51 protein-coding genes are annotated in these 56,221 nt (G+C 74.2%); 22 read left to right on the top strand and 29 right to left on the bottom strand.

Translation table 11 applies throughout. The features are described from left to right. Positions 1 to 147: 147 nt before the first annotated feature. Positions 148 to 1,383, top strand: a complete 1,236-nt coding sequence (locus tag ACIRPP_RS08680) for an IS701 family transposase (RefSeq protein ID WP_078618375.1) — start codon at positions 148 to 150, stop codon at positions 1,381 to 1,383. Positions 1,384 to 1,531: 148 nt separating this feature from the next. On the opposite strand, the gene ACIRPP_RS08685 is transcribed toward ACIRPP_RS08680, so the two are convergent. Further along, entirely contained in the window at positions 1,532 to 2,125 is a 594-nt protein-coding gene (locus tag ACIRPP_RS08685; RefSeq protein WP_403639195.1) for a DUF2269 family protein, read from the bottom strand. Positions 2,126 to 2,418: 293 nt separating this feature from the next. Between ACIRPP_RS08685 and ACIRPP_RS08690 the strand changes: the two genes are divergently transcribed. The 5 genes from ACIRPP_RS08690 to ACIRPP_RS08710 all read left to right on the top strand — a co-directional run bounded on the left by ACIRPP_RS08690 (position 2,419) and on the right by ACIRPP_RS08710 (position 8,286). After that, a complete protein-coding gene (locus ACIRPP_RS08690; protein WP_403639197.1) occupies positions 2,419 to 3,369 on the top strand; it encodes a hypothetical protein in 951 nt (316 codons plus the stop codon). Positions 3,370 to 3,611: 242 nt separating this feature from the next. Next, positions 3,612 to 4,811, top strand: a complete 1,200-nt coding sequence (locus ACIRPP_RS08695) for a S1 family peptidase (protein WP_403639199.1) — start codon at positions 3,612 to 3,614, stop codon at positions 4,809 to 4,811. 187 nt (positions 4,812 to 4,998) lie between these two features. Further along, positions 4,999 to 6,321 (top strand): lipase family protein, encoded by a 1,323-nt coding sequence (locus tag ACIRPP_RS08700; protein WP_403639201.1) that lies wholly within the window; start codon positions 4,999 to 5,001, stop codon positions 6,319 to 6,321. 351 nt (positions 6,322 to 6,672) lie between these two features. Next, positions 6,673 to 7,716 (top strand): L-glyceraldehyde 3-phosphate reductase, encoded by a 1,044-nt coding sequence (gene mgrA, locus ACIRPP_RS08705; protein WP_192230847.1) that lies wholly within the window; start codon positions 6,673 to 6,675, stop codon positions 7,714 to 7,716. 87 nt (positions 7,717 to 7,803) lie between these two features. Then, on the top strand, positions 7,804 to 8,286 hold the full coding sequence (locus tag ACIRPP_RS08710; RefSeq protein ID WP_403639203.1) for an MSMEG_6728 family protein: 483 nt from the start codon (positions 7,804 to 7,806) through the stop codon (positions 8,284 to 8,286). Between the two features lie 41 nt (positions 8,287 to 8,327). Here the strand turns inward: ACIRPP_RS08710 and ACIRPP_RS08715 are convergent, their stop codons facing one another. Further along, positions 8,328 to 8,915 (bottom strand): rhodanese-like domain-containing protein, encoded by a 588-nt coding sequence (locus ACIRPP_RS08715; protein WP_403639205.1) that lies wholly within the window; start codon positions 8,913 to 8,915, stop codon positions 8,328 to 8,330. Positions 8,916 to 8,996: 81 nt separating this feature from the next. On the opposite strand from ACIRPP_RS08715, the gene ACIRPP_RS08720 reads away from it, so the two are divergent. Further along, positions 8,997 to 9,284, top strand: a complete 288-nt coding sequence (locus ACIRPP_RS08720) for a metal-sensitive transcriptional regulator (RefSeq protein WP_403639206.1) — start codon at positions 8,997 to 8,999, stop codon at positions 9,282 to 9,284. Positions 9,285 to 9,312: 28 nt separating this feature from the next. Here ACIRPP_RS08720 and ACIRPP_RS08725 read toward each other — a convergent pair whose 3' ends face one another. From ACIRPP_RS08725 to ACIRPP_RS08775, 11 genes are all read right to left on the bottom strand, one after another. Next, positions 9,313 to 10,059, bottom strand: coding sequence for a sulfite exporter TauE/SafE family protein (locus ACIRPP_RS08725; RefSeq protein WP_403639208.1), 747 nt, complete (start codon positions 10,057 to 10,059; stop codon positions 9,313 to 9,315). Between the two features lie 212 nt (positions 10,060 to 10,271). Continuing rightward, a complete protein-coding gene (locus tag ACIRPP_RS08730; RefSeq protein ID WP_403639210.1) occupies positions 10,272 to 11,639 on the bottom strand; it encodes a rhodanese-like domain-containing protein in 1,368 nt (455 codons plus the stop codon). Positions 11,640 to 11,854: 215 nt separating this feature from the next. After that, the gene (locus ACIRPP_RS08735; RefSeq protein WP_403639212.1) at positions 11,855 to 13,141 is read right to left on the bottom strand and encodes an ABC transporter substrate-binding protein; all 1,287 of its coding nucleotides are present in this window, start codon (positions 13,139 to 13,141) and stop codon (positions 11,855 to 11,857) included. After that, a complete protein-coding gene (locus ACIRPP_RS08740; protein ID WP_403639214.1) occupies positions 13,138 to 14,286 on the bottom strand; it encodes a branched-chain amino acid ABC transporter permease in 1,149 nt (382 codons plus the stop codon). Before ACIRPP_RS08740 ends, ACIRPP_RS08735 begins: the two co-directional genes overlap by 4 nt. After that, entirely contained in the window at positions 14,279 to 15,175 is an 897-nt protein-coding gene (locus ACIRPP_RS08745; protein ID WP_403639216.1) for a branched-chain amino acid ABC transporter permease, read from the bottom strand. Before ACIRPP_RS08745 ends, ACIRPP_RS08740 begins: the two co-directional genes overlap by 8 nt. Beyond that, the gene (locus tag ACIRPP_RS08750; protein ID WP_403639218.1) at positions 15,172 to 16,038 is read right to left on the bottom strand and encodes an ABC transporter ATP-binding protein; all 867 of its coding nucleotides are present in this window, start codon (positions 16,036 to 16,038) and stop codon (positions 15,172 to 15,174) included. The genes ACIRPP_RS08745 and ACIRPP_RS08750 overlap by 4 nt, the downstream gene beginning before the upstream one ends. Further along, positions 16,035 to 16,835 (bottom strand): ABC transporter ATP-binding protein, encoded by an 801-nt coding sequence (locus ACIRPP_RS08755; protein ID WP_403639220.1) that lies wholly within the window; start codon positions 16,833 to 16,835, stop codon positions 16,035 to 16,037. Before ACIRPP_RS08755 ends, ACIRPP_RS08750 begins: the two co-directional genes overlap by 4 nt. Before the next feature lie 1,040 nt (positions 16,836 to 17,875). After that, positions 17,876 to 19,135 carry a PucR family transcriptional regulator gene (locus ACIRPP_RS08760; RefSeq protein ID WP_403639222.1) on the bottom strand — a complete coding sequence of 420 codons (1,260 nt, stop codon included), beginning with the start codon at positions 19,133 to 19,135 and terminating at the stop codon, positions 17,876 to 17,878. 142 nt (positions 19,136 to 19,277) lie between these two features. After that, a complete protein-coding gene (locus ACIRPP_RS08765; protein WP_403639224.1) occupies positions 19,278 to 22,091 on the bottom strand; it encodes a LuxR C-terminal-related transcriptional regulator in 2,814 nt (937 codons plus the stop codon). 223 nt (positions 22,092 to 22,314) lie between these two features. Then, positions 22,315 to 23,250, bottom strand: a complete 936-nt coding sequence (locus ACIRPP_RS08770) for an alpha/beta hydrolase (RefSeq protein WP_403639226.1) — start codon at positions 23,248 to 23,250, stop codon at positions 22,315 to 22,317. Between the two features lie 497 nt (positions 23,251 to 23,747). Then, on the bottom strand, positions 23,748 to 23,960 hold the full coding sequence (locus ACIRPP_RS08775) for a hypothetical protein (protein WP_203592357.1): 213 nt from the start codon (positions 23,958 to 23,960) through the stop codon (positions 23,748 to 23,750). A gap of 137 nt (positions 23,961 to 24,097) precedes the next feature. On the opposite strand from ACIRPP_RS08775, the gene ACIRPP_RS08780 reads away from it, so the two are divergent. After that, complete coding sequence (locus ACIRPP_RS08780) at positions 24,098 to 24,283, top strand: hypothetical protein (RefSeq protein WP_403639228.1); 186 nt, start codon at positions 24,098 to 24,100, stop codon at positions 24,281 to 24,283. A gap of 70 nt (positions 24,284 to 24,353) precedes the next feature. Here ACIRPP_RS08780 and ACIRPP_RS08785 read toward each other — a convergent pair whose 3' ends face one another. From ACIRPP_RS08785 to ACIRPP_RS08795, 3 genes are all read right to left on the bottom strand, one after another. Then, positions 24,354 to 26,054, bottom strand: a complete 1,701-nt coding sequence (locus tag ACIRPP_RS08785; RefSeq protein ID WP_403639230.1) for a hypothetical protein — start codon at positions 26,052 to 26,054, stop codon at positions 24,354 to 24,356. 104 nt (positions 26,055 to 26,158) lie between these two features. Beyond that, on the bottom strand, positions 26,159 to 26,662 hold the full coding sequence (locus ACIRPP_RS08790; protein WP_403639232.1) for a hypothetical protein: 504 nt from the start codon (positions 26,660 to 26,662) through the stop codon (positions 26,159 to 26,161). Beyond that, positions 26,659 to 29,055 carry a molybdopterin oxidoreductase family protein gene (locus tag ACIRPP_RS08795; protein WP_403639234.1) on the bottom strand — a complete coding sequence of 799 codons (2,397 nt, stop codon included), beginning with the start codon at positions 29,053 to 29,055 and terminating at the stop codon, positions 26,659 to 26,661. The genes ACIRPP_RS08790 and ACIRPP_RS08795 overlap by 4 nt, the downstream gene beginning before the upstream one ends. Before the next feature lie 227 nt (positions 29,056 to 29,282). Between ACIRPP_RS08795 and ACIRPP_RS08800 the strand changes: the two genes are divergently transcribed. Further along, entirely contained in the window at positions 29,283 to 30,104 is an 822-nt protein-coding gene (locus ACIRPP_RS08800) for an SAM-dependent methyltransferase (protein ID WP_403639235.1), read from the top strand. A 127-nt stretch (positions 30,105 to 30,231) separates the two neighbouring features. On the opposite strand, the gene ACIRPP_RS08805 is transcribed toward ACIRPP_RS08800, so the two are convergent. After that, positions 30,232 to 31,152: a helix-turn-helix domain-containing protein gene (locus ACIRPP_RS08805; protein ID WP_403639237.1), complete on the bottom strand. Its 921-nt coding sequence runs from the start codon at positions 31,150 to 31,152 to the stop codon at positions 30,232 to 30,234. A 164-nt stretch (positions 31,153 to 31,316) separates the two neighbouring features. Then, positions 31,317 to 31,547 carry a DUF397 domain-containing protein gene (locus ACIRPP_RS08810; RefSeq protein ID WP_164337438.1) on the bottom strand — a complete coding sequence of 77 codons (231 nt, stop codon included), beginning with the start codon at positions 31,545 to 31,547 and terminating at the stop codon, positions 31,317 to 31,319. Positions 31,548 to 31,734: 187 nt separating this feature from the next. On the opposite strand from ACIRPP_RS08810, the gene ACIRPP_RS08815 reads away from it, so the two are divergent. The 6 genes from ACIRPP_RS08815 (at position 31,735) to ACIRPP_RS08840 (ending at position 38,864) form a co-directional block, all read left to right on the top strand. Further along, complete coding sequence (locus ACIRPP_RS08815) at positions 31,735 to 32,316, top strand: ATP-binding protein (RefSeq protein ID WP_403640069.1); 582 nt, start codon at positions 31,735 to 31,737, stop codon at positions 32,314 to 32,316. A 29-nt stretch (positions 32,317 to 32,345) separates the two neighbouring features. Next, complete coding sequence (locus ACIRPP_RS08820; protein ID WP_203610367.1) at positions 32,346 to 32,891, top strand: hypothetical protein; 546 nt, start codon at positions 32,346 to 32,348, stop codon at positions 32,889 to 32,891. A gap of 307 nt (positions 32,892 to 33,198) precedes the next feature. After that, positions 33,199 to 33,855 (top strand): hypothetical protein, encoded by a 657-nt coding sequence (locus ACIRPP_RS08825; protein WP_403639239.1) that lies wholly within the window; start codon positions 33,199 to 33,201, stop codon positions 33,853 to 33,855. Between the two features lie 147 nt (positions 33,856 to 34,002). After that, positions 34,003 to 36,747 carry a SpoIIE family protein phosphatase gene (locus ACIRPP_RS08830; protein ID WP_403639241.1) on the top strand — a complete coding sequence of 915 codons (2,745 nt, stop codon included), beginning with the start codon at positions 34,003 to 34,005 and terminating at the stop codon, positions 36,745 to 36,747. 124 nt (positions 36,748 to 36,871) lie between these two features. Continuing rightward, the gene (locus tag ACIRPP_RS08835; protein ID WP_403639242.1) at positions 36,872 to 38,236 is read left to right on the top strand and encodes an FAD-dependent oxidoreductase; all 1,365 of its coding nucleotides are present in this window, start codon (positions 36,872 to 36,874) and stop codon (positions 38,234 to 38,236) included. Positions 38,237 to 38,366: 130 nt separating this feature from the next. Continuing rightward, complete coding sequence (locus ACIRPP_RS08840; protein WP_403639243.1) at positions 38,367 to 38,864, top strand: lamin tail domain-containing protein; 498 nt, start codon at positions 38,367 to 38,369, stop codon at positions 38,862 to 38,864. Between the two features lie 47 nt (positions 38,865 to 38,911). On the opposite strand, the gene ACIRPP_RS08845 is transcribed toward ACIRPP_RS08840, so the two are convergent. The 4 genes from ACIRPP_RS08845 to ACIRPP_RS08860 all read right to left on the bottom strand — a co-directional run bounded on the left by ACIRPP_RS08845 (position 38,912) and on the right by ACIRPP_RS08860 (position 45,009). Next, positions 38,912 to 41,287, bottom strand: coding sequence for a glycoside hydrolase family 65 protein (locus ACIRPP_RS08845; RefSeq protein WP_403639245.1), 2,376 nt, complete (start codon positions 41,285 to 41,287; stop codon positions 38,912 to 38,914). Between the two features lie 158 nt (positions 41,288 to 41,445). Next, positions 41,446 to 43,170, bottom strand: coding sequence for a GAF domain-containing protein (locus ACIRPP_RS08850; RefSeq protein ID WP_403639247.1), 1,725 nt, complete (start codon positions 43,168 to 43,170; stop codon positions 41,446 to 41,448). A gap of 108 nt (positions 43,171 to 43,278) precedes the next feature. Then, the gene (locus tag ACIRPP_RS08855; RefSeq protein WP_403639249.1) at positions 43,279 to 43,971 is read right to left on the bottom strand and encodes a response regulator; all 693 of its coding nucleotides are present in this window, start codon (positions 43,969 to 43,971) and stop codon (positions 43,279 to 43,281) included. 363 nt (positions 43,972 to 44,334) lie between these two features. Then, positions 44,335 to 45,009 (bottom strand): helix-turn-helix domain-containing protein, encoded by a 675-nt coding sequence (locus ACIRPP_RS08860; RefSeq protein ID WP_403639251.1) that lies wholly within the window; start codon positions 45,007 to 45,009, stop codon positions 44,335 to 44,337. A gap of 274 nt (positions 45,010 to 45,283) precedes the next feature. On the opposite strand from ACIRPP_RS08860, the gene ACIRPP_RS08865 reads away from it, so the two are divergent. Further along, positions 45,284 to 45,667 carry an STAS domain-containing protein gene (locus ACIRPP_RS08865; protein WP_403639253.1) on the top strand — a complete coding sequence of 128 codons (384 nt, stop codon included), beginning with the start codon at positions 45,284 to 45,286 and terminating at the stop codon, positions 45,665 to 45,667. 452 nt (positions 45,668 to 46,119) lie between these two features. Next, a complete protein-coding gene (locus tag ACIRPP_RS08870; protein WP_403639255.1) occupies positions 46,120 to 47,322 on the top strand; it encodes a globin domain-containing protein in 1,203 nt (400 codons plus the stop codon). A 67-nt stretch (positions 47,323 to 47,389) separates the two neighbouring features. Here ACIRPP_RS08870 and ACIRPP_RS08875 read toward each other — a convergent pair whose 3' ends face one another. The 4 genes from ACIRPP_RS08875 to ACIRPP_RS08890 form a co-directional block, all read right to left on the bottom strand. After that, positions 47,390 to 47,764, bottom strand: a complete 375-nt coding sequence (locus ACIRPP_RS08875; protein WP_164336643.1) for a hypothetical protein — start codon at positions 47,762 to 47,764, stop codon at positions 47,390 to 47,392. A gap of 102 nt (positions 47,765 to 47,866) precedes the next feature. Further along, complete coding sequence (locus tag ACIRPP_RS08880) at positions 47,867 to 48,385, bottom strand: roadblock/LC7 domain-containing protein (protein WP_403639256.1); 519 nt, start codon at positions 48,383 to 48,385, stop codon at positions 47,867 to 47,869. Positions 48,386 to 48,423: 38 nt separating this feature from the next. Next, entirely contained in the window at positions 48,424 to 49,209 is a 786-nt protein-coding gene (locus tag ACIRPP_RS08885; protein ID WP_403639257.1) for a hypothetical protein, read from the bottom strand. Continuing rightward, entirely contained in the window at positions 49,206 to 49,610 is a 405-nt protein-coding gene (locus tag ACIRPP_RS08890; RefSeq protein WP_403639258.1) for a hypothetical protein, read from the bottom strand. The genes ACIRPP_RS08885 and ACIRPP_RS08890 overlap by 4 nt, the downstream gene beginning before the upstream one ends. Positions 49,611 to 50,102: 492 nt before the next feature. On the opposite strand from ACIRPP_RS08890, the gene ACIRPP_RS08895 reads away from it, so the two are divergent. The 4 genes from ACIRPP_RS08895 (at position 50,103) to tgmB (ending at position 53,696) form a co-directional block, all read left to right on the top strand. After that, positions 50,103 to 51,248, top strand: coding sequence for a hypothetical protein (locus ACIRPP_RS08895; protein WP_403639259.1), 1,146 nt, complete (start codon positions 50,103 to 50,105; stop codon positions 51,246 to 51,248). An 806-nt stretch (positions 51,249 to 52,054) separates the two neighbouring features. Continuing rightward, positions 52,055 to 52,381 carry a YkvA family protein gene (locus ACIRPP_RS08900; RefSeq protein WP_403639260.1) on the top strand — a complete coding sequence of 109 codons (327 nt, stop codon included), beginning with the start codon at positions 52,055 to 52,057 and terminating at the stop codon, positions 52,379 to 52,381. 119 nt (positions 52,382 to 52,500) lie between these two features. Continuing rightward, positions 52,501 to 52,692: a putative ATP-grasp-modified RiPP gene (gene tgmA, locus ACIRPP_RS08905; protein ID WP_164336612.1), complete on the top strand. Its 192-nt coding sequence runs from the start codon at positions 52,501 to 52,503 to the stop codon at positions 52,690 to 52,692. A gap of 20 nt (positions 52,693 to 52,712) precedes the next feature. Continuing rightward, the gene (tgmB, locus tag ACIRPP_RS08910; protein ID WP_403639262.1) at positions 52,713 to 53,696 is read left to right on the top strand and encodes an ATP-grasp ribosomal peptide maturase; all 984 of its coding nucleotides are present in this window, start codon (positions 52,713 to 52,715) and stop codon (positions 53,694 to 53,696) included. A 25-nt stretch (positions 53,697 to 53,721) separates the two neighbouring features. Here tgmB and ACIRPP_RS08915 read toward each other — a convergent pair whose 3' ends face one another. Next, positions 53,722 to 53,937 carry a hypothetical protein gene (locus ACIRPP_RS08915; protein ID WP_403639264.1) on the bottom strand — a complete coding sequence of 72 codons (216 nt, stop codon included), beginning with the start codon at positions 53,935 to 53,937 and terminating at the stop codon, positions 53,722 to 53,724. A 160-nt stretch (positions 53,938 to 54,097) separates the two neighbouring features. Then, positions 54,098 to 54,571, bottom strand: a complete 474-nt coding sequence (locus ACIRPP_RS08920; RefSeq protein ID WP_403639266.1) for a hypothetical protein — start codon at positions 54,569 to 54,571, stop codon at positions 54,098 to 54,100. Positions 54,572 to 54,771: 200 nt separating this feature from the next. On the opposite strand from ACIRPP_RS08920, the gene ACIRPP_RS08925 reads away from it, so the two are divergent. Then, the gene (locus tag ACIRPP_RS08925; protein WP_403639268.1) at positions 54,772 to 55,743 is read left to right on the top strand and encodes a GlxA family transcriptional regulator; all 972 of its coding nucleotides are present in this window, start codon (positions 54,772 to 54,774) and stop codon (positions 55,741 to 55,743) included. A gap of 126 nt (positions 55,744 to 55,869) precedes the next feature. On the opposite strand, the gene ACIRPP_RS08930 is transcribed toward ACIRPP_RS08925, so the two are convergent. Further along, entirely contained in the window at positions 55,870 to 56,127 is a 258-nt protein-coding gene (locus ACIRPP_RS08930; protein ID WP_403639270.1) for a DUF5133 domain-containing protein, read from the bottom strand. Between the last annotated feature and the right edge of the window lie 94 nt (positions 56,128 to 56,221).

The following is a 56,221-nucleotide window of genomic DNA, read 5'->3' on the forward strand; positions in this document are numbered from 1 at the left end:
AGCACCCCAGACCCTTCATCTGGACCAAGACCGCCGACGAGATCCTCGACAAAGTCGCCGCCTACTGCCGACGAATCTCCGACTCAGGTCACTAGTAGTGCTTCGTTACGTTGAGTGATCTCGGCTGATCGCGGGCAGCTTCCCGGAATGAGGTTGGGGGAAGTGGAACGGCTCCGGGGCGAGTTATCGGAGTTCGTTGCCGATATGTTCGGGTCGTTTCCGCGGCGGGATCAGCGGCGGTGGGGCGAGTGTTATCTGCGGGGCCTGATGCTCGACGGCCGGCGCAAGTCGATCCAGCCGATGGCCGAGCGTCTGCCGGACGGGAACATGCAGGCCCTGCAGCAGTTCGTGAACCAGTCGCCATGGGATCCGCTGCCGGTCAGGCAGCGGATCGCCGAGCGGCTGTCCGGAGTTGTCAGGCCCGAGGTGTGGGTGATCGACGATGTGTCGTTCCCCAAGTGCGGCAAGGCGTCGGTCGGGGTGGCCCGCCAGTACTGCGGAGCGGTCGGCAAACGGGCGAACTGCCAGGTCGCGGTCAGTGTCCATGCCGCCACCGACACGGCCTCGTGCCCGTTGGAGTGGCAGTTGTATCTGCCGCGTGAGTGGACGGACGAACCGGAGCGATGCCGCAGGGCAGGTGTCCCCGACGACGTGGTGCACCAGGAGAAGTGGCGTCTCGCGCTCGGCCTGCTGGACACACTCGCCCAGTGGCAGTTGAAGGCACCGGTCGTGGTCGCCGACGCCGGCTACGGCGTCAGCACCCCCTTCCGACTCGGCCTCGAGGAGCGAGGGCTGTCCTATGTCCTGGCCCTGACCGGGAAGGAAGTCGCCCACCCGGAGGATGTTGAGCCGTACCAGCCTGCTTACGGCGGACTCGGACCGCCCACCCTTCCCCGCTACCGCACCCCACCGCGAACCGTCTGCGCCCTCGCAGCGGAGGCCGGTGCCGACCGGTTCACCGAGGTGACCTGGAGGCAGGGCAGCAAAGGCACGATGACCTCACGCTTCGCGGTCCTGACGGTCCGGCCCGCGGGCAAGCAGTCCCTGGCCGCAGCGCAGGAGGCGGGTGGCGGCCGCAACCGGTGGGACGGCGTCCTGCCCGTCCAGACACTCCTGGTCGAGTGGCCGGACGGCCAGGACGCTCCGACGGACTACTGGATATCGAACCTGCCCGCCACCACACCGGCCGCTGACCTGGTGCGGTGGGCCAAGATGCGCTGGCGGATCGAGCACGACTACCGCGAGCTCAAGCACGGCCTGGGACTGGACCACTTCGAGGGCCGCACCTGGCGCGGCTGGCACCACCACGTCACCCTCGTCACCGCCGCCCAGGCATTCCTCACCCTCAGGCGGCTCGACCCAAAAGTCCACACACCGGCCTGACTTTCTACCAGGTCCTCGACGTTCTTCAGGACCTGCTGAGGTGCTGGACCGGTACCTGCACCACCTGCGGACGACCTCTAGCCAACCCGCGAAGCCGCCGCAGACAGCCCAGAACCTAACGAAGCACTACTAGGGCCTCTTGTGCGGATCACGCCGGGCCCGCGGGCGTGCGCTCCCGCCCCGCGGGCACGGCGGTGGCGGGCTCCGGCCGGGCGGCCGGGGCCGCCGCCCCGCGGCGGGGGCGGCCCGCCGCGGGGCCCAGCCGGCGACCGCGCCGGGTCCGGCCCCAGGGCTTCAGGACCGAGATCGTGGTCATGAACACGTAGGCGGACAGGGAGACGACCGGCCCGAACAGGACATCGCCCGCGTCGGGCAGCGGCCCTCCGGCGGCCACGGCCGCCACCGCCTCGTTGACCCCCGGCCGCAGCGCGAAGGCCGTCGCGGCCGTGGTGGCCAGGGTCAGCCAGAACTTGGTGACGACCCACCGGTGCCGGGCCAGCCCCCAGGCGGTGCCCAGGGACAGCACCAGGCCGCTGGTGAGGGTCAGCAGCGCGATCGGCAGCAGGAGCAGGTCCGCGAAGAGTTTCATGGCACGCACCGCCGCCTCCACGGTCGCCGCGGATCCGCCGGTGGCGGCGGCGAGACCGAGGGCGAGCAGTCCGAGCGAGAGCCCGAGCCAGCAGGCGGCGGCCACGACATGGACGACGAGGAAGGCCCGGCGTGCGGGTCGGCTGAGGTTCACGCGTCCCACGGTGCCGGGCGCGGGCGGCGCGGGGCGTCCCACGAGGGGAGTAATCGCGCGTACCGAGCCCGGCGTACGTGCGGGGTGGCGGGGTCGTTCCGGGGGCGACAGCGCGTGAGGGCGGGGGCGCGGGGTGGGCGGGGCGCGTGCGCGAGACGGCCCTACACGACGCGCACCGGCGCACGCACCCGGGCGTACCCGGCAGGCGGCACGGCGGTCCGGCGTGGCTACGGTGCGGGGCGGGGCGGTCGGCCGATGTGCGGGCACGTCGCCTTCGGTGGAGTCTGGGTGCCATGGCGCGCACAGGAAGGCGGAGCGGCGCGGCGGCCGACGTGGAGGAGATGCTGGACGAGCTCTATGTGCTGCCGCCGCCCGAGTTCGTGCCCCGGCGCGAGGAGCTGGCCGCCGCGGCGAGGACGGCCGGACGGGCCGAGGACGCCAAGCGGCTGCGGGCGGCGCGGCGGCCGCCGCTCGCCGCGTGGGCCGCGAACCTGCTGCGGCGGTCGCGGCCCGAGGAGTCGGAGCGGTTTTTGGAGCTCGGGCGGGCGCTGCGTGAGGCGTACACCGGTCTGGACGCCGGCGGCATGAAGGAACTGTCCGCGCAGCGGCGCCGCCTCGTCGGGCAGCTGTCCCGGCAGGCCGCCGGGCTCGCCCGGGAGGCCGGGCACCCGCTGTCGGACGCCGTCCAGCGGGACGTCGAGACGACCCTGGACGCGGTCCTCGCCGACCCGGAGGCCGCCGACGCGTGGGCGACGGGCCGGCTGGAGCGGGCGCTGACGCCCCCGTCGGAGTTCCCCTCCGGTGCTCCCCCGGCCGGCGCGGGACGGCCGAAGGCGGCCGGGCCGCCCGCCCGCCGGGCTCCCGACCGCACACGGCAGCGGGACGACCTCGCCGGGCGGCGCAAGGAACGGCAGGAGCGACTGGAGCGGGCGCGGGCCGAGGCCGAGGTAGCCGAGCAGCGGCTCACCGAGCGCCGGGACGAGCGGGCGGAGGCGGAGGCGGCGCTGCGGACGGCACGCGAGCAGCAACGGGCGGCCGAGGAAGAGATGGCGCAGGCGGAGCAGGAGCGGGACCGGGCCGAGGAGCGACTCCGGTCGGCCCGCGAGGAGAAGGAGCAGGCGGAAAGGCTCCGGCAGGAGGCGGAGGACCGGGACCGGTCGGCCGCGGACGCGCTGACCCGGGCCGAGCGGGCGGTGAAGGAGACCGCGCGCGAGGCGAAGCGGCTGTCTCCGCGCAAGCGTTGACCGGCGCTCCGCGCGCAGCACCCCTCCCCTCCGGCCCGTCGATATCCACCACCGGGTGAAGAAGTCACCTGCTGCCGCACCCTGTTGAGGGCGCCCACACCCATCAGCCGCCCCTTTCCTCTGTCGTTGGCATAGACCTGTCACCCCGCCATGGCTATGCTCGGCCACGACTCCACGTGAGAGCGCTCTCAGTTGGCGGTTGTTCCACCCCCACCTTGCTGGAACGACGAAGGGCACCTTCCATGAGACGCACCGGACTCACGCATGTCGGCGTGGCCGCCCTCCTCATGATCGGCAGCTGGACCGCGGCCGGCACCCTGCCCGCCGCGGCGAGCGACACCGGCACCGCCGCCGCGGCCACCACCTCCTCCCCCACCACCTCCTCCCCCACCGGCTCGACATCCGCCTCGGCGGGGCTCCTGGACGCCATGCAGCGCGACTTCGGGCTGACGCGCGCCCAGGCCGAGGCGCGGCTGACGGCAGAGCGCCGGGCCGCCGACGCCGTGCCGGAGGCCCGCGAGGCGGCCGGATCCGCCTACGGCGGCGCCTGGTTCGACGGCCGGAGCCGGAAACTGACCGTCGCCGTCACCGCGGAGGCCGGCGCCTCGACGATCGAGGCGGTCCGGTCCACGGGCGCCGCCGTCCGCACCGTCGAGCACAGCGCGCGGGCGCTGGACGCCGCCAAGTCCCGCATCGACCGGCTGGACGCACCGGCGGGCGTCAGCAGCTGGTCGGTCGACCCGGCCGCCAACACGGTGGTCGTGAACGTCGTGAGCACGCGGAAGTCCGACAACGATGTCCGGAGCTTCGTGGCGAAGGCCCGCGAGGCCGGCCCGGTCACCGTGCGGACCGTCCGCGCGGCGGCGGAGACCTTCGCCGCCGGCACGGTGGGCGGTGACCCGTACTACACGGGCAACGTCCGCTGCTCCATCGGCTTCTCGGTGCACGGGGGCTTCGTCACCGCCGGGCACTGCGGGGGCGCGGGCGCGGCGGTGCGGGGCTGGGACGGCTCGCACATCGGCACCTTCCAGGGCTCCTCGTTCCCCGGCAACGACTACGCGTGGGTGAGCGTGGGCAGCGGCTGGTGGACCGTACCGGTCGTACTCGGCTGGGGCACGGTGCCGGACCAGCTGGTGCGCGGCTCCGCCGAGGCGCCCGTCGGGGCCTCCGTCTGCCGTTCCGGCTCGACGACCCGCTGGCACTGCGGGCGGGTGCTGGCCAAGAACGAGACCGTCAACTACAGCCAAGGGGCGGTGCATCAGATGACGAAGACGAGCGTCTGCGCCGAACCCGGCGACTCGGGCGGGTCGTTCATCAGCGGTGACCAGGCACAGGGCGTGACCTCCGGCGGCTGGGGCAACTGCTCGGGCGGCGGCGAGACCTGGTTCCAGCCGGTCAACGAGATCCTCAACCGTTACGGGCTGACCCTGCACACGGCCTGACCGGACACCGACGACGAACGGGCCCCGCCGGGCGGACCGGCGGGGCCCGTTCCGCACACCCCGGGAGACACGCGGGAGTTACTCAGGAGTAAGTGTTACCGGTCCGTGACTCAATCAAGTGTTACCGTCGGTAAGTAAGCAGTGTTAGTTTCCGGTTCACCTTCTGCAGCAGAGCGAGGAGTGAGCCGTGAGCCGTCTCAGCAGGGTGCTGACCACCGTCGTCGCGACGACCGCCTGTGCCTGTGTGACCGCACCGCCCGCCGCCGCGAGCGAGCCCGTGGTGTCCCGCGGCGTGACCATCCCCGCCTTCTACACGCCTCCGGCCGACCTGCCCGCGGCCGACGGTGCGCTGATCCGGCACGAACCGCTGCGGCTCGGGCTGAGCCTGCCCGGACTGGACGGCCGCCGCCTGCCCGGCACGGCGACCCGGCTGATGTACACCTCCACCGACTCCAGCGGGCAACGGGTCGCGGTGACCGGCGCGTACATCGAGCCCTCGGCCCGCTGGAAGGGCGGCGGACCACGCCCGCTGGTCGTCGTCGGCTCGGGAACCATGGGCCAGGGCGACCAGTGCGCACCGTCGCTGGCTCTGGAGCGGCCCCTGACCCTGACCGGGGAGACGGTGTCGGTCGGGTACGACAATCTCGCCGTCTACCGACTCCTCGCCACCGGCGCCGCCGTCGTCGTGACGGACTACGCGGGCCTGGGGACGACGGACCGGCTGCACACCTACGTGAACCGGCTCGACCAGGGGCACGCCATGCTGGACGCGGCCCGCGCCGCGCGATCGGTCCCGGGGGCGTCCGTCACCGCCGCCTCGCGCGTGGGCCTGTACGGCTACAGCCAGGGCGGCGGGGCCAGCGCCTCCGCGGCCGAGCTGCACGGCACGTACGCCCCCGAACTCCCCCTCGTGGGCACCTACAGCGGCGCTCCTCCGGCCGACCTCACGTCCGTCATGAAGGGCATCGACGGCAGTGCGCTGGCGGCCGCGCTGGGCTGGTCCATCAACGGCTTCGCCCAGGCCGAGCCCGACCTGAAGCAGGTGGTCGACGAGCACATCAACACCAAGGGGCGGGCTGCCCTCGACGACATCGCCACCACCTGCGTCGGGGACGCGATCCTGCGGCACGGATTCACCAAGAGCACCAAGTGGACCCGCAGCGGCGCCTCCATCGCCCGGGTCATCGCCGACGAGCCCCGCGCCCGGGCCGTCCTCGACAAGCAGCGCATCGGCACGCTGAAGCCGACCGGGCCGGTCCGCGTCGTCACCGGTGTGCAGGACGACATCGTGCCGCACGCCCAGGCCCGCCAACTGGCCGTGGACTGGTGCCGCAAGGGCGCCGACGTGATCTACAAGGCCGTCGCCCTGCCCAACCTCGGGGACAAACTGCTCACCAACCACCTGGTGCCGCTGCTCACCGACCAGAGCGACGCGGTGTCCTGGCTGACGGACCGGCTCGAAGGACGCCCGGTGCAGTCGAACTGCCGGACCATGCCCTTCCAGCGCTGAGCGGGCGCACGCGACGAGCCCCGCATCCGGGATCCGGATGCGGGGCTCGGTTCGGAGCGCTGGGCAGGCCTTGCACCTGCATCTCCCCGCAGGAAGCGGGGCGTCTTTCCTTGGACCACCAACGCACGTCCTGGCTCCGGCAGTTCGGCGCCACGACCTGCGTAGAGCTTAGCGGGGACGGCGCGCGTCGTCACATCGGCCCCGTGACCCGCCGGCCGATTCAGAAGCGGAGTCGCTCAATCCCATGGGAAGGACCGGTTGGACTTCGCGGTCGGGCGGGGGCAGGGTTGACGGGGATCTCCACGATCCACCTGGGACAACCGCACCTCGCCTCACCCCGGAGAGCACCCGATGAACCATGTCATCAGCCCCGAGCGCTACGACGGCACCATGCGCTACCGGCGCACCGGCCGCTCCGGACTCGACCTTCCGCTGCTGTCCCTGGGCTACTGGCACAACTTCGGCGACGACCGGCCCTTCGAGACGCAGCGCGCGATCTCCCTGCGCGCCTTCGACCTCGGCATCACCCATCACGACCTGGCGAACAACTACGGCCCGCCCTACGGTGCCGCGGAGATCAACTTCGGCCGGCTGATGAAGCAGGACCTGGCCCCCTACCGGGACGAGCTGGTGATCTCCACCAAGGCCGGCTGGGACATGTGGCCCGGCCCCTACGGGCAGGGCGGCGGTTCCCGCAAGTACCTCCTGGCCTCCCTGGACCAGTCCCTGAAGCGGATGGGGCTGGAGTACGTGGACATCTTCTACTCGCACCGGCTGGACGCCACGACTCCCCTCGAGGAGACCATGGGCGCGCTCGACACCGCGGTCCGCCAGGGCAAGGCGCTGTACGTCGGCATCTCCTCCTACGACGCCGAGCGCACCCGGCAGGCGGCCGCCATCCTCCGCGACCTGGGGACGCCGCTGCTGATCCACCAGCCGTCGTACAACATGCTCAACCGGTGGATCGAGACGGACGGCCTGCTGGACGTGGCGCAGGAGGAGGGCTTCGGCGTCATCGGCTTCACCGCGCTCGCCCAGGGCATGCTGACCGGGCGTTACCTCGACGGCGTGCCGGAGGACTCGCGCGCGGCGGCGGGCACCTCCTTCGACGCCGGGTGGCTCACCGACGACATGCTGCGCCGGCTGCGCGCCCTGAACGACATCGCGGCCCGCCGCGGCCAGACCCTCGCCCAGATGGCCCTGGCCTGGGCCCTGCGGGACCCGCGGGTCACCTCGCTCGTCATCGGCGCCTCCCGCACCGAGCAGCTGGAGCAGAACGTGGCCGCGCTGGAGAACCCCGGCTTCAGCGACGAGGAGCTGGCCGAGATCGACACGTACGCCACCGACGGCGGCGTCGACCTGTGGCGCGAGGCCCGGCTCGGCAACCTCGGCTGATCCGGGTGTGCCCGGCCGCGGGCGGGGAACGCGGGTGCGTGCGCCGCGCGCTTCCGCCGGCGGCGACCCCACCCCTCGGGCGGCCTCATGCAGACCTTCCTGCCGTACCCGGACTTCGACGCGTCGGCGCTGGTGCTTGACCGGCGCCGGCTGGGCAAGCAGCGGGTCGAGGCGCTCCAGGTGCTGCGCGGCCTGACCGTCCCCGGCTACGGCTGGCGCCGCCACCCGGCGGTCCGCATGTGGACCGGGTACGAGGAGGCCCTGGTGCGGTACGGCCTGGAGATCTGCCGGGTGTGGCGGGACCGGGGGCACCAGGACAGCTGCGCCGCCAAGCTGGTGGCGGAGCTCGCCGCCGTCCGTCCGGGCGAGCCGGTGCGGGAGCAGCCGGAGCTGGCCGAGGCCGGGGAGCTGCCGCCCTGGCTGGGGGATCCGGGGCTGCACCGCAGCCACCGCTCGGCCCTGGTGCGCAAGGACCCCGACGTCTACGCGGACGTCTTCCCCGGGGAACCGGACGACCTCCCGTACCTGTGGCCGGCGTCCGACCGCGACCCCGAGGCCGTCACCGGCTGACGGGTGCGGCGGCCCGGGGCCACCGCACCCCCGCCCCCGGGTCAGCGCTCGCGCAGGGCGGTCAGGGTGGCGTCCAGGTCGGCCGGGCGGGGGCGGTTGTGGGGCAGCCTGGCCAGGACGGCGGCCATGCCGCAGGTGTTGGTGACCGCCGAGAAGACCAGTCCGGCGGCGATCGCGGCGGACAGGAACCGGAAGGCGGGGTGCACCAGCAGGTCCAGGACCAGCCCGAGCAGGACCAGGGTGCCCGCGGCGAGGCGGACCTGGCGTTCCATGGCCCACGCGGCGCGGGTGGCGCAGGCGGCCGGCCGGTCCAGCGCGTGCCCCTCCTCGGACCAGGCGGCGGTGCCGCCGGTGAGGGTGGCGGCGGGGATGCCGTCCCCGGCGAGCCGGGCGGCGGCGTCCGCGGATCGCCTGCCGGACGCGCAGACGACCAGGAGGTCACCGCGGCCGGCCGCCTCCCGCAGCGCGGGCAGGGCGCGCCGGAGGTGGTCCAGGGGGATGTTCAGCGCGCCGGGCAGGTGGCCGGAGGCGTACTCGCCGGGCGTGCGGACGTCGATGACGGTGAACTCGTGCAGCCGGGTGCGGGCCTGGTCGGTGCCGAGGGCGACGGGGGTCACGGGGGCGGTCATGGCAGAGCTGGTCCTCACTGGTCGACGGTGTCCCGAAGCGGGACGTACCATACCCCGAGGGGTATGTGTGAAGGAGTGGTTGTGGAGCTGGAACTCGAAGGTGCGAGTCTGAAGGCCGTGCTGAACCGGCTGCGCCGGGCCCAGGGCCAGATCTCCGGGGTCATCCGGATGATCGAGGAGGGGCGCGACTGCGAGGAGGTCGTCATGCAGCTGGCCGCCGCGTCGCGGGCGCTGGACCGGGCGGGCTTCGCGATCATCGCCACGGGCCTCCAGCAGTGCGTGGCCGACATCGAGTCGGGCCGCCGCAACGGGGAGGACGCGCAGGAGATGCGGGCCCGCCTGGAGAAGCTCTTCCTGTCCCTGGCCTGATCCGGGCGGTGTGGTCGTCCGCGGGGCATCACACCACCGCGTCGGTCAGCATCAGCGCGGCGACCGCCAGCAGCAGTACGGCGAACACGCGCCGCAGCACGGTCCCGGAGAGCCGGGCCGCCAGCCGCTTGCCGTCCCAGGCACCGAGGACCGCCGCCGCGACGAAGGGGCCGACGACCGCCCAGTCCAGCGTGTCGACGGTGCCGGCCCGCAGACCGAGCGCGGCGAGGCCGTTGACGGTGAGGACGACCAGGCCGGTGCCCACGGCCACGCGCATGCGCAGGCCGAGCACGCCGGTCAGCGCGGGGACGGCGAGGAAGCCGCCGCCGACCCCGAGCACCCCGGTGACCGCGCCGATCCCGGCGCCCGCGGCGGCGGCCCGGCCCGGCCGTACCGGGGTGTCGTCGTCCGCCGCGGGCCGCCGGCGCAGCATGCGGACCGCGGCGGCACCCGCCACCAGGGCGAACGCCCCGGTGAGCAGGGCGGGCGGCAGGCGCGCGGCGAACGCGCCGCCGAGCAGCGCCGGGCCGGCCCCCGCCGCGGCGAACAGCAGGCCCGTACGCCAGCGGACGTGGCCGTCGCGGGCGTGGGCGGGCAGGGCCGCCGCGGAGGTGAGGACGACGATGACGAGGCTCGCGGTGGTGGCGGCGACCGGGGTGAAGCCGAGCCCGTAGATCAGGGCGGGGACGGCCAGGATGCTGCCACCGCCCCCGAGCGCGCCCAGCGTGATCCCGACGAGGGCGCCCGCGGCCAGGGCGAGAAGAAGCGTACTCACGCGACCGCGCCGCTCCCGTCCCGGCCCAGGGGACGCGGCGGACCCGCCAAGGACAGTCCCGGAGCCGTCACGTGCCGCCCGGCCCGAGGGGTGCGTGCGCCGCCCCGGGGGGCCGGGTATCCGGCCCGGAGCCCGTGCGCCGCGTCCGCGGCCGGGAGGGCCAAGGCACGGGCGTGCCTGCGGAGGGTGGTCATACCGGTGGTGCTCCCCCGTCAGGCGTGCGTGGTCGTGAGGCCGGCGCGTTCCGCGCCGTCGAAGCCGTCGTCGACGGCGACGACGTCCCGTCCGGCCGCGTCCAGCAGGGACGCCGCGATCGCGGCGCGCATGCCGCCCGCGCAGTGCACCCAGACCCGGCCGTCGGGGATCTCGGCGAGCCGTCCGCGCAGGGTGTGCAGCGGGATGTGGACCGACCCCCGGACGTACCCGGCCGCGCGTTCGGCGTCGCGGCGGACGTCGAGGACGACGACCTGTTCGTGCGGGAGCCGTTCGGCGAGGTCGGCGAAGGAGGCGCGCGCGAAGGAGGCGGGCGTCTCGCCGGCGCGCAGCCACCGCGCCGGGCCGCCGGTGGCCGCCGCGGCCGGGCGGTCGATGCCGACCCGGGCCAGTTCCCGCTGAGCGGCGGCGAGCTGGGCGGGCGACTCGGCGAGCAGGGTGACCGGCTTGCCCCAGGGGACCAGCCAGGCCAGGTAGGTGGCGATCTTGCCGTCGGCCTCGAAGTTCAGGGCCCCGGAGACATGCCCCTCGGCGAACGCGACCCGGTTGCGCAGGTCGACCACCCACTCCCCCGCGGCCAGCCGCCGGGCGATCTCGTCGGCGTCGGCCGCGGCGGGCGGGGTCAGGTCGACCGGCGCGGGACCCTCGGCGTTGACCGGCGCCATGTGCGCGTAGTAGGCGGGGACGTCGTCCAGCCCGGCCAGCAGGTCCGCGACGAAGGTGTCCACGTCCCGGGTGAGCGCGTCGTTGGACGCCCGCTCCTTGCCGATCGTGGTCGAGTCCCCCTCGGCCTGGGAGGAGGAGCAGAAGCTGCCGAAGCCGTGGGTCGGCAGCACGGTCGTGTCGTCGGGGAGTCCGGCGGCCAGTCGCCGGACCGAGGCGTGCTGGGCACGGGCGAGCCGCTCCGTCAGGCGGGGCTCGACCAGGTCGGGGCGGCCGACGGTGCCGATCAGCAGGGACCCGCCGGTGAACACGGCGACGTCGGTCTCCCCCTCCCGCAGCACGTAGGCGGTGTGGTGCGGGGTGTGGCCGGGTGTCGCCACCGCGCGCAGCATCAGCCCGGCGGCCTCGTCGACGGTGACCTCGTCGCCGTCGCGCACGGGCGTGCGGGCGAAGGAGACGCGGGCGTCGGCGGGCACCAGGTAGTCGGCGCCGGTGAGGCGGGCGAGGTGGAGGCCGCCCGTGACGTAGTCGTTGTGGACGTGGGTCTCGACGACGAGGCCGATGCGCACGCCGCGCCGGGCCGCCGCGGCGACGACCCGGTCGATGTCGCGCGGCGGGTCCACCACCACGGCCGTGTGCGTGCCGCCGGCCAGATATCCGCGGTTGCCGAGCCCCGTCACCTCGATCGTGTCGACGAAGAACACGTCCTGCTCCTTCCAGTGGGGAAATTACCCCCGGGGGTATTCGGCTCCGACGGTAGCACGTACCCCGGGGGGTATCCCAGCGAGTCCTTCCGGCCCGCCGCCCGGGTCCCCCGTAGCAACGCACGGATGCCCCGGCGGCCCGTGTGACGGGCCTCCGGGGCATCCGGGTGCTGCGGCGTCCGGTGGTCGGACGCTCGGTCGGTCGGTCGGGGCGCCTACTTCGACGCCAGGTAGTCCTCCACGCCGGGCGCCGTGTGCGCGTCCTCCGCGTTCACCACCGAACCGACGGCCTTCGCGTCGGGCTTGAGGACGTAGGTCTCCACGCTCGCCGGGCGGGCCACGTCGGAGAAGTTCTGCGCGGTGCCCAGGCCGGTGTCGGCGTTCGTCTGCGCCCGGTGCGCCTTGACGACGTCCTCACGGCTGAGACCGCCACCCTCGCAGGCCTCCTTGAGGTTGTTGCCCATCAGCTGGGCCGCGTTGTAGCCGGAGAGCACGCCGGAGTCCACCGGGGAGTCCGGGTACTTCTTCTGGTACGACGCCACCATCTTCTGCACGCCCGGCAGTTCGGCGCTCACGGCGGGCGCCGCGCTCACGATGTGCAGCATGGCGGCGAGGGCCGGCGCGGCGGGCGTCTTCATCAGCTGCGGCGCGAAGCCGGGGGCGCTGCTGACCACCGGCACCTTCAGCCCGCGCGAGGCGGCCACCCCGACGAGGGAGGCGGTCTGGGCGGGGCCCGCGCTGATCAGGACCGCCTTCACGCCCTCCTTGCGCAGCGCCGACACCTGCGCCGACAGGTCGGTGTCGGTGGCCTGGATCTTCTGTCCGGCGACCTTCAGCCCGGCCTTCCCGGCCGCCCAGGTGGACCCCTCCAGGGCGTTGGCGCCGTAGTCGCCCTCGAAGTAGACGTGGCCGATGGTGTCGCCCTTCTTCAGCCCCTTCGTGCGGGTGAGGAAGTCGACCGCGGCGATCATGTCGACGTCGTAGGTGGTGCCGAGCACCTGGATGGCGTCCTTGCCGAGCAGGGACGCGGCCCATGCCTGCGGGAAGGTGAGCATCTTGTCGCGCTGGATGTCGTCCAGCAGGGCCGAGACCACCGGGGAACCGATGACCTGGGGCAGGGCGACGACGTCGGGGGCGATGTCGGCGTAGGCGGTGACCGCCTTCTGCACGTCGTAGCCGTGGTCCTTGACGACGATCTCGATCTTGCGCTCGCAGATGCCGCCCTCGGCGTTGACCTCGTCCGCCCACATCTGCTGGGCCTGCACGATGCTCTTGCCGAGGGTGGCGTACGGGCCGGTCAGGTCGGTGAGAGCGCCCAGTCTGATGGTGTCGTCACTGATGCCGGGGCCGGTGCGCACACCGTCGGCCGAGTCGCCGCCCCCCTTGCCGCCGTCCGCCTTGGAGCTGCACCCGGTGGCCGCGAGCAGCAGGGCGAGGGTGCCGGCGAGGACGGTCCCGGTGGTACGGCGCCGGTTGCGGCGGGTGCGGTGCGTGGTGTTCACGGGGTGTGCTCCTTGGGTCGTGCGGCTTCGGCGGACTGCGGGGGCGAAGGGACGGGATCCGGGACGGCCCTGCCGCGGCCGGCCCGGCGGCGCCGGAGGCGTTCCCGGGCCCGGCGGGCCAGGCCGTGGAGGCCGTCGGGCGCGTACAGCAGGACGAGGACGATCGCGGCGCCGTACAGGTAGCGGGCGGCCTCGGTGGGCCCCACGGCGCCCTCGGCCGACCCGGGGGCGGCGACCAGGGGGAGCTGGTCGGCGTACCGGGTCATCAGCAGGGGCAGCGCGGTGACGAACACGGCGCCCGCGGTGGCTCCCGCGACGGAGCCGAGCCCCCCGATGACGATCATGGCGAGGTAGTCGACGGACAGGATGAGCGAGAAGTAGTCGGGGACGACCCGGCGGAAGGCGAGCGCGAGCAGCACCCCCGCGAGCCCGGCGTACATGGACGACACCACGAACGCCGCCGACCGGTGCCGGGCCACGTCGACCCCCATCACCGAGGCCGCGGTCTCGCTGTCGCGCAGCGCGGCGAGGGCACGGCCGGGGCGGCCGCGCAGCAGACCGCGGGCGGTGAACCAGGTCAGCGCGAACAGCGCCAGACCCAGGAACCACAGCCGCTCCTCCGCGCCGAACGGCACGCCGAGCACGACGAGTTCGGGATCACTCTCCGCGAAGGAGAAGCCGCCGACGGTCAGCGGCGGCACGGAACGCCCGTTGAAGCCGCCGGTGACGGAGTCCGCGGTCAGCAGGACGTGGTGGCCGAGGAAGACCAGGGCGAGGGTGGCGATGCCGAGGTAGATGCCCTTCACTCTCGCGGCGACGGGGCTGAACAGCCCGCCCGCCGCGCCGGCCAGCAGCACCGCGAGGACGGCGGCGACGACCGGGGGCAGGCCCGCCCCGGGGTCGCCCGCGAAGTAGGCGTAGCCGTACGCCCCGACGGCGAGGAAGAAGGCGTGGCCCAGGGAGAGCTGGCCGGCGGTCCCGGACAGCAGCGCCAGGCCGATCGCGCCGATGGCCGCGGCCATGGAGAACAGGCCGATGCGCAGCCAGAAGGCGTCCAGGTAGAACGGCGGCAGGCACAGGGCGAGGGCGAGCACCAGGATCCAGGCCCGGCGGCGGGTGAGGGCGGCGTGCAGACGGTCAGACACGGGCCACCCCCTTCGCGCCGAACAGCCCGGTGGGCCGCACCAGAAGCACCAGCAGCATCACGGCGTAGGGGGCGACGTCGCCGAAGCCGTCGCCGAGCATGTGCAGGTCGGACTGGTAGCCGACCACCATCGCCTCGGTCAGGCCGATGAGGAGGCTGCCCGCGAGCGCGCCCGCCGGGGAGGCGAGCCCGCCGAGGATCGCGGCCGGGAACGCGTTCAGCGCGATCTGCCCGGTGGTGCGTTCCAGTCCGGGCGCCGGGAACGCGGCGAGGAACACCGCCGCCAGGGCGGCCAGCGCGCCCGCCAGGCACCAGGCTCCCGCCCGGATCCGGCCGAGCCGCACGCCCATCAGGGCCGCCGCCTCCAGGTCCTCCGCCGCCGCCCGGAGCGACAGGCCCCAGGGGGTGAAGCGGAACAGGGCGAACACCGCGCCGATGACCACGGTCGACACCACGATGGCGGCGAGCCGGCTGTCGGCGACGGTCACCGGTCCGAGTTCGGTCACCGAGGAGCCCCACGGGTCGCCCAGCGTCAGCAGGTCACCGCCGATGCGGCGGGCCAGGTCGGTGAGCAGCACGATGTCGATGCCGATGGTGACGATGGTCTGCACATGCGCGGCGTGGCCGTCCTGGCCGCCGCGTTGCAGCAGGAACCGGTCGACGAGGCCCGCGAGGGCGGCCGTGGCGAGGACCGCCAGGGCCAGCGCTCCGGCGAAGCCGAGGTCGTCGTGCAGGACGGCGATCAGGTAGCCGCCGAACAGCAGCATGGAGCCGTGGGCGAAGTTGAGGACGCCCGAGGCCTTGAAGATGACGACGAAGCCGAGCGCGACCAGCGCGTACACGGCGCCGAGCGCCACTCCGCCGAGGAGGTTGTCCAGGAACCCGGTCATGCCACGTCCTCCCCTGCGGCGTCCGCCGCCGTGTCCGTCGCCGCGTGCGCCGCCCGCTTCGCCGTCGGGTCGTCGGGGGCCGCCTCGGTGCCGAGGTAGGCGCGCAGCACCTCGGGGTCCCGGCGCACCTCGTCCGGGGTGCCGTGGGCGATGGCCCGGCCGAAGTCGAGCACGGTGACGTCGTCGGCCAGGCGCATCACCAGGCCCATGTCGTGCTCCACCAGGACGATGGACAGGCCGAGTTGGGCCCGCAGTTCGGCCACCACCTCGGCGGTGCGGGCGCGTTCGGTGGCGTTCATGCCGGCCACGGGTTCGTCGAGCAGCAGCACTCTGGGCTCCAGACACAGGGCGCGGGCGAGTTCCACCCGCTTGCGGTCGCCGTACGACAGCAGCGCCACCGGGCTGTCGAAGTGCGCTCCCAGACCGGTGAGTTCGGCGATCTCCCGGGCGCGTTCGAGATGCTCGCGCTGCTCGCGCACGGCGCCCGGCAGACGCAGGGCGGTCGCGGCGAAGCCGGCGCGGGACAGGGCGTGGCGGCCCAGCATCAGGTTGTCGGCGACGGTGCCGTGGGTGGTGACGATGTTCTGGAAGGTGCGGGCCACACCGAGCCCGGCGATGCGGTGCGGGGCCAGCCGGGTCAGCTCGGTGCCGCCGAGCGTCACCGTGCCGGCCGCCGGGCGGCACAGGCCGGACAGCACGTTGAAGCAGGTCGACTTGCCGGCCCCGTTGGGGCCGATGAGCGCGTGCACCGAGCCGGGGACGACGGTGAAGGACACCTCGTCGAGAGCGGTCAGCCCGGCGAAGCGCACGGTCACCTCCCGGACGTCGAGCACGGGCGGCGGGGCGGTGGTGCGGTCCTTCACGCGGCCCCCCGGTCCCCGGCGGTCTCGGCCGTCTCGGCCGTCTCGCCCAGGTACAGGCGGCGTACGGCGTCGGTGCGGGCGAGTTCGGCGGCGGGGCCCGACAGGCGGGTCTCGCCGACCTCCAGAACGTGCGCGTGGTCGGCGAGCGAGAGCGCCATGCCGGCGTTCTGCTCGACCAGCAGGACGGCGGTGCCCTGCGCGTTGATCTCGCGGATCACCTCGGCGATCCGGTCGACCATCTGCGGGGCGAGGCCGAGTGAGGGCTCGTCCAGCAGGAGCAGCCGCGGGGCGGCCATCAGGGCGCGGCCGATGGCCAGCATCTGCTGCTCACCGCCGGACAGCAACCCGGCCGCCTGGTGGGTGCGTTCGGCGAGCCGCGGGAACAGCGCGAACACCCGGTCGCGTGCCTCCTGGGTCCGCGCCCGGTCGCGGCGGGTCAGTCCCAGCCCGCCGCTCTTGAGGTTCTCGTCCACCGAGAGACCGGCGAACACCCGGCGTCCCTCCGGGACTTGGACGACTCCGGCCCGTACCGCCGCGACGGGGTCCTTGCCGTCCAGCACCGTCTCGCCGTAGCGGATGCGGCCGCCGGTGACGGCGCCCCGGTGCAGGCGCAGCGTGCCGGACACGGCACGCAGCAGGGTCGTCTTGCCCGCGCCGTTGGCGCCGAGCAGGGCCACCACGGCCCCGTGCGGCACCGTCAGGGACACGGAACGGAGGGCGGACAGGGCGCGCCCGTACGTCACGTCGACGCTCTCGACGTGCAGCGCGGGCCGGTCGTCCGGTGGTGCTTCGGGCATCACGGCTCCTCGGGGCCGTACCGGGGACGGCAACGGCTTTCGTGGGAAGGGGTGCTCACGACAGCACGGGCGCGGGCGGGCGGTACAGCCTTCAGCCCGCGCTCGCTGCGGTGTCCCAACGGGGCCGCTCGGGGGTTGTGCCGGTGCCCATGCCCTCCGGGCGGACAGCGGGGGTGGTGCGGCTGCCGCCGGCCGCAGCGGCGGCGGACACGGGCCCCGACCGGCGCCGGACGCGTCCGGATCAGCGGCGACGCGCACACGGGCAGGGGACCCCGCGCCGCCGGGCGGAGACCCTCGCGACCTACCGGGCCGTGCGGGGCCGCGCACGTCGAGGTCGTGTAGGCACGTGCTCCCCGGGCGGAGCGGCGAGGGGCGGTGCGGCTGCCGCCGGCCGCAGCGGCGGCGGACACGGGTCCCGACCGGCGCCGGACGCGGCCGGATCAACGGCGACCCGGACACGGACACGGAGCCCCGCGCGCCGGGCGAAGACCCTCAACCGCCGCGCCGGGCCGCGCGCACGTCGGGGTCGGGTGTGCCGGTGCCCATGCCCTCCGGGCGGGGCGGGAGCCGGGCTGGCTGCCGTCGGCCGCCACCGGTTCGGGGGCGGAACCCCTTCCGCCGCGTACAGCGGCGACACGAGACCGGGCACCGGAGTGCCCTCGACGGTGCGAACGGATCGGCACGGGCGGCGGCGGTCTCAGGACCGGGCTCGGCGACCGTCGCCGGGTGTCCTCGCCCTCGCGTCCGCCCGGCGCGCGTTGGCCGGTGGCGTCGCGTTCGGGCACGACCGCGAGCGCGGGGGTCCGAGCCGCGGCCCCGCCCAGGCTGCTGCGGTCAGGGGTGCGCCCCCAGTGGGGCTCCTGCGGCGGAGAGCGCGCGGGGCGCACTCCCCCGGTGACCACGCCCCGCCCCCGGGTGCCGGGCGGCGGCCCCGGCACCCGGTGCTCCCGCCCGGCGCACCGGCGTCGCCCCGGCTCCCTCGTCCGGCCGGCGGGCATGCCGCGCCCCCGGTCGTCCCGCCCCGCCCCGTTCCCCCGCCGTCAGCGGGGCAGCAGGCGGTGGGCGGTCAGGGCGAGGGTGACCTCGACCAGGTCGGAGGGGCGGGAGAGGGAGCGTCCCGTCAGCTGCTCGTAGCGGCGCAGGCGGTTGAGGACGGTGTTGCGGTGGCAGTAGAGCAGGCGGCTCGCGCGCTGGGCCGAGCCGTCGCAGGCCAGCCAGGTGGCGAGGGTCTCCAGGAGGACGTCCGCGTCGGCCGGTTCGAGTCCGGCGAGCGGACCGAGCAGCCGGTCGGCGAGCGCGGCCCCCAGTTCGGGCGAGGACGCCACCAGTGCCGCGGGCAGGTGGTCCGTCAGCCGGACCGTGCCGCCGGTCTCCGGGCAGAGGCTCAGCGCGGTGTCGGCGAGTTCGCGCGCCCCGCCGACGGCGGCCAGTCCCTCGACGGCGCTGCTGACGCCGATGCGCAGTCCGGGCCGCTGGGTGTCGGCCGCCACCGGTTCCGGGTCGTCGTCGGCCAGGACGATGCCGTAGTCGACGTCCTGCCCGGGGTGCCAGTGCACGCGCACAGCCGGGGGCAGCAGCGACTGTGCACCCGGACAACCGACGGGCCGGCCGCCCGCCACGGCGACGACCACGTACCGGCCCTGCTCCGGCAGGCCCAGGACCTCCGCCGCCTCGGGCAGGTCGGCGATGCGGCTGCTGCCGTCCAGCAGCGCCGCGGCCAGCAGGCGCACCCTGTTCTCCCGTCGCCAGGCCAGTTGCCGTTCGGTCTGCCGGTAGGCGTCGGCCACGAGCGTGCAGTGCTCGTCGACGAACTCCCACACGTCCGTCGCCACGTGCACCAGCAGCCGTACGTCCTCGGGGGCGGTCCGGGACGTCTCGTCGACCAGGCCCTGCCACACCAGCGAGCCGCCCAGCCGGAAAGCGTGCAGCAGCGCGTCGAGCGGCAGCCCCTGTTCGGCGCGGGCGGCGCCGATCCGCCAGGTGCAGCGGCGCGCCGCGTCGCGGGCGCCGCGGGGGTCGAGCAGGGAGGACACGCTGTGCCGCAGCGATCGGTGCACCTCCTGCCAGGTGCCCACGGCGTCCGCCTCCACCGAGGCCCGGTAGGCGGGCTCCTGCTCCTGCAGCACGGCGACCAGCCGGTCGGTGAGGTGGGGCAGGTCGTCCAGCAGGATGCGGGCGCCCCGATGCAGGACCCGCAGCGCGTCGGCGTCGATCACCGACCGTACGCGTGCGGGCCGCGGGCGCGGGGCGGGCACGGGCCCGGGGCGTGGCAGAGTACGTGGCCGTACGGCGTGGTGCATCGCGTATCTCCCCCAGGGTCGGCTTCCCGGCGGTGCCCGTGCGGCGGTCCTCGTACCGGCGCCCGGCCGGCCGCGGAGCCCATGGGGCGGCCGCCACCTGACTCGTCCTGCCCCGAAGGATGGCATACCGTCCGGTCGGTCCCTAGAGCTGTGCACCGGTCTTTTCCGCCTGTTCGACCAGTCGGACAAGTTCCACCCGGGAACGGACACCGAGCGTCGCGAAGACGTTCCGGAGGTGGTAGTCGACCGTGCGGGTGCTGACCGACAGGCTCAACGCCGCTTCCCGGTTGGTCGCGCCCTCGGCGACCAGCCGGGCGATGCGCAGTTGTTGCGGGGTCAGCCGGGCCAGCTCCCCCGCTGCCGCCGGACGGTTGTCCGCCGCCCCGGCGCCTGCGGGGGCCGCGCCGTTGGCCCGCAGTTCCGCGCCCGTCTGCCGTGCCCACACCCGCGCACCGCAGCGTTCGAACCCCAGCAGTGCCTCGCCCAGCCGGGTCCGCGCCTCGCGCAGCCGGCGGCGGCGCCGCAGCCACATGCCGTGCAGCAGCTCGGTGCGGGCCCGCTCGAAGTCGCCCGCTCCGGCCGTCTCCTCATGGCGGTCCAGGGCGCGCGAGAACAGTTCGTCGGCCGCCTCCGGCGGGGCCAGCAGCGCTCGGCAGCGCAGCAGTTGGGCGGGGGCCTGGGGGTCGGCGCCGCACGCGGCCCACAGGGCGAAGTCCTCCACCACCGGCCGGGCGTGCTCGGGGTGTCCGGCGAGGACGGCGGCCTCCACGTAGCAGGGCACGGCGAGCATCCACACCGCGAAGTGGCCGCGGCGCGGCCCGGGACGCACCAGCGGGCCGAGCCGGTCCGCGGCCTCCCTCGGGCGGCCCGCGCCCAGGTCGGCGCGGGCCGCGGCCCACTGGGCGAGCGTGGCGGCCTGGGACAGGCCGTGCCGCCGGGCGATGGTGAGCGCCGCCGTGACATGGTCGGCCACCGGGTCCCCGTCGATGGACGCGGCGAGGGCCAGCACCGCGTGGTGGTGGGCGGCCGTGTTGCGCTGTCCCGCCCGGCGCGCGGCACGCAGTCCCTCCTCCGCGTGGGTGCGGGCCAGCTGGTGGCGGCCGGCGCGCAGATCGGCGTAGGCCAGGTACTCCAGGGCGCGCGCTTCGCAGCCGCTGTAGCCGGCCGTGCGGGCCGCGGCCAGGGCCCGGGAGCCGGCCCGGCGGGCGGCGGTGACCTCGCCGAGCATCAGCGCCGCGGCCGCGGCCCGCATGAGTTCCTCGGGGTCGGCGGCGTCCTGCCCCCGCTCGACCACCCGGCGCAGCGGTCGGGCGGCGAGGTCGAAGCGGGCCAGCAGCACGGCCCGCATGCCGTCGCGGTGGTCGTGGAGCAGGGTCGGTGCGGAGCGCTGCGCCGGGATCCCGGCGCCGGCCGGGCCGGCCGCGTCCGGGCGGGGCGGGCCGTCGTGGGTGAGGGCGCGCAGGCAGGCCGCGGAGTCGCCGGCCGCCCAGGCGGCGTCCGCCGCGCCGAGCCCGGCCGCCACCGCCGCTTCGTCCGGGCCGCCGCCCTCCGGGGACGCGCCGGTCAGGAGGCCCGCGGCGAGCAGGAAGGACTCCCGGGCGTCGTCCACGGGACCGTCGGCGAGCAGCACCCGGCCGCGCAGCAGTTCGGTCCGGCCGCGCACGGGCGTGGGGGCGGGGCGGCTCCGGGCCGCGTCGAGCAGCCGCAGGGCGGCGGGCGAGTCCCCGGCGAGCAGCGCCTGTTCGGCGGCGGCCGTGTACTGGCAGGCGCGCTCGGCGTCGTCCGGGGTCAGTTCGGCCGCGCGGGTGTGGGCGGTGCGGCGCAGGCCGGGCGGCGGTGCGGCAACCGGGTCGGTCGCGGCGTCCGCCAGCGCGGTCGCGAGGCGGGGCGCGGGTCCGGTGACGGTCCACGAGCGGTGCAGCAGCGCGGGGAGTCCGGTGGGCAGCGTCCGGGCCAGGGCGCGGTGGGCGGCCCGGCGCCGCTCGGACGGAGCGGTGGCGTACACGGTGCGGCCGAGCAGCGGGCTGCGGAAGCGCAGCCGGCCTTCCGCGCCGGCGAGGAGCGGGGACGCCGTCCGGGCCTCGTCGCGGGCCGGGCGCGGGTGCAGGTCGTGTACGGCCCGGCGTACGAGGTCGGCTTCGGCGTCGGGTTCGCCGGTGGCCCGCAGGGCGGCCGCCACGGTCAGCAGCAGGTCGGTGTGGTCGGGTGTCAGTCCGGTCAGGTGGCCGCCGACGACGGAGGTGAGGACGTCCGCGTCGGCCGCCGGTCCGGGCAGCTCGCGGTGTCCCCGCAGCTGGGCCGGGGACAGGCGGTGAGCGAGGGCGAGCAGCAGGGCGGGGTTGCCGTCCGCCTCGGTGACGAGCCGGGCCCGCACGGCCGGGTCGACGGTGCCGTCGGTCGCGTCGTCCAGCAGGGCCGCCGCGTCGGCCGGGGCGAGCGGTGCGAGGTGCAGGGCGGGGAGCCCGGCCAGTTCGCGGACGGTGGGGAGGTGGCCGGGCACGGTCAGGAGCATCCCGGTCCCGCCCGGGGCCGCGTGGAGGCGTGCGGCGGCCTCCCCGAGGGCGGCGCGCGAGGCCGGGTCCCACAGGTGCGCGTCGTCCACGCACAGCAGGTGGGGGGCGCCGCCGGCCGCCTCGCGGAGGGCGGCGAGCAGGGCCTCGCCGGCCGTGCCGTCGGGCGGGGACGCGGGGCGGCCGGCGGCCCGGAGCAGGGTGTGCAGGCCGCCGCGGGGCCGGGCGGACCCCGCCGGGTCGGCCCGTACGTGCCACACCGGTCCGGCGCGGAAGGACCGGGCGGCGTGGGCGAGGAGGGCCGAGCGTCCGCAGCCGGGTTCGCCGGTCACGAGCCGCACCCCGCCTTCGGTGCCCAGCCGGTCCAGGAGGTCGGCGATCGCCCGCCGCTGCGAGCCCGCGCGGTAGCGGTGGGAAGCGGATCGGGGGGTCGTCAGTCCGGTCATTCCCGGGACCTTACTCACGCGTAAGTTCTGCCGGAAGACGGGCGTCCGGGTGTCGTTGAAGGCTCATCCGCCCCGTGGCCAGCGGCTTCGCCCGCTCCGCGCGGGAAGTGGAGTGTGCACCGGCCCAAGGCGGGCGGGCCCCGGCGGTGCGCCCGCACAACGCCGGTGGCGGCCCGCTCGGTTCGCGGGCCGCCACCGGGTGGGACAGTGCCGGGCTCGGGGGTCAGGAGGTGTGCGGGCAGTTGCCCCGCGACTCCTCGATGGTCAGGCTCGGACGGGGCAGCGGGCACAGGAACTGCTCGTAGCGGGTGTCGTTGTCGATGAAGCGCTTCAGCCACGAGATGCTGTACTTCGCGATCGTGGTGTTCGAGGTGTTGGGCGTGAAGTGGCTGGCGTTGTTCAGCTCGATGTAGGCGCGGTCCAGCGAGGACGGCAGCCCCTGGTACAGCGGCTCGGCGTGGGTGCGGACCGGGGCGACGGAGTCGCCGTCGGCGCCGAAGATCAGCGTGGGGGTCCGGACCTCGGGCCAGGTCTTGTCGAGGTTCCAGGGGGTCAGCGGGATCGCCGCCTGGAGGGAGGGCCGGTCCTTGGCGGCCTCGAGGCTGCCGCCGCCGCCCATCGAGTGGCCCATCACACCGAGCCGGCTGCTGTCGACGCGCCCGCGCACCGAGCTGCGCTCCGTCAGGTAGTCCAGGGCGGCGAGGAGTTGGTCCCCGCGGGAGTCGGGCTGGTCGAGCGTGGTGTTGGTGTCGATGGTGAACACCACGAAGCCCTGGGACGCCAGGCGCGGGCCGAGCCAGGCGATGGAGGACTCGTAGGCGGTGAAGCCGGGCGAGATGGCGATCGCGCCGAAGGTGCCGTCGGACGTGCTGGTCGGGTAGTAGATGGTGCCGCCGCCGAAGCCTCTGGCGACGAGCGAGGAGACGGAGACGTCCGAGACGGAGTACGGGCCGCGCAGCGCCTCGATGCTCGACTCGGTCGGCGCGGGTCCGCGCTCGTAGGGGTTGTCCGCCGCGTGGGCGCCCGGCCCGGCGAAGGCGCCGAGGGCGGCGAGGGCGGCGACGGACGCGGCCAGTCCGGCGAGCCTGCCGGTGCGACGGCGTCGCGTCGGTGCCGGGGCCGGGTCGCTCATGCCGGTGGTGTGGGGGTGCTGCTGCACGACGAGGGGTCCTCTCTGTCGCGGCGGTCCGCCCCGCCGGCGCGATGCACGGTGGTGACGAGGGTGCGGCCGTGCACCGGCCGGGGGTCCGCCTGTGGGCTGGCGGTGCCACTGTCGGAGAGGAAGGGTGCGGTGCGGACCGGCAATCTCACCGGTCTCGTGCGTCGAGCCCGGCCGGACCGGCCCCGGATGGGAACCGCTTCGTGCGTCGAGCCCGGCCGGACCGGCCCCGGACGGGGACCGGTCTCGTGCGTCAAGTCCCGCCGGGCAGGCCCCGGACGGGGACCGGTCTCGTGCCGCAGGACCGGCCCCGGACGGGGGTGCGGGGCGCCGCAGAACGACGGCGGGACCGGCCGGCCGGACAGGGCGAAGGCCCGCTGCATGCGGCGGGAAAGGCGGGGTAGACGAGCAGGACGCGGTCACCGTCGGAGTCGGCGCCGACGGTGGCCGCGCCACGCCGGCCGGCCACGCCGGCCGGCCGCGCCGGCCGGTCCGTGTCAGGCGGCGTCGTAGGTGTGGGCGCGGCCCCCGGACCACTTCACCCAGGCCGGGTCGTCCAGCAGGCGCTCCCCCTCCGGCAGCCCGGCGCGACGCAGGAACTCCACGACGTCGCGGTCGGAGTACGCGAGCCCGACGATCTCACCGCGCACGGTCACGCGCCGTCCGCCCGACCCGAGCGGCGGGTGGACCACGATCGGTGCCTTCGTCATCCTTCCAGGATCCGGCGGGCGCCCGCCGCCCGCATCCGGGGCCCGCCCCTCACCCGCTTGGCTGCCCGGGCGCGCCGTCCCGGCGCCGCGGTGGTCGTATGGAAGCGGCATCCATGCCGACCCGGAGGGAGCTGGGAATGCACGAGATGTGGTGCGGTGCGGACACTTCGGGGGAGCCGGTGTGGCACGTCCTGACCCCCGGCAAGGACGCCACGCTGTGCGGGGTGGAGAAGCAGGACGAGTCCCGTCGGCGGCATGCCACCGACCGGCACTGCCTCTCCTGCATGGAGTCCTTCCAGGCCGCGATGCAGGCGTCCCGCTGACGCCCGGGGCCCGGCCGTCGCGGCCGGGCCCCGGGCGTCGGCGCGTGCGGGGTGCCGTGCGCCGTGGACGTCAGGGGCAGTGGCAGCCGCCGGCGGCGGCGGCCGGCTCCGCGGGACGCGTTTGCAGCCGGCAGAAGCAGGACGCGTCGATGGGCACGTCGGCCACCGCGGCCGCCGTCTTCAGCTGCTGGGCCACGATCGCCGCCTCCGCCGTCCGGCCGGTGCGCACGAGGCACTCGTGGAAGCCGTGCAGCGCCCAGACGTTGCCCGGGTGCTGCAACGGGCGGGGCAGGGTGGGGTCCAGTCCCAGGTCGGCGCGGTAGACCGCCTCGGCCTCCTCGATCCGCCCCTGTTCCAGCAGGAGCGCCCCGTAGGCGTGCCGGGTCGGCTGCATCCAGCCCCAGGGCTCGTCGTAGGGCAGGTTGTCGTCGAGGTGGATGGAGCGTTCCAGGGCGGCGAACGCCTCGTCGTGATCACCCTTGCGGTAGGCGAGTTCGCCGTCCAGCATCTCGGAGGCGATGGCGAGGATGTCCGCGCAGGTGTTGTTGAACAGCATCCGCGTCGCGGGGACCCGCTCCACGGCCGCGCGGAAGGCGGTGCGTTCCTCCTCGGCCCGGTCGACGGCGCCGGTCGCGGACAGGGCGACCCCGCGGGCGTAGTGCAGCATCGCGGTGGTCACGCAGTACAGCCGCGGGTCCTCGGGGAGGGGCAGGGCCAGGATGTCGTCCCAGCGGCCGAAGCGGATCAGCACGTGCACCCGCATGGCGAGGAAGCCCTCCAGCCAGTCCGCCATCGGCGGGCTCTCCACCTTCAGCAGTTCCTCGGGGACCGCCGCCTCCAGCCGGGCGGCGGCGTCCAGGGCGGTGCGGGACAGTCCGGCGAACATCGCGCCGTAGACCGTGAAGTGGATGTTGTGGGCCCGGTAGAGGGTGTAGAAGTTCATGGCGCCCGCGCGGGCCAGGTACTTCTCGTCCGCGGCGGTGGCGAGGACGTTGTCCGACACGACCCGCCGGTAGTCGCCGCACAGCACTTCGAGGTGGGACGGCATGTGGAGCAGGTGCCCGGCGTCGGGTACGGCGCCGCGCAGCCGGTCGGCGACGGTGAGGGCCGCTTCCGGGGTCGGCGACATCTCCATCAGGTGGATGTACAGGTGGACGACGCCGGGGTGGTGCGCGCCGGCGTCGGTGGCGAGGGCCGCGTCGAGGACGGTCTTGGCCTCCAGGGTGCGGGCGCCCTCGGCGGGGTGTCCGGTGCGCAGGTCCCACAGCTGCCAGGGGGTGAGGTTCATCTGGGCGTCGGCGCACAGCGCGGCGACGTCCGGGTCGTCGGGGGCGAGCCGGTACACCTCCCGCATGCGGTCCGCGTAGGGCTCGTTCCACACCGAGCAGTCGGCGACGGGCCGGTCCCGGGGGTAGCGGGCGCGCAGGGCGCCGATCAGGGCCTGTTCGACGGGGGTGGCGCGGGCGGCGGTCGCGTGGGCCCGCTCGACGGCCTCGTGCGTGCGTTCGACGGTGCGGGCGAGGTCGTCACCGTCGAAGGCGTCCCACGGCTTGTTGTAGTTGGGTCCGAGGGCGTAGGCGATGCCCCAGTGGGCCATGGCGCAGTCGGGGTCGGCCGCCACCGCCTTCTCGAAGCAGGCGACCGCCTCCTCATGGTGGAAGGCGTACGTCCACACCAGCCCGCGGTCGAACCAGAGCTGGGCCTGCGGGGAGGAGGTGGTCACCGGCCGGTGGTGGGTGCCGAGGTCGTAGTAGTCGTCCGTGGCACTCATGGCGCTCTCCCGTGGGTACGGGCCGGCCGGTGGCCGCGCCCGTGGGGTCGGCAGGGACGCAACCGACGATAGCGGCGCGCGGCCCGTCGTGCCGACCGGTGCGCTCAGTCCGGCAGGGACGTGCTGGTGAGGAGCTGCGCGGAGAGCACCTTGAGCAGGGTCTCGGTCCAGCGCATCTGGCGCAGGGTCTGCGGGTGGCAGGCGGAGACCAGCCCGAGGAGCCGGGTGTCCTTGCCGGCCTGCGCCGCCTGCCCGAGCATCTCCCAGTGCAGGGCGTTGCCGGCTGCGGACAGGTGCAGGTCGCGCAGGTCGTGCAGCAGGAGCAGGCCCGGCTCGGGGCGCCGGCCGAGGGCCTCGGACGCCTTCTCCCGCAGGGCGGCGAGGGCACCCGCCTGGGGCTTGCCGCGCGGGCCGGACAGGTCGAGACCGTGGTCGCGGCCGGTCTCGGCGAGGCGGGCGGCGTGCTCCCGGGACCAGCGGGCGACGTCGATCGCGACGTGGTGGAACTCGTGCTCGACGCGGTGCCGGGAGGCGGCGGCCAGCAGGTCCTGTTCCAGGTCCCGTTCGCCGTCGTGCAGGAGGCGCAGCACCAGCGCGACGCCCTTCATGCTGCGCTCCCCTCCGCCCCGTCCGCACCGCCGGCCGGCTCCCGGTCCTCGCGGCGGGCGACGAGGGTGACGCGGGCCGCGGCCGTCTTGAACAGGGGCTGTTTGGAGACGGGGTCCCAGTCGGTAACGGTCGTCTCGTTGGCCGCCCGGCCGGGGCCGTCGCCGGGCGGACGGTGGCCGGCCGGGGTGTCCCAGTAGCCGTAGTGGAAGGGCACGAACACCATGCCGTCGCGGATCGCGGTGGTGCGCAGGGTGGCCCGGATCGCTCCGCGCGGGGTGGTGATGCGGACCAGGTCGCCGTCGGCGAGCCCCTGGGCGGCGGCCTCGCGCGGGGAGATCTCCGCCCACACGTCCGGTGCGGCGGCGTTGAGTTCGGGGGCGCGGCCGGTCTTGGTACGGGTGTGGAAGTGGTAGACGGTCCGGCCGGTGACGAGCTGGAGGGGATGCTCCTCGGAGGTGTCCTCGTGCGGCGGGATGTACTCGGCCGCCTTGATGACGGCCCTGCCCTCGGGGTTGAGGGAGCGGTACTCGTCGCCGTTCACGCTTCCCCCGGTCACCAGGTCCCGTCCGTAGCTCTCGCACAGGTCGGGGTGGGCCCAGGCGATGCCGTCGGTGTACAGGCGCGCGGTGCCGTCCGGGGCCTCGTCGGTGCAGGGCCACTGGATGCCGCTGCCGTGGCGCAGTTTCTCGTAGCTGAGCCCGGTGTAGTCGCAGGGGCGTCCGGCGCTGCACCGCTGCCAGGCGGCGAAGGCGGACTCGGCGTCGTGCCAGCCGATCAGGGGGGCGCCGTCCTTGTCCCGGAAGTCCATGCGGGCCGCGAAGTCGAGCAGGATGTCGAGGTCGGCCCGCGCCTCGCCGGGCGGTTCGACCGCCTTGTCGGACAGGTGCACGGTGCGGTCGGCGTTGGTGAAGGTGCCGGTCTTCTCGCCCCAGGTGGCGGCGGGCAGCACGACGTCGGCGAGCTGGGCGGTCTCCGTGAGGAACAGGTCCTGCACCACCACGAACAGCCGTTCCTGGGCGAGGATCGACCGGATGCGGGACAGCTCGGGCAGGGACACGGCCGGGTTGGTGGCGCTGATCCACAGCATGCGCAGCGAGCCCTGTTCGGCGTAGCGGAACATCTGCATGGCGTGGGTGGGCGGCCCGTAGTGGGGGATGTCCTCGGGCTCCAGGTTCCACACCTCGGCGAGTTCCCGGACGTGCCGGGGGTTCTCCCAGTTGCGGAAGCCCGGCAGGTCGCCGTCCGCGCCGCACTCCCGGGTGTTCTCGGCGGTGGGCTGGCCGTTCATCTGGAGCAGGCCGCAGCCGGGGCGGCCGAGCATGCCGCGGATCAGGTGCAGGTTGTTGACCTGGACGGCCGCCGCGGTGGCCTGGTGGGACTGGTAGACGCCCTGGAGGACGGTGGACATCAGCCGGCGGGCGCTGCCGAGGATCTCCGCGGCCCGCTCGATCTCGGCGGCCGGGACGTCGCAGATCTCGGCGGCCCACCGGGGGGTGCACTTCTCGACGGCGGCGGCGAGGTCGTCGAAGCCGACGGCGTGCGCGTCGAGGTAGGCGCGGTCGGTCCGGCCGGTGCGGATGATCTCGTGCAGCAGCGCGTTGAGCAGGGCCACGTTGGTGCCGGCGCGCGGCGCGAGGTGCACGTCGGCCCGGCGGGCGACGGGGGTGAAGCGGGGGTCGACGCAGATCAGCGCGGGCGGGTCGGGGCCGTCCAGGCGGTCCAGCATCCGCATCCACAGCACCGTCTGGGTCTCGGCGACGTTGTGCCCGAACAGGGCGAGGGTGTCGGCATGGTCGACGTCCTCGTAGGAGCCGGGCTGGCCGTCGCAGCCGAAGGTCTCCTTGAGGGCCTCGGCGGCCGTGGCGGTGCACAGCCGGGTGTTGCCGTCGACGTGGTTGGTGCCGATGCCGCCGTGGGCGAGGACGGCGAGGGTGTAGTACTCCTCCAGGAACAGCTGCCCGGAGGTGTAGAAGCCGATCGAGCCGGGCCCGCGCTCGTCGAGCAGGCCGCGGGTGCGGGCGGTGATCCGCTCCATGGCGGTGTCCCAGTCCGTCTCCACCAGGCGGCCGTTCTCGCGCACGAGCGGGCGGGTCAGGCGGTCGGGCGAGTGGTTGGCCTGCCAGCCGTAGAGGTCCTTGGGGCCGAGCCGGCCGCGGTTGACCCGGTCGGCGGCGCGGCCGCGCACGCCGACGATGCGGCCCTCGCGCACGGCGATGTCGATCGCGTCCCCGTTGGAGTGGAGGATGGACGCGGTCCGCACCCAGCGTTCCACGTCGTCCTCGGTGATCCCGTCGGCCAGGTGCATGTCCGTCCGGACCGGCCAGGGGGTACCGGCGGCGTAGGGGGTGCGCGTCCCCCAGGGATGCGCGATCCGGTCCGGCGTGCTGTTCACACTCCACCTCCAGCGGCGCAGTCGACTCTGCCGTGAGTACCCGGCTTCCGCGACCCGAGTCATCACGCACCGTGGCCACCCGTGCGCGCTGCGGAGCGGCGGGCCGGTCCGGCCCCGTTCGTTCGGGGGCCGGTTCGCCAACGGGCTGGCCGGGACCCGTCGGGGCTCCCTAGGATGTACTCCCTGTCCAGCCAGTCCAGTTGGCGCGGTACTCCGCAGGGGGAACGATGCATTCCGGCAAGCAGCTGTCCACCGAGATCGACGCAACCGTGCCGACGGCCGCACGTATGTACGACTACTACCTGGGCGGCAAGGACAACTACGCGGCCGACCGGGCCGCGACCGAGGAACTCGACAAGGTGGTGCCGAGCACGCGCCGCCTGGCCCTGAACAACCGCCGCTTCCTCCAGCGCGTGGTGCGCACCCTCACGCAGGAGTACGGCATCCGGCAGTACCTGGACCACGGTTCCGGCCTGCCCACCCAGGAGAACGTCCACCAGGTCGCGCAGCGCATCGACCCGTCCACCCACGTGGTGTACGTCGACAACGACCCGATGGTGCTGGTCCACGGCCGCGCCCTGCTGGAGCAGGACGAGCGCACCGTGGTCATCCAGGCCGACATGCGCGACACCGACGGCATCTTCGGGCACCCGGAGACCGAGCGTCTGATCGACTTCTCCCAGCCGGCGTGCGTGCTGTTCAACTCGACGTTCCACTGCATCCCGGACAGCGACACCGACGGCCCGCTCGCCCTGGCCCGCCGGGTGCGCGAACGGCTGGCACCCGGCAGCTTCATGGTGATGTGCCAGCTGGTCAGCGAGGACCCCGAGGTCCGTGAGTTCGTCACGAACTTCATGGACCAGGCGACGCAGGGCAACTGGGGCCGGGTGCGTGAACCGAAGGACGTGCACAGCTACTTCGAGGGGCTGGAGATCCTGGATCCGGGGTTGGTGGAGGTCTCCACCTGGCGCCCCGACACGGAGGTGGCGCCCCGTCAGCTGACGGACGAGTGGATCGAGTTCGGCGGCGTGGGCCGGCTTCCGCTCTGATCCCGGGCCGCCGGCCGGCCCCCGGACAGCACGACGCCCTTCGCCCGGCCCCCGAGGCCGCGCGGAGGGCGTCGTCGTGTCTGCGGGGCGGGCGCGCCCGGTGGCGGCCGCCCCGCTCGGCTCGGTGCTACGCCTCGGGGTAGCGCTCCGCGATGGTGGTGCGCAGCAGCTCCAGGGAGTCCCGGGGCTTGAGCGCCTCGTCGGCGAGGCGGTCCAGCGCGATCCGGTACTCCTCCGTCTCGTCGAGGTCCTCCAGGAAGTTGGCGCTGCGGATGTGCTCCAGGTAGACCACGTCGGGCAGGTCGAGCCCGCCGAAGCGCAGATAGGTCACGGGGATGGCGGGGGCGGAGGCGTTGGTCACGCTGAGCGGAACGATCTGCACGGTCACATTGGGCCGCTCGGCCATGACCAGCAGGTGCCGGAGCTGCTCCCGCATCACCTCGGCGCTGCCCAGGACCCGCAGGAGCACCGACTCGTCGATCACCGCCCACAGCTGCGGCGCGCCCGCGCGCAGCAGCAGTTCGGCCCGCCGCATGCGCAGTTCGACGCGGCGGCGGACCTCGCCGGAGGGCGCGTTGGGCAGGCCGCGTTCCACCACCGCGCGGGTGTAGTCGGCGGTCTGGAGCAGCCCGGGGACGTACTGGATCTCGAAGGTACGGATGGTCGCCGCGGCCTCCTGCAGGCCCACGAGCCGGTCGAACCACTCCGGCATCAGCCGCTTGTCGTACCGCTGCCACCAGCCCGGCTCACCGGCCCGCCGCAACAGCTTGAGCAGGACGGACGCCTCGTAGTCGTCGGTGCCGTAGAGCCTCAGCAGGCTGCGGACGTCGGCCTCGGTCGGCGGGCGGCGGCCCTTGCCGGACTCGATGCGGGACAGCTTGGCCGCACTGAACCCGGCGGCGCGGGCCGCCTGTTCCTGGGCGAGCCCGGCGTCCTCCCGGAAGCCCGCGAGCTGCACGCCGACCAGCATCTTCAGCAGGGTCGGCGCCGGCTCGGGCCGCTCCAGATAGGGCTCCAGACGGGAGATACGCGGCGACGCGGCGGACATCCTGACTCCCAGACAGACCGGCACAAGGGCGATTTACACTATCGCACCTGTTCCCCGTCCGCCGCATCGGACGGCGAGAAGCCGTCCAGAAGTGGGGAGTTGAGCTCCGTTCGGGCGAGCCGGTGCCGGTCCGCACGAGGCGGTCGGCACCGGCCCGGCCCGGCTCAGACGAGGTGGTCGAACTCCCCGTCCTTGGCACCGGCCAGGAACGCGGCCAGCTCCGCCGCCGTGTAGACGAGCGCGGGGCCGTCGGGATCACGGGAGTTGCGCAGCGCGACGCCTCCGTCGAGCAGCGGGGCCACTTCGACACAGTTGCCCTCGGCGTTGCTGTGCCGGCTCTTGATCCAGTGGGCGTCCAACTGGCTCGCCCGCACTCCGTTCCGCACTCCTGGCACCGCAGTCTCCTTGCTGTTCACGTGTCCTGCCGCGCACGAGGCCCGGCCGTACTCCGGGAGAGCCGAGTCCTGTCGGCCGTACTCGCCCCACCCGAAAAATCTCGCGCAATTTCTCGTGCAATTGCACGCGAGCGCTGTCAGCGTGGATAATAGCTGCGGCGTCAACCCCCTCGTTGACGCACCGTTTCTGACGTCGCATCGGGGAGATGCCGTGTCATCACCTGCGCAACACGTACTCCGAGCCCCGGCCGGAGTGGGAGCTCAGGCGAGTGGCTGCGGCCCGGCCACCGCGCTCGCGGCCGGTCCGTCCACCGCGGTACCGCACCACGCGTCGCCACCGATGCCGGAGACGGCCGGCGCCGCGTCCGCCTCGGCGGCGCTGCGCGTCGAGTGCAGCCGGGAGGGGTTCGCCCGCGCCCGGTCCTTCACCCGCAGGACCCTCGATGCCTGGCGTCTGGGGCACCACGGTGACGACGCCGCTCTCGTCGTCACCGAACTGACCGCCAACGCCGCGACCCACGCCGCACCGCGGTGCACGGGCGGGCCCGAAGTCCGGCTCGGCCTCCGGCTGGGCCCGGCCCACCTGTTGCTCACCGTCTCCGACTCCGACGACCGTCCGCCCGTCCACAGACCCGGCAGCGGCTCCCTCCTGGAGCACGGCCGCGGGCTGTGCATCGTCGACGCCCTCTCCGAGGCGTGGGGCTGGTCCCCCACTCCCCCGGCGGGCAAGACGGTGTGGGCCCGGTTGTCCACCCACCCTCCCATCTGACACGACTGCCGCGGAAAGGCACCCACGCCATGCGCAGCGCTTCGACGGAACAGCCGAGCAGCGAGCGCCCTGTGCGCCGAACACCCCCCACCGGAGTGGTCCGCACGACCCCCCTCACCGCACTGTCCCGGGTGCCGTGGGCGGACATCCAGGACTCCACCGGATCGGCGGCGGCCATCCCCCTGCTGCTCAACGGCATCGCCTGGGGAGACGCCGAGACCGCCCGGTCCGCTCTGGAGGACCTGCGGAAACGGATCTGCCAGTACGGATTCGTCGTGGAGCAGGCGACCGCCGCCACCGTCCCCTTCCTCTGGGAGCTGGCCCAGCTGCCGCACGTCAGCTGCCGCCCCCAGATCATCCAGCTCCTCAAGGCGATCGCCGACGCCCGGCAGTGGGAGTGCACCGCCGCCGCGTACCCCAAGCTGCTCAACCGCCGGGAGAATCCAGTGGTCTGGGAGCGGGCCGCACGGCAGGCGGTCCGGGCCCGCCGCGGCGACCTCGGCCGCCTGATGGCCGAGCAGGACACCGAGATCGCCCGCGCGACCAGCGAACTGGCCCGCGCCCTGGGCGACTGACACACACCGGGTGCCGACCGTGAGGGGGCGGCGGCCCGGCGACAGACCGCGCGCGGATGGCCGGGGGACGGTCCGCGCGCCGCGGAGGGGCCGCGCGCGGCCGCAGGGGGGTGACCGCGCGCGGCCCTGTGACGCCAGGGGTGCAGGACGTCGGCCGGGGCCCGAGTGGCGGATGTCCCCCGCACGGCGGAGACTTGGGGCAGAACCGGCACCGGGCGCCGTCACCGTCGTCGAGGACCGTGCGCCGTCCCCTCTTCCCGCCGGCCTCGGACCATCCCTCCACGGGTCAGCAGCAGTTGGGGGACCCATGCACCTCAGAGGAACCGCGGTCGTCGCGACGGCCGTCCTCGCCGTCGCCCTCACCGCGTGCAGCAGCGACGACTCTCCCCAGGGCGAGGCGCAGCGTGCCACGGCCACCGTCACGAAGTCCGTGTCCGGCACACCGGACTGCGGCCCCGGCTCCGCCCTCTCCCAGGCCGAGTGGATGGAGCAGTGCGACGGCAGCCCGTCGGCCGCCCCTTCCTCGGCACAGCCCGGCACCGAACTCTCCGTGGGTGACACCTTCGCCTACACGGACAGCCTGAAGGTCAGGGTCGACAGCATCACGAGGCTCACCCGCTTCGGGGAGTGGGACAGCCGCCCCGAGGCCGGGCAGACCGCCTTCCGTGTCACCTGCACGGTCACCAACGGCACGGACGCTCCCTACGACCTGGACCGCCTGGCCACGACCACCGAGGGCGGCACCACGGGCGGGGAGACCACCTTGCTGTCCGTCGAGGGCGCCAAGGACATGACGGGCCGCCTGGCCCCCGGCCGCAGCGGCACCTTCCACGACGACCGCGCCATCGCCGAGAGCGACGCCGGGTCGATCGTGGTCACCGTGAGCCGGTTCGACTCGGCGTGGGTCGAGCAGGGCGACGCCTGGCCCGGCGAGGACCCGCACTGGACCGGTCCGATCGAGTAACGGATCCCCCGGCGGGCGGTCCACGGCCACCGGCCACGGCACCGGCCGGGGGCGGCCGCGAGCGCACGGGGGCCGGGGGCCGGCGCCCCGCCGTCCCGCGTTCCACGGCGAAGACGCGCCACATTGGCCGGTAGTTACACTCGGCACATGGTCCGACTCGTGGGTCGCTCCAAGACCCGGCCGTCACCCCGGCCCGGCTCCGTCGCGTCCCTGAGGCAGCGGCGGCAGGAGGGCGACCGTCCGCGAGGGCATCCGGCGGCGGCACTGCGGTCGGTCCTGAGCGGACGCAGTGTCGCCGGACAGGTGTTCGTCCTGCATCTGGTGATCGTGCTGCTGCTGGTGGTGGCGGCCGTCGTCGCGCTGGTGCTCCAGGTGCGCAAGGACAGCACGCAGGAGGCCCGCAACCGGTCGCTGGCCGTCGCGGAGACCTTCGCCAACGCGCCGGGAACCATCGAGGCGCTGGAGTCCCCCGACCCCACCGCTGTGCTCCAGCCGCGAGCGGAGGCGGCCCGCGAGGCGTCCGGGGTCGACTTCATCGTCGTCATGAACATCGACGGCATCCGCTACACGCACCCCAAGCCCGACCGCATCGGCAAGAAGTTCGTCGGCAGCCTGGGCCCTGCGCTGGCCGGGGAACCGGTGGTGGAGGAGATCGAGGGCACGATCGGCCGGCTCGTGCAGGCGGTGGTGCCGGTCGAGGACGGTGACGGAACCGTCGTGGGGCTGGTGTCCGCCGGGATCACCACCGAGAACGTGGGGGGCGCCGCCGACAACCAGTTGCCGCTGGTGCTGAGCGCGGCGGCCGCCGCGCTGGCCCTGGCGACCGGCGGCGCGGCCCTGGTGAGCAGACGGCTGCTGCGCCAGACCCACGGCCTGGGCCCGTACGAGATGACCCGGATGTACGAACATCACGACGCGGTGCTGCACGCCGTGCGGGAGGGCGTCGTCATCGTCAGCGGGGACGGCATGCTCATGCTCGCCAACGACGAGGCGCACCGGCTGCTCCGGCTCCCCGACGACGCCGAGGGCAAGCAGGTCCTGGATCTGGGTCTGGACTCCGGCACCGCCGAGCTGCTGGCCTCGGGCCGGGTCGTCACCGACGAGGTGCACCGGGTCGGCGACCGGCTGCTGGCGGTGAACCAGCGGCCCACCGACCGGGCCGGCGGGCCGCCCGGCAGCGTCGCCACGGTCCGCGACTCCACCGAGCTGCGGGCCCTGTCCGGCCGTGCGGAGGACGCCCGGGAGCGGCTCAACATGCTGTACGACGCCGGGGTCGGCATCGGGACGAGTCTGGACGTCACGCGCACCGCGGAGGAGCTGACGGAGCTGGCCGTGCCGCGGTTCGCGGACTACACCACGGTGGACCTGTTCGAGCCGGTGCTGGACGGCGGACAGCCGGACGCGACGGCCTCGCTGCGCCGTGCGGCATGGGCCGGGATCAGCAAGGACGCCCCGCTGTATCCGCTGGGCCACGCGATCCGGTACGTCGCGTCGTCCCCGCAGGGGCGCAGCCTGGCCACCGGGCGGCCGGTGCTGGAGCCGCGGCTGGGCGCGGCGCCGGGCTGGCGGGCCCAGGACTTCGAGCGGTCGGGGCAGGTGGTGGAGTTCGGTATCCACTCCCTGATCACGGTGCCGCTGCGGGCGGGGGCGCTCGTCCTGGGCGTGGTCAGCTTCTGGCGGTCGGAGAAGGCCGAGCCGTTCGACGAGGACGAGCTGGCGCTGGGCGAGGAGCTGGTGGCGCGCGCGGCGGTGTCGATCGACAACGCCCGCCGCTACACGCGGGAGCACAGCATGGCGGTGACGCTGCAGCGGAGCCTGCTGCCGCGGACGCTGCCCGAGCAGACGGCGCTCGACATCGCCTACCGCTATCTGCCCGCGCAGGCCGGGGTGGGCGGGGACTGGTTCGACGTGCTGCCGCTGTCCGGGTCCCGGGTGGCGCTGGTGGTCGGTGACGTGGTCGGTCACGGCCTGCACGCCGCCGCCACGATGGGGCGGCTGCGGACCGCGGTCCACAACTTCTCCGCGCTGGACCTGCCGCCCGAGGAGCTGGTCTCGCTGCTGGACGAGCTGGTCGCCCGCATCGACCAGGACGAGACGCAGGACGAGCACAGTGCCCCGGTGACCGGGGCGACCTGCCTGTACGCCGTGTACGACCCGGTCAGCCGCCGGTGCACGGTGGCCCGCGCGGGCCATCCGCCGCCCGCGCTGATCCACCCGGACGGCAGGGTGGAGTACCCGGACGTGCCGGCCGGGCCGCCGCTGGGCCTCGGCGGCCTGCCGTTCGAGACGGCGGACCTGGAGCTGGCGGAGGGCAGCCGGCTGGTGCTCTACACGGACGGGCTGGTCGAGGACCGGCGGTACGACATCGACGTCGGTCTGGAGCAGTTGCGGCAGGCGCTGGAAGGGGCCGGGGAGTCGCCCGAGGACACCTGCCGCGCGGTGCTGGAGGCGCGGCGCCCGGCCAGGGCCGTCGACGACATCGCCCTGATCGTGGCGCGCACGCGGGCGCTGAGCGCGGACCGGATCGCCGAGTGGCCGGTGCCGTCCGATCCGGCGGCCGTCGCGGAGGTGCGGGCCGCGGTGGCGCGGAAGCTGGCCGAGTGGGGGCTGGAGGACCTGACGTTCACCACCGAGCTGATCCTCAGCGAGCTGGTCACCAACGCGATGCGGTACGGCGGGGACCCGATCCAGGTGCGGATGCTGCGCGACCGGCATCTGATCTGCGAGGTGTTCGACAGCAGCAGCACCTCGCCGCACCTGCGGTACGCGACGATGACGGACGAGGGCGGGCGGGGACTGTTCCTGGTGGCGCAGCTCTCGGAGCGCTGGGGCACCCGGTATCTCCCGGCGGGCAAGGTCATCTGGGCCGAGCAGCCCATCCCCGGTTCATAAGGGGACTCTGGGGATCCCATAAGGTGGGCTTATGAGGGCATAGACGGGACCCAGGTACCGACTAAGGCTTGCCTTAGCTTAGGCTTCCGACGAGACGCCTGACCTCGCTCGAAGGGAACCTGACATGCCCCGCCCCCTGCGGGTAGCCGTCGTCGGATCCGGCCCCGCCGGGATCTACGCCGCCGACGCCCTGCTCAAGTCCGACGTCGCCGCCGACCCCGGGGTGTCCATCGACATCTTCGAGCGCATGCCGGCGCCCTTCGGGCTCATCCGCTACGGCGTCGCCCCGGACCACCCGAGGATCAAGGGCATCATCACGGCCCTGCACCAGGTGATGGACAAGCCGCAGATCCGGCTGTTCGGCAACGTCGACTACGGCTCGGACCTCCACCTCGACGACCTGCGCACCTTCTACGACGCCGTCATCTTCGCCACCGGCGCGACGGCCGACCGCGCCCTGTCGGTGCCGGGCATCGACCTGGACGGCTCCTACGGCGCCGCCGACTTCGTCTCCTGGTACGACGGCCACCCCGACGTGCCGCGCACCTGGCCGCTTCAGGCCGAGAAGGTCGCGGTGCTCGGCGTCGGCAACGTCGCCCTGGACGTGGCACGCATCCTCGCCAAGACGGCGGACGAGCTGCTGCCGACGGAGATCCCGGCCAACGTGTACGACGGCCTGAAGGCGAACAGGGCCAAGGAGATCCATGTCTTCGGCCGCCGGGGCCCGGCGCAGGCGAAGTTCAGCCCGATGGAGCTGCGGGAGCTGGACCACTCCCCCAGCATCGAGGTGATCGTCGACCCCGAGGACATCGACTACGACGAGGGCTCCATCGCCACCCGGCGCGGCAACAAGCAGGCCGACATGGTCGCCAAGACGCTGGAGAACTGGGCGATCCGCGACACCGGCGACCGTCCGCACAAGCTGTTCCTGCACTTCTTCGAGTCGCCGGTGGAGATCCTCGGCGCGGACGGCAAGGTGACCGGCCTGCGCACCGAGCGCACCGAACTGGACGGCACCGGCAACGTCAAGGGCACCGGCACGTACAAGAACTGGGACGTCGGCGCCGTGTACCGCGCGGTGGGCTACCTCTCCGACCAGCTGCCCAAGCTGCCCTGGGACATCGACTCCGGCACGGTCCCGGACCGCGGGGGCCGGGTCGTGCAGGAGAACGGCGAGCACCTGCCGTCCACGTACGTCACCGGCTGGATCAGGCGCGGCCCGGTCGGCCTGATCGGGCACACCAAGGGCGACGCCAACGAGACGGTGGCGAACCTCCTGGAGGACTACGCGGCCGGGCGGCTGCTGACGCCCGAGGCACCGGCCCCGGAGGCCGTGGACGCGTTCCTGGCCGAGCGCGGCATCCGCTGCACCACCTGGGACGGCTGGCACCGGCTGGACGCCGCGGAGAAGTCCCTGGGCGAGCCCCAGGGGCGCGCGCGTGTGAAGATCGTCGAGCGTGAGGACATGCTGCGGGAGAGCGGCGCCTGAGCCGCCGTCCCGCACGGCTCCGCGCGTTCACGGCGTTCCCGGTGTGAGCACGACGGCGGTTGTGTACGATCCTGCCTTCACCGAATAACCACATGTCCCTCACACAAGGGGCATGAGGGGGGATCAGTACATGCGCATACGCACTGCCGCCGTCGCCGCCACCGTCGCCGCGGGCGCGCTGGCCACGCTCACGGCCGCTCCGGCCCAGGCCGCCGAGTACACCTCCGCGCTGAAGGTGCGCGGGGTCCAGTACGACGCACCGGGGCGCGACTCCAACAAGTGCTCGGGGGGCAACACCCACCAGGAGTACCTGACGGTCAAGAACTACTCGAAGACCAAGAAGGTCAATCTCCGGGGGTACGTCGTCAAGGACGCCGTCGGGAACCGGTTCACGTTCACCGCGAACCACTACCTGGAGCCCGGCGACTACGTGAAGCTGCGCGGCGGGCGCGGCAAGGACTCCGACAAGAAGAACGTCGTCTACCGGAACAACTGCAACTTCATCTGGAACAACGACAAGGACACGATCTACCTGCTGAAGCCGTCGGGCAGCCGGGCCGACGTGCACAAGTACACCAAGCGCGGCTCGGACCGCGACGGCAACGGGTACATCACGTTCCACAAGTGACCGCCCGTCACCCGACCGCCGGTCCGTGACCGGCCCTCACCGGCCGGTCACTCCCTGAGCGGAAGGCGGCCCGTCTCCCCCGGCCGGAGGCGGGCCGTGCCGTCCGGCAGCCGCACCTCGACGGGCCCGGGACCCGAGGCGGGCACCGCGATCTCCACCACGCCGCGCTCCAGCCGGATGCGGACGCCCCAATGCCCCTGGTAGCGCAGGGTGAAGCCGTAGGACGACAGCTGGGGCAGCGGCACCGGGTCCAGGCGCAGCGCGCCGTCGCGGGTCTCCAGACCGGGCAGCCCGCGCTGCACGAGGTCGAGGGTGCCGGCCATGGCACCCAGGTGGACGCCCTCCCCGGTGGTGCCGCCCTGCAGGTCCGCGATGTCCCCGCGCAGCGCCTCCTGGCAGAACGCCCAGGCCTCCTCCCGCCGGTCGCGGGCCAGCAGCCAGCCGTGCACCAGCCCGCTCAGGGTGGAACCGTGGCTGGTGCGGTGCAGGTAGTGGTCGACGGTGCGCCGCCACACGTGCTCGTCGAGGTCGTGGCCCAGCCGGCGGAACAGCTCCCGCAGTTCGGCCGGTGAGAACAGGTAGCCGAGCATCAGCACGTCCGCCTGCTTCGAGGCCCGGTAGCGGTTGACGCTGTCGCCCTCCGCCTCCAGGATCCGGTCCAGGCGCCGGATGTCCCCGTACCGCCGGCGGTAGCCCTCCCAGTCGAGTTCCGCCAGGTCCGCGTACCCGTCGAACTGGCTGATGACGCCGTCGTGGCAGGGCACGTACAGGGTGCGGGAGACCTCCTCCCAGCGGTCCAGCTCGGCCGCGTCCAGGCCCGTCCGCTCGTCGAGCTCACGGCGCCGGGGTTCCGGCAGCTCGCGCAGCACGTCGAGGGTGTGGGCCAGCACCCAGGCGGCCGTGACGTTGGTGTACGCGTTGTCGTCCAGGCCGGGCCGGTCGGCGCCGGGATAGGCGTCGTGGTACTCGTCGGGGCCGACCACCCCCCGGATGCGGTGCCGGCCGAGCCGCGGGTCGTAGGTCGCCGCACCCGCCCAGAAGCGGGAGATCTGCAGCAGCATCTCGGCGCCCTTGGTGTGCAGGAACTCGGCGTCGCCGGTGGTCGCGCAGTACTGCCACACGTTGTACGCGATCGCCGAGCCGACGTGGTGCTGCAGGTGCGTGTGGTCGGGCACCCAGCGGCCCGAGCGCGGGTTGAGGTGCAGGGTCTGCGACTCCTCCCGGCCGTCGCTGCCGCTCTGCCAGGGGTACATCGCCCCGCTGTGCCCGGCGTCCCGGGCGGCGGTCCGGGCGCGTTCCATGCGCCGGTGGCGGTAGTGCAGCAGCGCCCGGGACACCTCCGGGAAGTGCAGGTTGAGGTACGGCAGCACGAACAGCTCGTCCCAGAACACGTGCCCGCGGTAGGCCTCGCCGTGCAGGCCGCGGGCCGGCACCCCGACGTCCAGGTCGGCGGTGTGCGGGGAGAGCGTCTGCAGCACGTGGAACAGGTGCAGGCGCAGGATGCCGCCCGCCTCCCCCGGCACGTCCAGCTCGCCCCGCCGCCACAGCTGGCCCCACGCGGTGCGGTGCGACTCCACCAGTTCGTCGAAGCCCGCCACCCGGCCCACCCGGTCGACGGCGGCGTGCAGGGCGTCGCTGATCGCCGGGTCGTGCGAGGTGTGCAGGGCGACCACCTTGTCGACGGCCGCCGGGTGGCCCTCGGCGAGCTCCAGGGCGATCCGCTGCACGGCGCGCGCGTCGTCCCCGCCCGTGTGGTCGGTGACGGGTGCCTCGCAGAGCAGCCGGGAGGCGAGGGCGATCCGGATGTCGGAGGTACGGGTGCGGCAGCGCAGCCACACCGTGTCCTTGTCGGAGGCGCCGGTGTGCACATGCGTCAGGTGCCGCCCGTCCAGGGCCCGGTAGCGGGCCACCCCGGCGTTGGTGACCCCGCCGTCGAGAGCCGCCTCCACCTCCAGCGGACCGCTGAACCCCTCGGGTGTGAACTCGGTGCGCAGGGCGGCCAGATAGGGGTCGGCCATGTGCACCAGCCGCTCCTGACGCACCCGCAGCGCCCGGCCGCCGCCGAGGGCGTAGCGGGTCTGCCGCTCCAGCAGCCCCGAGGACAGGTGCAGGATCTCGCGGTGGTCGAGCACCCTCTCGGTGTCGGGGGTGAGCCAGTCGCCCCCGGGCAGGCGGAAGCGCAGCGGCAGCCAGTTCGGGAGGTTGACCATGTCCTCGTTCTCGACCCGCCGCCCGGAGACCTCCGAGGTGAGCCGGTCGTAGCAGCCCGCCGCGTAGGTGCCCGGATAGTGGACGTCGTCGGCGGAGCACTCGGGCAGGGCGCCCCGGGTCGCGAAGCGGCCGTTGCCCAGCGTGCACAACGACTCCCGGAGCCGCTCGTCGGCGGGGTCGTAGCCCTCGTACTCCCAGGTCCAGCCGGTCACCTCGACGCTCCCTCCCGGCAGCGGCCGCCGGGATCGCTCCCGGCGGACGGTGCGCACTCAAGTACCCCGGCCGGGCATCCGGCACACGTCGGGGCCCCGGTCCCGGGAGCCGGCGGCTCGCGCCCGCCCCGAGTCCGGGCCCCGGCGGCGTCGGGGCGTCAGCCGTCGGTCACCGGAACACACCACCGCAGTGTGGTGCCCCCGCCCGCGGAGCTGTCGATGTCCAGGGTGCCGCCGAGCTGCTCCGCCCGCTCGGCCATGTTGCGCAGGCCGCTGCGGCGGCCCCCCTCGGGGAGGCCGACGCCGTCGTCGGCCACCGTCAGGCGGACCTCGCGTCCGTCGGTCTCCAGGCTCACCTGGACGCGGTCGGCCCGGGCGTGACGTGCGACGTTGGTCAGCGACTCGGACAGGACGGCGACGACGTGGTCGGCGGTCTCCTTGGACACGTGGGTGTCGACCAGCCCCTCCATCCGCACACTGGGCGCGAACCCGAGCACGGGCGCCGCCTCGCCGACGACACGCACCACCCGGGCGCGCAGTCCCGTGCCGGACGCGCCGTCGCGGGCGCGCAGACCGAAGATGGTGGACCTGATGATCTTGATGGTCTCGTCCAGGTCGTCGACGGCCCGGGTCACCCGCTCCGAGGCACCCTGGTGCTCGATGAAGCGTCCCGCGCTCTGGAGCGTCATGCCCGTGGCGAAGAGCCGCTGGATGGCGAGGTCGTGCAGGTCACGGGCGATACGGTCGCGGTCCTCCAGGACGGCGATCTGTTCGGCGTCCTCGCGGCGCGCGGCCAGTTCCATCGCCACCGCGGCCTGCGCGGCGAAGCCCCGCAGCGGTTCGATCTCCTTCTGCGAGAACTCGCCCTGCCCGGTGGCCCGCACCAGCAGCACGATGGCCCCCACACCGTCACCGGAGCCGACGGGGACGGCCACGGCGGGGCCGAGGCCCGCGAACCGGGGCGGCCCCGCCGAGACCCGCTCGTCGCACGAGACGTCCGGGCTGGTGACCGGCGCGGCGCTGATGAAGGCCCGGCCCAACAGGCTGTCGTCGACGGGGACCACCAGCCCGCGGTGCGCGTCCGCCTCCTGCCCGATGGCCAGTTCCACGGTCAGCGAGTCGGTGCCGGCCATGGGGACGGCCACCTCGGCGAGGGCCGCCCCGGTGATCTCCCGGGCGCGTTCGGCGATCAGCAGCAGCGCCTCGCCGCGCCCTATGCCGGCCATCAGCCCGTGGGTGAGCTCGGCGTTCGCCTGGAGCCACCGCTCGCGCAGCCGGGACTCCTCGTACAGCCGGGCGTTGTCGATGGCGACGCCCGCGGCGACGGCGAGGGTGGCCAGGACCGACTCGTCCTCCTCGTCGAACTGGGCGCCGCCGCGCTTCTCCGTGAGGTACAGGTTGCCGAAGATCTGGTCGCGCACCCGGATGGGGACCCCGAGGAAGGTGTTCATCGGCGGATGGTGGTCGGGAAAGCCGTAGGAGGCGGGGTGCTCGGAGAGCTTCGCCAGCCGCAGCGGCTCGGGGTGCCGGATCAGCTCGCCGAGGATGCCGTGGCCCTCGGGATACGCGCCGATGCGGCGGATGGTCTCCTCGTCGACGCCGACGGTGTGGAACGCCGACAGGCGCTTGCCGTCCGGGCCGATCACGCCCAGCGCGGCGTACTCCGCGTCGACCAGGGCGGCCGCCGCGTCGACGATGCTGTGCAGGACCTGCTCCAGATCGAGCTCGCGGCCGACCGACAGCACCGCCTCCAGCAGGCTGTGCACCCGGTCACGGGTGCCCCGGGCCGCGTCGATGCGTCCCTGCAACTCCTCCAGCAACTCGTCCAGCCTCAGCTGCGGCAGCCGAACCCGGGGGTCTCCGTCCCGCTCGGAGCTTGCCACCCGTGGACCTCCTGTCCCTCTCCGGCTCCGGCGGTGCGCACGGGCCGGCAGGAGCAACGGTATCCGCAGCGGCACGGGCCCGTCCCCCCGGTCGCCGGACCGGCCGGTTCAGCGTTCCGGGCGGCGCAGCCGGTCCTGGGCCTGAGTGGCGATCACCGCCGCCTGGATGCGGCGCTCGACACCCAGCTTGGCCAGCAGCCGGGAGATGTGGTTCTTGACCGTCTTCTCGGCGAGGTACAGCCGCCGGCCGATCTGACGGTTGGTGAGTCCCTCGCCGATCAGGGCGAGGATCTCCCGCTCCCGCTCGGTCAGGCCGGGCAGCGCGTCCTCGTCCTCCTCCGGCTGCCCTTCCTGCCGCAGGCGGGCCATGAGCCGGGTGGTGGCGCTCGGGTCGAGAAGGGACTGCCCGGCAGCCACCGTGCGCACCGCCTGGACCAGGTCCGAGCCCTGGATCTGCTTCAGCACGTAGCCGGAGGCGCCCGCCATGATCGAGTCCAGCAGGGCCTCCTCGTCGTCGAAGGACGTCAGCATCAGGCACGCCAGGTCGGGCATCCGGGACCGCAGCTCGCGGCACACGCTCACCCCGTCGCCGTCCGGCAGACGCACGTCCAGCACCGCGACCCGGGGGCGCAGGGCGGGCACCCGGACCAGCGCCTGCTCGACGGTGGCGGCCTCGCCGACCACGGTGATGTCCGGTTCGTCGTTGAGCAGGTCGTGGACTCCGCGCCGGACGACCTCGTGGTCGTCCAGGAGGAAGACCCGGATCGGCTGCTCGGGCCCGGGCTGCTCGCCGTCCGTCATCTGGTGCTCCTCGTCCTCTTGTCCTCTTGTGCGGCAGGTCCCCGCGGTCGCGGTCCCCCGTGCTTCCAGGCTTCCCTGCTACGGAGATCCTTCTCCCTCCGGGGCCGGAGGGCCAGGGCCGGACGGCCCCATCTCGGATCCGGGGCCCGGATCCGGCCATGCTCCGGGGGCCGTCCGGGCCCCGGGACGGGGACCATCGGCCACTGGCTCCCGGCCGGGGCGCCGGGCCATCATCGGGGTCGGGAGCGGTACCGATCCCCCGCGGTGCCGCTCCCTCTCCGTCCCGGCCGGCGCGCCCGCTTCCGGCGCACCGCGCTTCCCTGGGCCGGCGCACCGCGGATTCCTGGGCCGGCGCACCGCGGTTCACGCGCTGATGCGGCGCCCGGTGATCTCGAACGGCTCGATGCGCATCCACCGGTCGCGCTCCGCCCCCGCCCAGGGCCGGCTGTACGCCCGCTCGGTGAGCCGCGCGGTCTCCTCGGGATCCGTGACGGTCACCGCGTCCCCGCGCACCTGGACGCTCCACCCCTGGCTCAGGGCGTCGTCGATGCGGTCCACCTCGAAGGCCACCCGGTGCCCGGCGGCCCGCGCGGGCGTCGTGCCCGGGGCCGTCCGGAAGACCACGGCGCCGTCGACGACGTCGTAGTTCACCGGCACGATGAACGGCCCGTCGTCCGTGGCGAGGGCCAGTCTGCCGACGCCGTGGGTGCCGAGCAGGGCACGCGACTCCTCCTCGTCCAGCTCGGAGAACTCGGCGTGCGGAGCCGCCCGTCCGGTACCCGGGGGCATGTCGGTGTCGCCGCCGGTGAGCCCGTTCAGGGTGGTGCCGAGGACCCCGGCCAGCCGGATCAGGACACCGGTGCCGGGCGAGGCGCCGGCGTGTTCCTCCAGATGGGCGAGGTAGCTGGGCGCCAGACCTGCCCGGGACGCCGTCTCCTCACGGGTCAGGCCGAGTTCGGTTCTGCGGTGGGCCAGACGGCGCCCCAGGTCGCCGACCGGTTTGCCGTCCTGGTCGGGCGGCGGGACCTGTCCGGCCATGGCTGTCACTCCCTCTCTTCCCACACCGTTCGGCGGGTGGCGTGCGGGCTCACGGGGCGCGTCCCGGGCGGGCCTCCGCGGCGAACGCCCCGGGGCAGCCGACGGCGCCGGCCGCACGCGCCTCCCCCTCCAGCTTGTCCCGTTCCACCGGATTCCGCTCGGGCCGGCCGGATTCCGGCACCCGCCCGGACGGTGACCGGACCCGACGGGCCCCGCCCGCGGGGGCCGGACGGCCCTTCCCCGGCGCCGCCGCGGAGGTGTTGGCTCTCTCGACATGTCCCCTTCCTCCGGCCGGCCCGACACGGGGCTGCGGGAGAGCGCCGCAGCCGGTACCGCGATCGTCGCCCCGCACGGCGAACTCGACCTGCTCACGGCACCGGTGCTCGCCGAGCGCCTCGACGCGCTGACCGCCGGCCCGTTCCCCGACCTGGTGGTGGACCTGCGCGCCGTGGCCTTCATCGACTGCTCGGGACTGAGCGTGCTCTGCCGGGCCCGCAACCGCGTCCTGCTCCGCAACGGCCGCCTGCGCCTGGTCTCGGACAGCCCCGCCTTCCGCCGGCTGCTGGAGCACACCCGGCTGGCCGGTGTGTTCGAGCTGATGCCCCGCCTTCCCCGCGCGCTCGACCGGGGGCCCTCCGACGGCACCGGCCCGCCGTGACCCGCCCCGCCCCCGGCACGGACGCGCCCCCGGCCCACCGGTCGGGGGCGCCTCGGTGTGGGGGCCGTGCGCGCCGGGGCGCGCCCGTGCCGGGGACCCACCCGTGCCGGGACTCGTCCGTGTCGGCGCGAGCCCATGCCGAGGACGCTCCCGCGCCGAGCGCCTGTCCGTGCCGAGGGCCCGCCCTTGCCCGGCGCCCGCCCGCGTCGGCGCCCCGCCGCCCCGCGGTGGCGCGAGCGGCGGACCGGCCCCCGGTTCCGCGCCGACCGGCCCCTGCCCGGGGCGGACCGTGGGGGCCGAAGGTCCCTTCTGTGCGGGCCGGTGGGCCCGAGGTGCCGTCCAGCGGTCCGTTACCCCCGGAAACCCGATGATCGGATTGCTATACAGAGGGTGTCGCCGGAGCTCGGCTCCGCGGACAACCCCCCTTCTCCGTCCCGTTGTTGGGAGACGCCATGCTGTCCGAAGAATCCGCCGCAGTGGTGCGGGCGACCCTGCCCGCCGTGGCCGGTGCGCTCGACGAGATCACCACGCGCTTCTACGGCGCGATGTTCCGTGACCGCCCGGAGCTGCTCGACGGACTGTTCAACCGGGGCAACCAGGCCAGCGGCGCCCAGCGGCGGGCGCTGGCCGGGTCCATCGCCGGTTTCGCGCAGGCGCTGCTCGCCGACCCGGACACCCGCCCCGACGCCCTGCTGGCCAGGATCGCCCACAAGCACGCCGCCGTCGGCATCACCGACGACCAGTACACGATCGTCCACAAGTACCTGTTCGGGGCGATCGCCGAGGTGCTCGGGGACGCCGTCACCCCGGACGTGGCCGCCGCCTGGGACGAGGTGTACTGGCTGATGGCCGGTGCGCTCATCGCCCGGGAGGCGCGGCTGTACCAGGAGGCGGGGGTCGTCCCCGGCGAGGTCTGGCGGCCGTGGACGGTCGTCGAGCGCCACGAGGAGACCCGGGACGTGGTGTCCTTCCTGCTGCGCCCGGCCGACGGCCGGCCCGCCCCGCCCGCCAGGGCCGGGCAGTACGTGAGCGTCCGGCTGCGGATGCCGGACGGGGTGCACCAGCTGCGCCAGTACAGCCTGTCCTCGGACCCCGGCGACGACCTGCGCCGGATCACGGTGAAGCGGGTGGCAGGCGAGCGGGGCGCACCCGACGGCGAGGTGTCCAACCTGCTGTTCGAGCAGGTCGGCACCGGTGACGAGCTGACGCTGTCCGCACCGTTCGGCGACGTGTCCCTCGACGACGCCGACACGCCCCTGGTGCTGATCTCGGCGGGCATCGGCTGCACCCCCATGGCCGGCATGCTGGCCCGGCTCGCCGCCACCGGTTCCGGCCGCCGGGTGCTGGTCCTGCACGCCGACACCTCCCCCGACGAGCACGCCCTGCGGGCAGAGGTGCGCGAGACGGTGGACCGGCTGCCGGACGCGGAGGCGGTGTTCTGGTACGAGCGGCCGGGCCCCGAGGAGCCCGGGGCCCGTACCGGGCTGATGGACCTCACCGGCATCGACGTCCCGGCGGACTCGACGGTGTACCTGTGCGGGCCGCTGCCGTTCATGCGGGCGGTGCGCGGCCAGGTCCTGAAGGCCGGGGTGCCGCCCCGCCGGGTGCACTACGAGGTGTTCGGCCCCGACCTCTGGCTGCCCGAGGCGGCCTGAGGCAAGGGCAGGGGCCCCGCACCGGCACGGCCGGCGACGGGGCCCTTCGGGGTGGCACCCGGTGTGCTCAGACCTCCAGTTCGGCCTCCAGACGGCGCAACTGGTGCCGGGCCATGGCCAGGTTGGCCCGGCCCGAGTCGAGCACCAGGTACAGGAACAGGCCGTTGCCGCCGCGGCCCTTGAGCAGGCGGATCAGGTGGTACTGGCTGCTGAGGGTGATCAGGATGTCCTCGATCTCGTCGTTCAGGCCGAGGTGCTCCATGGTGCGCAGCTTGGAGCGCACCACATCGGTGTTGCCCGCGGCGGCGACCTCCAGGTTGAAGTCCTTGCCGCCGCCCAGGGTGCCGAGGGCCATGCCGCTGGTGTAGTCGACGAGCGCGGCGGCCGTCGCGCCGTCGATGGAGGCGAGGCATTCCTTGAGCGCGGTCTCGGTGTTGGCCATGGGGTGTTCCTTTCGGTGGTGATCGGTGGTTCGGGCCGGGCGCCGGGTGGTGTCGCGGCGTCGGCGTACAGAGGTGTCGGAGTGTCGGGGGTGTCGGGTGGATCAGCCGCCCGGCTGGGGGCGGGGCTGGTGCGCGGGCCGCTGCGGGGTGCGCACCGGGAGGGTGCCGATGCGGCGGGCCGGATCCGGGGGCGGCGCGGTGTGACCGCCCGTCACCGGGCGCTCCGCGTGCCGTCCGCCGCCCGGGCCGATCCGGGTGTCGACCAGGTCGGCGATCCGCGCGCCGCTGCGCCGGCCCTCCAGGTGGAGCCGCCCCACGTTGACCCGGTCGTCGGCGAGGAGGGTCAGGACGGCGGTGGTGCCGGCCGCGTAGGTGGCGACGTAGCCCTGGGTGCCGCGGACGAGGAGTTCGCGGAACTCGCCGCGGGCGGCGGCGTCGGTCATGCGGTACGCGACGCCGAGGGCGGCGGCGGTCAGGGCGGCGAGGCCCTCCGGTTCGGTCTCGGGCACGTCCTGCGCGAGGACGAGTCCGTCGACGGTGGCCGCGAGAGATCCGGTCAGCCGGGGTATCCGGGTGCGGAGCCGACGCAGTTCGTCCAGCACGTCGGTCTCGACGGCCATGAGCAGTCTCCTTTCGGCACGCTGTCGACGCGCGCGGATCACAGTGCCTCCAAGGCGTCCAGGAGCCGTCGCAGCAGCGCTGTGTCGGGCTCGTCCCACACCCCGCCGTGGGGGTCGCCCGGCCCCGGAGGAACCTCGGTGACGCGAGGGGGCGGTGCGGGGGTGACCAGGCCGTCGGCGGCCAGCCGGCGCAGTTCCACCAGGGTGTGGAAGGTGCGGCAGGCGAGGGCCGAGGCGATCTGCGCGGCGGTCCGGGCGCCGTCGACCAGGGCGAGGGTCCGTCCCCGGCGGGGCGGCAGGCCGGCCGGGTCGGCGGCCGGCAGGCGGGTGAGCGGGACGGTGTCGACCGCCGGGTCGGGCCAGATGCGGTGCAGCAGCTCGCGGCGGCGCCGGGACTCGCGGAGCACCGTCTCCACCGGGACGGGGCGGACCGCGCCGAACCAGTGGGCGACCCCGGCACGGAAGCGGGGCGCTGCACCGTCGGGGGCGAGGGCGAAGTACGCCGCGTCGAACAGGGCGCCCAGGTGGAACAGTTCGAGCGCCCCGGTGGTGAGGCGTCCGCTGTCGATGAGCCGCCGGCCGACCCGGTGACCGGCCCCGGCGTGCTCCACGGCCTCCCACCAGCCGTCCGGGGTGACGGCGCCGCTGCGGGTGAGCAGGTCGCCGAGGTCGGGGCTGTAGCCGGATTCGACGTGGACGACGTGGCCCGCCGAGAGGTAGAGCACGCCGTACCGGGTGGTGAGGGCACCGGTGGCCCGGTCGGCGGCGAGGCTGCCGAGGAGTTCCGGGGCGGATCCGTCCGCGCGGGCTGTCGTCGTGGTCATCCGAGCACCAGTCGGTCCGCCATCTCGGCCAGCCGGATGCGGGCCAGGGCCAGGTTGCCGTCCCCGCGGTCGAGCCACAGGTAGAGGAACACCGTGCTGTCGAACGTGGTGATGACGAATCTCAGCAGGTGGTAGGCGTCCGCGGTGGTGAGGATCAGGTCCTGGACGGGCGGTTCCTTGCCCGCCGGGGCCAGGACGCTCGTGTCGCCCGGGGCGAGCGTGCCGCTCTCCATGGCGAGCCGGGCGAGCTCGGCGGTCTCCGCCGCCGTCGCCTCGGGGTCGTCGCCCGGGGCCTCGCCGACCGCCCCCAGCGCGAGCCCGCTGATCCAGTCGACCACCAGGGCCCCCCGGGCACCGGGCAGTCGCATGGCTTCCAGCAGGCTCTCGTCGATTCCGGGCACGCCGGATCCCCCTCCTCGCACGGCTGTACCGCGAACGTGACGTCGACGCTACGGTGTGTGCTCGACCGTGGTGGAGGCTTTGGCGTTTTCCGGGGGAATATGCGACACGGACACCCCGGCCCTGGTAAGGTCCGCGCCCCGCACGCCCCCTCACCGCCCCGAACGGGCGGCGGGGGGTGCTGAGTTGACCCGCCCGCAGAGGGCCCGGCACCTGGTGCGGGCAGGGCATTCCCCGATGCGGATGGTGGGCCGGCCCTGCCCGCGGCACCCCATTCTGACGGCGCCCCGGGGGCGCGGCCACGTGTGAGCGGCCCCTCCGCGTGCGCGCCGCGCACACCCCGCGCGCGCCGCGTCCCCACACGCCCCCGCACATGCGGGCCGGACGCGCGGGTAGACGCCGGTCGGGTCCGCCGTCCGGTGGACCCTGTGCCGTCCGCCGGCCGGCGGCGGCGATACTGGCAGGACCATTTGTCCCCCTTCCTGACAGGACCCATGCCGACCACCTCCACCGTCCGCGCCACGGTCCCCCCGACGGTCTGGCTGACCCGCGGCCGCCGCACCGGGACCGGCGCCGAGGACGAACTCCGTGAATCCTTGCGCGGCCTCAAGGACAGCAAGCACATCGACGACTACCTGGAACTGCCCCCGGCCGGGGACGAGGCGGGTGACCTGGTCTTCGAGGCCCGGACCCGTGTCGCCGGCGGGGTCGTGGTGCGGGCCCGGCTCGCCCTGGCGCCCGCCACCGACGACGGCCGGGACTGGACCCTCGTCGCGGAGTCCGCGGGAGCGCTCTGGGACCTCGACTGGCCCGCCCCCACCGGCATGTTCCTGCCCCAGGGCACGGACACCGACTGGGACGCCGACCCCGCCACGGGACTGCGGCCGGGGACGATCCATCCGCTGCCCGAGGACGACAAGGAGGTGCGGCGGCTGCTGCGGAACTGCGCGCGCAGCGGCACCCGCATCCATGTCGTCGTCCACGAGGCCATGACCACCGACGAGCGGGGACGGGTGCCGCTGGCGCACTGGCTGCCGCCCGGGCTGCGGCCCCTGGTGGTGGAGCACCGGGCGGCCCCGCACCAGCTGCGGGTGGTCAACTGGGCGCTGCGCGAGTCCGGTCTTCAGGTGCCGCGCGGCGGTGCGCTGGTCCTCCCGGGCCGGCCCTCTCCCGAGGGCTACGACGCGGGCACGCACTCGGTCCGGGCGGTCTTCCTGGACGGGACCGAGCCGGCCGGCCTCGTCGCTGCGGTGCGGGGGTACGCCGCACTGGCGAGGCCGCTGCCGACGGAGGCCGAGGGCGCGCTGACGGCGCTGCGCGAGGACTGGCATCTGCTGAGCCCGGAGGAGGAACTCGCCCGCGAGCGCGCGCTGGTGGCGATGTACGCCGAGGCGCTGGAGGCCATGACGAAGTCGAGGGACCTGTACCGCGAGGCGGCCGAGCGCGCGCACGAGGCGCTGGCGGCCTACCGGGAGTCGGCCGGGGATCCGCCGGCCGGCGGGCAGCCGCCCGACTCCTCCGCGCCGGTGTCCCCGCTGCGGCAGCTGACCCGCACCCTGGACCGGCTGAAGCCCCCCGCCGGTCTGCGTCGCACCGTGGCCCGCGGTCCGGACGGGCGGTCGACGCCGTCCGGGTCCTGACTCCGCGCGCCGGGCACGCGAGGGCCGCCCCGGCGCGGGTGCGCCGGGGCGGCCGCGGGTCCTGACGCGTCACTGGGCCAGGCGGCCGGCATCGGGGGGGGCGACCAGGCGGCCCAGCGCCTGCCCGGGAACGGCGACGCGATGCGCCCGATCAGGGCGGCGAACGCCGCCACAGCGGCCGTCACGGCGGCGGCCCCGGCGAGCCACGGGGGTGCGAGGGCGAGTTCCACCGCCCGGACGGGGCCGCCGAGGGGAGCGGTCGCCCGTGGACGTGAGCCGCCGCCAGGACCGCCATGACGGTGACCGCCATCGCCGTCACGAGCACTCCGGGCCGCACCAGCAGCAGCGCCCCGGTCATCGGGCACAGCACGGACAGGCCGTCCGGACGCGCACCGCCGGGAGGGCGGGCCGGGCGTGGCCGGGATCCGGCCGGTGGGAGCCTGTGCTCGTGAGCGTCGCGGCGGAGGGGGACAACGGGGCCGCCTCGGGGGGTACGGCGGGGTCGTTCGGCGGAGGGGACGAGGCACAGGAGGTCGTACTCGGCTCCATGAGTGACGGCTTCAGGCCGCTCCCCCACCCCCCACGCGCGACGAGCGACGTGGCGTTGACCACTCCTGGGCCCCTGCGCACCCCGTGCCACCCGACTGGGCCACGAGGATGACCTGCGACGATCCGGTGTTTCGCCCCGCTGAAGCGGGGAAACGGACCCGGTCGGACATGTCCGGTCCCGGCCCCCATACCCGGGCCGGAAACGGGAATCCAGTCCATGAGGCCCGTGTCAGGGCACACCGGGAGGAGGGCGACTGGTGGATTCGACCACCGCGGTGCTCGTCGTGGTCGCGGTCATCGCGGCCGCTCTGCTCTCCACCGCTCTCGCGCTCCTGGTACGGCTGGTCCGTACCCGGCGCGAGCTCCGGCGTGCCGGTCTGCCCACGGGCCCCCGGTGGGTCTTCTGGGGTGCCGTCCTCTATCTGGTCCTGCCCACCGACCTGCTGCCCGACCCGGTCTATCTGGACGACATCGGTGTCCTGCTGCTCGCTCTGCGCTCCATGCGCGGCTCCCTCGGCGAGGGTGCGCCTGCGTCGACGTTCCGGCGGTCCGCCCGCCGGCCCGCCGATGACTACGCTCCGTAAGGAAACCAACCACCCGTTCGATTCGTATAAGTGACTGGAAGCCAAAAGAAGTCGGCGGACCAGGCAACGGCGCACAGGTGGCCCCGCTTGGTCGGCGCAGCACCGACGAGGGAGAGACGATGCAACCGTTCGCGCTCAACTACGCCCGTCCGGCGGTGGAGTTGGCGGTCGCCACTCCGTATTCGTACGACTCCGGACTGCAGTTGAACGTTCTCGTCGACGGACGGATCGCCGCTTGCGACCACGCGTTGTTGCGGGAGGTGGGGACCACGACATCCACGGCGGGCTCCAAGACCCACTTCGACGACTGACAGCGGGCGGACCGTAGACGATGACCGTGCTGATCCTCACGTGTGAGGAGGACGTGACCGCCGACATGGTGGTCGTGCACCTGAACGGCCACGGGGTCCCGGTGGTGCGCCTGGACCCCGCCGATCTCACCGACGGGGTGTCCCTGTCCGGGGAGTACGTCCACGGCCGGTTCCGCGGCCATCTGTCCACCGGGGGAAGGCTGGTGAGCATCGGAGGTCTCCGCTCGGTGTGGGTGCGCAGGCCGGGCGAGCCCGCGGCCCGGGCGGCGCAGCCGTCCGCCTGGCTGACCGAGGAGGCGTCGCAGGCGCTCTACGGCATGCTGCGCGGCTCGGACGCGCGCTGGATGAACCATCCGGACGCCGCCCGGCAGGCACGCCACAAGCCGTGGCAGCTGCGGCTGGCCCAGCGCTGCGGCCTGCCCGTGCCGGCCACCGTGATCACCACGTTCCCGCGCGCCGCGCGGGAGTTCGCGGAGCGTTTCCCGGACCTGGTGGTCAAGCCGGTCTCGGGCGCCCACCCGCAGGACCCGCCCCGGGCCGTGCCGACCAGCAGGGTGCCGCCGGACGCCGACTTCTCCGCCGTGGCGTTCGGGCCGACGCTGTTCCAGCGGCGGATCGCCAAGCGGGCCGACATCCGGCTGACCGCCGTGGGCGGGAAGCTGCTGGCGGCGCGCAAGAAGACGGATCCGGAGGCGGATCCGGACGAGGTCGACGTGCGTTTCGCGGCGCCCGGGGCACCCTGGACGCCGGTGGACGTGCCGTCGCGCACCGCCGACGCCGTCCGCGCCTATCTGCGCGAGGCCGGACTGGCGTACGGGGCCTTCGACTTCGCCGAGGACTCCGACGGGGTGTGGTGGTTCCTGGAGTGCAACCAGTCCGGGCAGTTCGGGTTCGTGGAGGTGGAGACGGAACAGCCGATCGCGCGCACCATCGCCGAGTGGCTGGCCCGGCCGGTCCAGGTGACCGCGTCGACGGGCGACGAGGCGCGGACCGGCGCGCTCTGAGGGTGCGTCGGCGCGCCGCGCCGGGTCAGGACTGCCGCGGGCCGGGCAACAGGGCGGTGCGCTGCCAGCCGTTGCCCGGCGCCTGCGGCCGGTCCGGTCCCGGCAGGGACCCGGGCGACTGCAGAGGTCGCATGACCGACTCCAGTTCCCTGCTCACGCGTTCGGCCTCGCGGCGGACCTGTGCGGGCACATCGCCGCACTCCGCGATGAGTCGGTCGTAGATGGGGGAATCCTGGAACACCCGACAACGTGCCTTTCTGCTCGGCGGTCCCCGAGCGGGACGCGAGTGCCGAGTGTAGGCGTCCGCACTCCACGGAGTGCCAATTCCCCCGTACGAGTTGACGCAGAACGGACAGCCGGGTCGGTGCCGCGCGCCCTCCGGGTGCGCCGGGCGCGAGCGGTCAGGCTCCCGTCGTGGAGCCGGGGCGGACGATCATCAGGACCGTGACGGTGGCCCACAGCACGTTGAAGAGCCCGGTATACATGCCCAGTTGCACGGTGTCGGCGCGGTTCACCGGCCGGTGGGCGCCGAGTTCCTCGAGGAGTTCGTCCTGCCGGGGCAGGACGAAGGCGATGAGCAGGCCGGCGGCGGCCGCCGTCAACGCGATCGAGGCGATGAGCCAGCCGTCGCCCAGCACTCCCATCGCGAGCGCGGTCGCCAGCCCCAGGACCGGCACGGCGATCCCGACGCGTGCGTAGACCCGGCAGACACGGTGCAGCACGGTGACGGTGGCGCGCGCCGCGGCGGAGGCCCCCGCGCCACCGTCGGGGGCGGCCCGGCGCGCGGCCGGCGGGAACATGCTGGCGGCGACGGTCACCGGCCCGACGGCGACGATGGCGGCCAGGACGTGCAGGGACAGCAGGAACTTGGTCACCAGGACCCTTTCGACGAAGACAGGGGAGGGACGGCGACGAGGGCGCCGGCCTCACGCTAGGCGTCCGCCGACGCCCCACCCAGGGGCGGGAACGACAGAAGGCAACGGAATCCCGCCAACGGCTCTGACCAGTCCCCTTTCCACGTCTGTCCCTGCAACCCAGCCTGGGCGGCTGGCGGGAATCCGCTTATCGTGGCGCCATGCACTCCGTGGCGATTCTCGCGCTCCCGGGCGTCATCCCGTTCGACATGGCGGCCCCCATGCAGGTCTTCGACTGGACCCGGATGCCGGACGGCCGCCCGGCCTACCGGGTGCGCCTGTGCGCCCCCGCACCGGAGGTCCGGGCCGACGGCGGTTTCACCCTTCGGGTGGAGCGCGGGCTGGAGGCCCTGGCGGACGCCGACACGGTGATCGTCCCCGGGATCGCAGACGGGCCGCCGCCCTCCCCCGCCGTACTGGAGGCGCTGCGCCGGGCGGCACAGGCGGGCACCCGGATCGCCTCGGTGTGCGTCGGCGCCTTCGTGCTCGCCCGGGCAGGCCTGCTGGACGGGCTGCGCGCGACCACGCACTGGGTGGCGGCCGAGCAGCTCGCCCGCGACTTCCCCCGCGTCGACGTGCGGCCGGACGTCCTCTACGTGGACAACGGCCGCATCCTCACCTCGGCGGGGGCCGCGGCCGCCCTGGACATGTGCCTGCACATGATCCGTCGCGACCTGGGCTCCGCGGTGGCGGCGAACGCCGCCCGGATGTCGGTGATGCCGCTGGAACGGGAGGGCGGCCAGGCCCAGTTCATCGTCCACGAGCACCCGCCGGTGCCCCGGGGCTCGGATCTGGAGCCGGTGCTGGAGTGGATCGAGGACAACCTGACCCGGGAGATCACCCTGGGTGCGATGGCGGCGCGCGCGGGGATGAGCGAGCGCACGTTCAGCCGCCGGTTCCGCGAGCAGACGGGCACCACTCCGGTGCAGTGGCTGCTGCGGGCGCGGGTGCGGCGCGCCCAGTACCTGCTGGAGAACAGCGATCACACGGTGGAGCGGATCGCGGGGCAGGCGGGTTTCGGATCGCCGACGGCCTTCCGTGAGCGGTTCCGCAAGGTGGTGGGCACGACGCCGCACGGGTACCGCGCGGCGTTCAGGGGCGGTGGTCCGGCCCTCACGCCGGCCGGCGGCTGAGACCTCTCGTCCGGATCACGCCGAGGGGCGGTGACCGCGCGACACGGCCCCCGGTGGGGACACGGTTGCTGCCGTGTCCCCACCGGGGGCCGTGGAGCCGCGCGGGCCGGTGGCCGGCGGGCGCGTTCAGACCGCCAGGGACAGTCCGCTCTCCCCCTCGGTGTCCGCGGTCCGGGCCGCCGGGGGAGCCTTCCGCGTGAGGAGGACGTCCGCCTGGGCGATGGCGGCGTGGATGCTGGTCGTTCCCGTCATCACGCAGAGCGTGTAGCTGACGTCCTCCAGCTCCCGCGCCGCGACCGGCGAATGCCTCTCCGCCTGAGCGATCTGCAGCGTCGCATACCGCGTGAGCAGTTCCCTGACGACCTTCGGGTCCGGTACGAGCACGAAGCGCCCCTCTCTCGTTTTCGGGGCGTATGCCCGAACTCCGCGGAAGCATTCACCTCTTTTACTCAACTGGTCGTAATTGACCAGAACCCTT

The organism is Streptomyces sp. NPDC101219, assembly GCF_044767675.1.
Taxonomy (GTDB): domain Bacteria; phylum Actinomycetota; class Actinomycetes; order Streptomycetales; family Streptomycetaceae; genus Streptomyces.

Excerpts from the sequence above, each read along its gene's own strand:
- ACIRPP_RS08680 (WP_078618375.1), top strand. The coding sequence starts at position 148 with ATGAGGTTGGGGGAAGTGGAACGGCTCCGGGGCGAGTTATCGGAGTTC.
- ACIRPP_RS08690 (WP_403639197.1), top strand. The coding sequence starts at position 2,419 with ATGGCGCGCACAGGAAGGCGGAGCGGCGCGGCGGCCGACGTGGAGGAG.
- ACIRPP_RS08695 (WP_403639199.1), top strand. The coding sequence starts at position 3,612 with ATGAGACGCACCGGACTCACGCATGTCGGCGTGGCCGCCCTCCTCATG.
- mgrA (WP_192230847.1), top strand. The coding sequence starts at position 6,673 with ATGAACCATGTCATCAGCCCCGAGCGCTACGACGGCACCATGCGCTAC.
- ACIRPP_RS08710 (WP_403639203.1), top strand. The coding sequence starts at position 7,804 with ATGCAGACCTTCCTGCCGTACCCGGACTTCGACGCGTCGGCGCTGGTG.
- ACIRPP_RS08715 (WP_403639205.1), bottom strand. The coding sequence starts at position 8,915 with ATGACCGCCCCCGTGACCCCCGTCGCCCTCGGCACCGACCAGGCCCGC.
- ACIRPP_RS08745 (WP_403639216.1), bottom strand. The coding sequence starts at position 15,175 with ATGACCGGGTTCCTGGACAACCTCCTCGGCGGAGTGGCGCTCGGCGCC.
- ACIRPP_RS08755 (WP_403639220.1), bottom strand. The coding sequence starts at position 16,835 with ATGCCCGAAGCACCACCGGACGACCGGCCCGCGCTGCACGTCGAGAGC.
- ACIRPP_RS08760 (WP_403639222.1), bottom strand. The coding sequence starts at position 19,135 with ATGCACCACGCCGTACGGCCACGTACTCTGCCACGCCCCGGGCCCGTG.
- ACIRPP_RS08765 (WP_403639224.1), bottom strand. The coding sequence starts at position 22,091 with ATGACCGGACTGACGACCCCCCGATCCGCTTCCCACCGCTACCGCGCG.
- ACIRPP_RS08775 (WP_203592357.1), bottom strand. The coding sequence starts at position 23,960 with ATGACGAAGGCACCGATCGTGGTCCACCCGCCGCTCGGGTCGGGCGGA.
- ACIRPP_RS08780 (WP_403639228.1), top strand. The coding sequence starts at position 24,098 with ATGCACGAGATGTGGTGCGGTGCGGACACTTCGGGGGAGCCGGTGTGG.
- ACIRPP_RS08785 (WP_403639230.1), bottom strand. The coding sequence starts at position 26,054 with ATGAGTGCCACGGACGACTACTACGACCTCGGCACCCACCACCGGCCG.
- ACIRPP_RS08790 (WP_403639232.1), bottom strand. The coding sequence starts at position 26,662 with ATGAAGGGCGTCGCGCTGGTGCTGCGCCTCCTGCACGACGGCGAACGG.
- ACIRPP_RS08800 (WP_403639235.1), top strand. The coding sequence starts at position 29,283 with ATGCATTCCGGCAAGCAGCTGTCCACCGAGATCGACGCAACCGTGCCG.
- ACIRPP_RS08805 (WP_403639237.1), bottom strand. The coding sequence starts at position 31,152 with ATGTCCGCCGCGTCGCCGCGTATCTCCCGTCTGGAGCCCTATCTGGAG.
- ACIRPP_RS08820 (WP_203610367.1), top strand. The coding sequence starts at position 32,346 with ATGCGCAGCGCTTCGACGGAACAGCCGAGCAGCGAGCGCCCTGTGCGC.
- ACIRPP_RS08825 (WP_403639239.1), top strand. The coding sequence starts at position 33,199 with ATGCACCTCAGAGGAACCGCGGTCGTCGCGACGGCCGTCCTCGCCGTC.
- ACIRPP_RS08830 (WP_403639241.1), top strand. The coding sequence starts at position 34,003 with ATGGTCCGACTCGTGGGTCGCTCCAAGACCCGGCCGTCACCCCGGCCC.
- ACIRPP_RS08835 (WP_403639242.1), top strand. The coding sequence starts at position 36,872 with ATGCCCCGCCCCCTGCGGGTAGCCGTCGTCGGATCCGGCCCCGCCGGG.
- ACIRPP_RS08840 (WP_403639243.1), top strand. The coding sequence starts at position 38,367 with ATGCGCATACGCACTGCCGCCGTCGCCGCCACCGTCGCCGCGGGCGCG.
- ACIRPP_RS08855 (WP_403639249.1), bottom strand. The coding sequence starts at position 43,971 with ATGACGGACGGCGAGCAGCCCGGGCCCGAGCAGCCGATCCGGGTCTTC.
- ACIRPP_RS08860 (WP_403639251.1), bottom strand. The coding sequence starts at position 45,009 with ATGGCCGGACAGGTCCCGCCGCCCGACCAGGACGGCAAACCGGTCGGC.
- ACIRPP_RS08865 (WP_403639253.1), top strand. The coding sequence starts at position 45,284 with ATGTCCCCTTCCTCCGGCCGGCCCGACACGGGGCTGCGGGAGAGCGCC.
- ACIRPP_RS08870 (WP_403639255.1), top strand. The coding sequence starts at position 46,120 with ATGCTGTCCGAAGAATCCGCCGCAGTGGTGCGGGCGACCCTGCCCGCC.
- ACIRPP_RS08875 (WP_164336643.1), bottom strand. The coding sequence starts at position 47,764 with ATGGCCAACACCGAGACCGCGCTCAAGGAATGCCTCGCCTCCATCGAC.
- ACIRPP_RS08880 (WP_403639256.1), bottom strand. The coding sequence starts at position 48,385 with ATGGCCGTCGAGACCGACGTGCTGGACGAACTGCGTCGGCTCCGCACC.
- ACIRPP_RS08885 (WP_403639257.1), bottom strand. The coding sequence starts at position 49,209 with ATGACCACGACGACAGCCCGCGCGGACGGATCCGCCCCGGAACTCCTC.
- ACIRPP_RS08895 (WP_403639259.1), top strand. The coding sequence starts at position 50,103 with ATGCCGACCACCTCCACCGTCCGCGCCACGGTCCCCCCGACGGTCTGG.
- tgmA (WP_164336612.1), top strand. The coding sequence starts at position 52,501 with ATGCAACCGTTCGCGCTCAACTACGCCCGTCCGGCGGTGGAGTTGGCG.
- tgmB (WP_403639262.1), top strand. The coding sequence starts at position 52,713 with ATGACCGTGCTGATCCTCACGTGTGAGGAGGACGTGACCGCCGACATG.
- ACIRPP_RS08925 (WP_403639268.1), top strand. The coding sequence starts at position 54,772 with ATGCACTCCGTGGCGATTCTCGCGCTCCCGGGCGTCATCCCGTTCGAC.